The organism is Kribbella sp. C-35 (genome assembly GCF_046549195.1).
GTDB lineage: Bacteria > Actinomycetota > Actinomycetes > Propionibacteriales > Kribbellaceae > Kribbella.
This window is the reverse complement of record NZ_JAJPWG010000010.1, coordinates 1-55112: the sequence shown is the minus strand read 5'-3', so window position 1 is coordinate 55112 and position 55112 is coordinate 1. Positions and strand designations below refer to the sequence as shown.

Here is a 55112-nt window from a genome sequence, read left to right as displayed (position 1 = left end):
CGCCGCGCGGAGCCGTCGTCCGAAGTATCCTCGGAAACTTCCGGCGACATGCCGTAGGCAACGGACTCCATCCGCAACCGACACGTGATGGGATTCAGCTTGCCCGGCGAGGTTTTCTGGGTAAGGTCCATAGGGTCGAGCCCCACATGGTGAGGTGATGATCGTGGCTGGAGACGAGAGTCCTACCGCGGCAGAACTGCGTAACCAGGTCCGGTACCTGGAGGCCGAAGTCGCGGCGTTGCGACGTCGGCTGCTCGAGCACCCGGCGGACAGCCGGTCGCTCGAGGGCAGGCTGTCCGAAACCCAGGCCTCCTTGGCGAGTGTCACCGCTCAGAACGAGCGGCTGGCGGACACGCTGCGGGAGGCGCGAGAGAAGATCATCGCCCTGAAGGAGGAGGTCGACCGGCTGGCGCAACCGCCGTCCGGTTTCGGCACCTTCCTCGGACGGAACGAAGACGACACGCTCGACGTGTTCACCGGCGGCCGGAAACTCCGGGTCGCGGCGAGCCCGTCGGTGGACCTGGACGCGCTCAAGCTCGGCCAGGAACTGATGCTGAACGAAGCACTCAACGTGGTCGAGGCCTGTGACTTCGAGGTCGTCGGCGACGTGGTGATGCTGAAGGAGCTGCTCGCCGACGGCGAGCGGGCGCTGGTGATCGCGCAGGCCGACGAGGAGCGCGTGGTGCGACTGGCGTCGCCGCTGCTCGACGTACCCCTGCGGGCCGGTGACTCGCTGTTGCTCGAGGCCCGCTCCGGATACGTGTACGAGAAGATCCCGAAGTCCGAGGTCGAGGAGCTGATCCTCGAAGAGGTCCCGGACATCGACTACACCCAGATCGGTGGCCTGTCCGGCCAGATCGAGCAGATCCGGGACGCGGTCGAGCTGCCGTACCTGCACAAGGACCTGTTCCTGGAACACGAGCTCAAGCCGCCGAAGGGCGTGCTGCTCTACGGTCCGCCCGGGTGCGGCAAGACGCTGATCGCGAAGGCGGTGGCGAACTCGCTGGCCAAGAAGGTCGCCGAGCGGACCGGGACCGAGGGCCAGAAGTCGTTCTTCCTGAACATCAAGGGCCCCGAGCTGCTGAACAAGTACGTCGGTGAGACCGAGCGGCACATCCGCCTGGTCTTCCAGCGGGCCCGGGAGAAGGCTTCCGAGGGTATGCCGGTGATCGTCTTCTTCGACGAGATGGACTCGCTGTTCCGCACCCGCGGATCCGGTGTGTCGTCGGACGTGGAGAACACCATCGTCCCGCAGCTGCTGAGTGAGATCGACGGTGTCGAGGGGCTGGAGAACGTCCTCGTCATCGGCGCCTCCAACCGCGAGGACATGATCGACCCGGCGATCCTGCGGCCCGGCCGGCTGGACGTGAAGATCAAGATCGAGCGCCCCGACGCGGAGGCGGCGCGGGACATCTTCTCGAAGTACCTGACCGCCAACCTGCCGCTGCACGTCGACGATCTGGGCGAGTTCAGCGGCGACCGGCAGGGTTGCGTGGACGGGATGATCCAGCGCACGGTCGAGCGGATGTACACCGAGGCCGACGAGAACCGCTTCCTCGAGGTCACCTACGCGAACGGTGACAAGGAGGTCCTGTACTTCAAGGACTTCAACTCGGGCGCGATGATCCAGAACATCGTCGACCGGGCGAAGAAGATGGCGATCAAGGCGTTCCTGGACGAGAACCAGAAGGGCCTGCGGGTGCAGCACCTGCTGCAGGCCTGCGTGGACGAGTTCAAGGAGAACGAGGACCTGCCGAACACCACCAACCCGGACGACTGGGCCCGGATCTCCGGCAAGAAGGGCGAGCGGATCGTCTACATCCGGACGCTCATCTCCGGCAAGCAGGGCACCGAACCTGGTCGCTCCATCGACACCGCGACCAACACGGGTCAGTACCTGTAACCAGCGCCGTACCTGGACCGCCCCCGGACATTGCGTCCGGGGGCGGTTCCGCTTGAGGGTAGGCCTAACCCCCGGTGTGATCGGGGGGTTTCCCCGATTGGTACGGCGGTTTTGCGGGCCTACCGTGCTGGTATGGCGACGGACGAGGTGCGGAAGGACCTGCGTGCTGCTGTGGCGGCGCGGCAGGAGCTGGGACCGGAGTACGAGGCTGAGATCATCGACAGCTTCCTGGAGAAGCTCGACGCGCGTGACCGGCACCGCGGCGCCGGCCTGCTGCCCGAGCCCGCGCCACGGCGGCACCCGAGCCGCGAGACCGACCCGGGCGGGCTCGCGTTGGCGATCGTGTCGATCGTCGCCGCGATCCCGATCACCGCGATCGCGGCCGGCATGATCGGCCCGTTCGGCGTCGTCATCTGCTGGGCCGGTCTCGTCGCGATCAACTTCGCCCGGACGATGGCCCGCCGCCGTTAACCGACCGGTACCGGCCGGCCCTGGGCATCGAAGGCGCGGACCTCGGTCTTGAGTCGCTGACCGACCGTGAACTTCCCGTTCGCCTGGACCTCGATATAGGCGAAGCCGCCGTCGACGACGCCGCTCGTCCACGGGCCGGCCTTCCCGCCCAGCACGTAGCGAGCCTCGACCTTGGCGACGTCCGGATGCGCCCGGTAGAGCCGCCACGCCTGCAACGTGGTGAGGTCGTTCGTGAAGTCGCCGTCCGTAGTGCCAAGCGTCACCAGACCGCGCTGCGCCGTGGGTTGGGTCCGCCAGGCCCTGTCCTCGACCCGCGCGACCGATCCGACCGCGCCGAGCTTGCCGCTCGGTGGCGTGCGCGTCAGGCAGAAGCGGTACCCGAGCTTGGCGGTGGAGGGCGCTCCTCCCGTCCCAGGCTTGCGACCGCGCGGGGTCCCGGTGGGCGGCGCAGCGGCGCCCTTCGTGTTCAGCGCCAGTGCGACCAGCGCGGTGCTGTCCTTGGTGATGCCCCGGACGTGACGGCTCCAGATGAGCTGGGCGGGACCCGCCTCATCCGGGAACTGGCAGTCGGCGACGATCTTGGCCACGTCGCCCTGCGGCACCGCGCCGAGGTCGACCCCGACCTTGGCCTCGGGCGAGGCGAGTGCCGACGTACCGGCCGCGCCCGGTTCGTCGGGCGAGTTCTGCGTGACGACCAGTGTGCCTGCGACCACGGCCGCGACGGCTCCGACGCCGACCATCGGGGCGACCCAGTGCCGGGCAGGGCGACGGGTGGCGGGCCGGGTCCGCTCCATCAGCTGGTTGCGCATCCGGGAGCGCTCGGCGGCGCTCAGCGGCGGAACGCGCGGCGGTTCGAGTTCGGTGTTCATGAGAGCTCCTCGTTGAGGGCGACCCGGGTGAGCAGGTCGGGGAAACGGCGACGGGTGCGGTGCAGCCGGGCCTTGACGGTCCCGATCGGTACGCCGAGGGCTTCCGCCGCCTCGGAGGTGGTCAGGCCGGACCAGACGACGAGCTCGAGCGTCTCGCGTTCGTGCCGGGGTAGCTTCGCGACGGCGCGACGGATCGCCGACATCCGGAGTTCGTCGTCCAGGCGGCGGGCGACGTCCGGCGCATGGTCGTCGTCGGGTGCGGGACCGGGCAGGCGATCGACGAGGTTCCGCAGGCGGTTCGCCGTCCGGGCCAGCGTCCGGCACTCGTTGCCGGCCACGACGAGGAGCCAGCCGCGAGCGCTCGGTCCGGTCAGCGGCCCCGGTGGATTGCGCTCGAACCGCCGCCAGGTGCTCAGGAACGTTGCCTGGACCACGTCGTCGGCGGTGCTCCAGGACGCGGTCCGCCGGAACGCGAACGCCCGTACGTCGTCGGCGTACCGGTCGAAGAGCTCGCCGAGGGCGAAATGGTCCCCGGCGCGCAACCGCTCCCACAGCTCCTGGTCCGAGCCCGGATCGCTCGCTGAACCGGCGCCCGCGGATCCCATCGACGGCTCCGTATCGTCAGTCAGGATGATCTTCACATCAGCTAATGACCGGCCGCCTGCCAAATGGTTGCATCACAGCACGGCGGCGATCTCCGCCAATCCGGTCTCGACGTCCTCGGGCAGGTCGAGGAGCAGGCCGCGATGGACGCCGTACCAGGGGGAGAGGCGTTCCCAGTCCTTGGAGCGTTCGACCAGGTCAGGAGTGGGTTGGTAGACCTCTCGTACGCCGGCGGCCACGGCCTCCGGTGCGCCGTTGAGGGGCCAGCAGAGGTCGAGGGCGGGGTCGCCGATGACGGCGTCGGTCCAGTCGATGATTCCGGTGATCTGTCCGTCGGTCATCAGGATGTGGTCCGGGCCGAGGTCGCAGTGAATCAAGGCGGTTCGGACGGTCGCCACGCGGTCCAGCAGCTCGGTCGCCGTGGTCCGGACCTCTGCCGGGAGCAACGGCACGATCTGGTCGCGGCACTCGCCCAGAAAGGCGGTCTTCTCGGCTGTGGCGGTCGCTGCGTCCAACGCGCCGTACGCCACGGCCTCTGCGGTGTCGACCGCGTGCAACGCCTTCAGGAAGGCACCCAGCGCGCGGCCGGCCTCGATGCCGCCGTCGGTGAAGGGTTCGCCGGGAAGCAGCAGGTGGCGTACGCCGTCAGTTGTCAGCTCAGGTACTGGGATGGGCAGCGGGAGCTGTGGCGCGAGCCACGGGAGGAGCGTCGCCTCGGCGAGCAGCCGCGGGCGCACCGCCGGGCGACGCGGTGCGCGGTGGATCCACGGCCCGTCGATCCAGGCGTGGCTGTCCCACCCTTCGAGGATCGTCATACCAAGCTCCGGACGTACGGACCGAGAAGGGCCAGCGCGTCCGGCATGAAGGACCACTCGTCGAACTTGGCCACGAGCTCGGCGGGCGACATCCACGCGCCCCACGCGACCTCTTCCGGCTGATGCCGCACCGGACCGTCCCAGACACAGGTGTACAGGTACGCGTGGTACCGCGTGTTCTCGTCGGCGTAGTCGTCCTCCGGCAACCGAGTCAGCTCCACGCCGGCGATCCCCAGCTCCTCGTCCAGCTCCCGTACGACGGCGTGAAACGGGTCCTCCCCGGCCGCGACAACCCCACCGGCGGCGAAGTCGTACCGGCTCGGGTACACGTCCTTGGTCGGCGTACGGCGATGCACGTAGATGTCGCCGGCCGTATTCCGGACGAGGACTCCGGTGGCGGAATGCCGCAGGTTGTCGCGCCGCATCACGGACCGTGGCGCGGAGCCGGTGACATGGTTGTCTTCGTCCAGGATCGCCACCAATTCGTCCACGCGCGCAGTCTCACACGTAACCCTGTGGACACGGCAACACCTTTAGCCGCCCGCACCGCGTAGGCTCGTTCGCATGAGTGTTCGGCGGATCATGGGTACCGAGACCGAGTTCGGGATCTCGGTGCCGGGCCAGCCCGGGGCCAACCCGATGCTGACCTCGAGCCAGGTGGTGAACGGCTACGCGCAGACGCAGCCGCTCGCGCGCAAGACCCGATGGGACTTCGACGAGGAGCACCCGCTGCGGGACGCGCGAGGATTCGACCTCAGCCGGGAGGTGGCGGACTCCAGCCAGCTCACCGACGAGGAGACCGGCCTGGCGAACGTGATCCTCACCAACGGCGCCCGGCTGTACGTCGACCACGCCCACCCGGAGTACTCCGCGCCCGAGACCACGAACCCGCGGGACGCGGTGGTGTGGGACAAGGCCGGCGAACTCGTGATCATGGAGGGCGCGCGGCAGGCCCGCCTGATCCCCGGGGCGCCGCAGCTGAACCTCTACAAGAACAACACCGACAACAAGGGCGCGTCGTACGGTTCGCACGAGAACTACCTGATGCGCCGGTCGACGCCGTTCGCGTCGATCGTGCGGCACCTGACGCCGTTCTTCGTGAGCCGTCAGGTGGTCACCGGCGCCGGCCGGGTCGGGATCGGCCAGGACGGCGCGGCGCACGGTTTCCAGATCAGCCAGCGGGCCGACTACTTCGAGGTCGAGGTCGGCCTGGAGACGACGCTGAAGCGGCCGATCATCAACACCCGCGACGAGCCGCACGCGAACCCGGACCGCTACCGCCGGCTGCACGTGATCATCGGCGACGCGAACCTGTCCGAGATCTCGACGTACCTGAAGGTCGGGACGACCTCGCTGGTGCTGGCGATGATCGAGGACGGCTGGCTCACCGACGACCTTGGCGTCGACCGGCCGGTGACCGCGCTGCACGAGGTGAGCCACGATCCGTCCTGCACGCACCTGCTGACGATGAAGGACGGTCGCAAGCTCACCGCCGTCCAGCTGCAGACGGAGTACCTGGAGCAGGCCCGCAAGTACGTCGAGGACAAGTACGGCGACGATGCGGACCGGCAGACCAAGGACGTGCTGCACCGCTGGGAGCAGGTGCTCGACCAGCTCGCCATCGACCCGATGAAGCTGTCCGACCAGCTCGACTGGGTCGCGAAGTACAAACTGCTCCAGTCGTACCGCGATCGCGACGGCCTGGAGTGGGACGACTCGAAGCTGCACCTGGTCGACCTGCAGTACGCCGACCTGCGCCCGGACAAGGGCCTGTATTACAAGTTGGTGAAATCCGGCCGGATGCAGCGGATCGTCACCGACGAGGAGATCCGGATGGCCGTCGCGCACCCGCCGACCGACACCCGGGCGTACTTCCGCGGCCGCTGCATGCAGCAGTACGCGCCGCAGGTCGCGGCCGCCTCCTGGGACTCGGTGATCTTCGACCTGCCCGGCAAGGAGTCGTTGCAGCGAATCCCTACTTTGGACCCGTTGCGGGGCACGAAAGCGCATGTCGGGGCACTTCTTGACCAATGCGACACCGCAAGTGACCTGGTTCGCACCATTACTGGGGGTGCCGCCGGGTAGGGTCGCTAGTGAGGGTCGGTTGGGCGGCCCTCCCAGCGGTTCTAGGAGGTGTGCCATGGCGAAGGACGGCGGTCAGCAGCACAAGCAGCCGAAGCGTTCGTCGACCGAGGAAGAGGTCGAGCAGGTCGAGGCGTCCGAGGACGTCCAGGAGCGGAAAGAACGGCTCGACGAGGACGTCGACTCGATCCTGGACGAGATCGACGAGGTCCTCGAGGAGAACGCCGAGGAGTTCGTCCGCGGATTCGTGCAAAAGGGTGGGGAGTGAACCGCTCGATGACATCTGATGCCTCCGGCCGGCTGCCGGAAGCCTTCCTGACCCCAGGCGGCTCGTCGTTCATGGACTTCCTGGCCGGGCACGCGCCCGACCTGTTGCCCGGACGACGGTCCCTGGGGCAGGGCGACCTGTCCAGCGAAGTCCCGCACGGTACGACGATCGTGGCCGCCACCTTCCCCGGTGGCGTGATCATGGCCGGCGACCGGCGGGCCACGATGGGCAACATCATCGCCCAGCGTGACATCGAGAAGGTGTTCCCCGCCGACGAGTACTCGGCGGTCGCGTTCGCCGGCTCGGCCGGCTTCGGGATCGAGATGGTCCGGTTGTTCCAGGTCGAGCTGGAGCACTACGAGAAGCTCGAGGGCGCCACCCTCAGCCTCGACGGCAAGGCCAACCGGCTCAGCGCGCTGATCCGCGGCAACCTGCCGATGGCGATGCAGGGCCTCACCGTGGTGCCGCTGTTCGCGGGCTACGACCCGGACATCAAGGGCGGCCGGATCTTCTCCTACGACCCGACCGGCGGTCGGTACGAGGAGACGCACTTCTACAGCGTCGGTTCGGGCTCGCTGTTCGCCCGCGGCGCGCTGAAGAAGCTGTACCGCGAGGACCTGTCCGAGACCGACTGCGCGACGGTGGCGATCCAGTCGCTGATCGACGCGGCCGACGACGACTCGGCGACCGGCGGCCCGGACATGCTGCGCCGGATCTTCCCGGTGGTCGGCGTGGTCACCGTGGACGGTTACCGGCGGCTGCCGGAGGACGAGGTGGCGGCGCTCGTCGACGCGGCCTGGGCCCAGCGGCACGAGCGTCCGGACGGCCCGGCCGCGGGTTCCCTGACCTGACCACCTGCCCGATCGACTGATTAGAGGACGACACCTTCGATGAGCGTTCCGTTCTACGTCTCGCCCGAGCAGCTGATGCGGGACCGCGCCGACTTCGCCCGGAAGGGCATCGCCAAGGGCCGCAGCGCGATCGCACTGCAGTATGCCGACGGCATCCTGTTCGTCGCGGAGAACCGCTCGCCCGCCCTGCACAAGGTGGCCGAGATCTACGACCGCATGGCGTTCGCCGCCGTCGGCCGGTACAACGAGTTCGAGAACCTGCGGATCGCCGGCGTCCGGCTCGCCGACATGCGCGGGTACTCCTACGACCGGCGCGACGTCACCGGCCGGGCGCTGGCCAACGCGTACGCGCAGACCCTCGGCGCGATCTTCTCCTCCGGCGGCGAGAAGCCGCTCGAGGTGGAGATCCTGGTCGCCGAGATCGGCGCCGGCGTGGCCGACGACCAGATCTACCGGCTCACCTACGACGGCTCGATCGCGGACGTCCGTGGGTACGCCGTGATGGGCGGCGCCGCCGACACGGTCGCGGAGTACATCGGCGAGCACTACACCGAGGGCATCTCGCTGGCCGGCGCGCTCCGGCTCGCGGTGGACGCGCTCGGCCACGACGGCACCGAGGTCCGGGAGCTGACCCCGGAGCAGCTCGAGGTCGCCGTCCTGGACCGGACCCGCACCCAGGTGCGCAAGTTCAAGCGGATCTCCGAGGAGTCGCTGGCAGGCATCCTGAGCGAGTCCAGCCCGGCGGTGGACGAGAAGTCGGACGCCGACGCGGAGACAGGTTCGGACTCGGAGTCGGCTTCGGGCGATTCCAGAGGCTCCAGTGAGTCGTCTGCGGGTGACACCCCGGTCGCTCCGCCGGCGGACGACGCCCCGGTGGCGCCGCCGGAGGATCCCGACGACGACCGTCCGCTGTGACGGACCAGATCGAGAACTCAGCCGCCACCGACAAGGTGGCGGCTGAGCCGTCTCGGCCTGCAGACCCCGCCGCCTGGGAGCTTGTGGGGGAGGAGCCTGGGTTCCAGCGCTTCCTCTCCGTGAGCCTGCGGCGGTACCGGATGCCCGACGGCCGCGAGGTCGACTGGGACGTGCTCGGCCCGAAGTCGGCGGCCGGTATCACTTCCGGGGTGACCGTGCTGCCGTTGACGCCGGAAGGCCGGATCGTGACGGTGCGGATGTTCCGCGCTGGGCCGGACCGGGTGGTCACCAACCTGCCGGGTGGGTACGTCGAGCCCGACGAGGATCCGGCGCTGGCCGGTGCCCGGGAGCTCGAGGAGGAGACCGGCTACACCTGCGAGACCCTGGACGTGGTCGGCTGGCAGTGGTCCGGTGCGTCGTCGACGTACCGGAAGTATGTCGCGATCGCGCGTGGGTGCCGGCCGGACGGGAAGCAGCAGCTGGACGAGGCCGAGGACTGTGTCCCGGTCGAGCTGTCCGTGGACGCGTTCCGTGCCGAGCTGCGCACGCCCGGTGCGATGACCGGAGTCGACGCGGCCTACCTCGCGCTCGACCACGCCGGCCTGCTCTGAGCCGGGTCGGTATCCTGACAGCGGACCGCGACTGGCGCTGAGGTGGACGACCACCGGGGAACGGTCTGCCATCCGGCTTCGCCGCGCGCCTGGGCACCCAATTCACGCCCAGAGGAGTGCGCAGATGACTGCTGAACTGATGATCGGAACCGACCTCGCCGCCGAGATGGTCGCGAAGGCCGCCGAACGAGCCCGGATCCTTCAGGAGCAGTACGGCGTGCAGCCGTGTCTGGCGACCGTGCTGGTCGGTGACGACCCGGCGTCGGCGACGTACGTGCGGATGAAGCAGAACCGCTCGAAGAAGGCCGGGATAGCGTCGCTCAGCGTCGTACTGCCGGCCGAGACGACCACCGAGGAGCTGGTCGCGGAGATCACGAAGCTCTCCGACGACCCGGCCGTGCACGGGATCCTGCTGCAGCACCCGGTGCCGGCGCAGATCGACGAGCGGGCCGCGTTCGAGGCGATTGACCCCGCGAAGGATGTCGACGGCGTGACGATGCGGTCGTTCGCGGCGATGGCCTTCGGGGATCCCGGGTTCCGGTCGGCCACCCCCGGCGGGATCATGCGGCTGCTGGCGGCGTACGACGTACCGCTCGAAGGGGCGCACGCGGTGGTGATCGGCCGCAGCCCGATCCTCGGTAAGCCGGCCGGCATGTTGCTGCTGGCATCGAACGCCACTGTCACGTACGCGCACTCCCGGACCCGCGACCTGCCGGAGCTGGTCCGGACCGCCGACGTCGTGCTCGCCGCGGTTGGGAAGGCGAACTTCGTCCGCGGCGACTGGCTGAAGCCGGGCGCGGTCGTGGTCGACGCCGGGTACAACGAGGGCAACGTCGGCGACGTGCACTTCGCGGAGGCGGCCGAGGTGGCCTGGCTCATCACGCCGGTTCCGGGCGGGGTCGGGCCGATGACGATCGCGCTGCTGCTGGAGCAGACGGTCGACGCCGCTGAGACGGCTGTCCACTCTCTGACTACGCTGGCCTAGGGTTGGGGGACAAGATCTAAGGAGGCGGACGTGGCGGTACGGGCGATCCGGGGTGCCACCCAGCTGGACGTGGACGAGCGCGAGCACCTGCTCGAGCGGTCCGCGGAGCTGGTGAAGGCGGTCCTGGAGGCGAATGATCTGGAGAACGAGGACCTGATCAGCATCCTGTTCACCGTCACGTCGGACCTGCGTTCGGAGTTTCCCGCGGTCGCGGGCCGGCAGATCGGGCTGACCGACGTACCGCTGATGTGCATGCAGGAGATCCCGGTGCCGCATGCGCTGCCGCGGGTGGTGCGGCTGATGGTGCACACCGAGACGCCGCGGGCCCGGGACAAGATCCAGCACGTGTACCTGCACGGAGCGGTCGCGCTCCGCCCGGACCTGACCGGCGCCCAGTGAGTGAGTTGCGCGGTCCGGTTCGGATCGTCGGCACGGGGCTGATCGGTACGTCGATCGGCCTCGCGCTGGCGCGGCTCGGTGTGGTCGTGGAGCTCGTCGACGGGAACCCGGACAACGCGCTGATGGCCGAGCGGATCGGTGCCGGCTCGCGGCTGGTCGAGATCGAGCCGCAGCTGGTTGTGGTCGCCGTACCGCCGGACCATGTCGGCGCAGTCGTCGCGGAGCAGTTGCAGCAGACTCGAGCGATCGTCACCGACGCGGCCAGTGTGAAGTCGAAGCCGCTCGCCGACGCGCGCGGCCTGACCGATGACGTCAGCCGGTACGTGGGCAGTCACCCGATGGCCGGCTCCGAGCGCAACGGCCCGCTGGCGGCGCGCGCGGACCTGTTCGACGGCGCGACCTGGGCGATCACCCCGCACGCGACGAGTGCGCCGGAAGCAGTTGATCTCGTACGACGGCTCGCCGAGGCCTGTGGTGCGCGGACGGTGGAGCTGTCGGTGGAGGACCACGACCTCGGTGTCGCCCGGGTGTCGCACCTTCCGCACCTGATGTCGGCCCTCGCCGCCGGCACGTTGGCGGACGCGCCGTCCTCGCATCTCGAGCTGTCCGGTCAGGGCGTCCGCGACGTGACCCGGATCGCGGCCGGCGACCCGCGGCTGTGGACCCAGATCGTGTCCGCGAACTCGACCGCGCTGACCGGCCTGCTGGAGCAGATCCGCGGCGAGCTCGACCGGCTGCTCGTTGCCCTCGGCAAGGAAGAGGCGGGCGACGAGCTGACCGCGATCCTCGGCCAGGGCGTATCCGGCGCGGTCCGCGTCCCGGGCAAGCACGGTACGCCACACATCGACCTGGTCACGGTCCTCGTCACGATCCCGGACCGCCCCGGCCAGCTGGCCCGCTTGTTCGCGGACGCCGCCGAGTCCGGCGCCAACGTCGAAGACCTCCGCATCGACCACAGCCCCGGCCGCCCGGTCGGCGAGGTCGAACTCGCCGTCAAGCCCGCCTCCGTCGACCAGCTGGTCGACGTACTGACGGAACGCGGGTGGGTAGTGCACCGCTGACTGTCCCCGGGCGAAGGTAACCTTCGGGGCATGATCATCGCTGTTGACGGGCCGAGCGGCTCCGGTAAGTCGAGCACTGCGCGCGGAGTGGCCTCCCGTCTCGGTCTGCGGTACCTGGACACCGGTGCGACGTACCGTGCGGTGACCTGGTCGGCCGTCGAGCGCGGGCTGGACCTGGACGACACGGCCGCAGTCGCGCAGCGTGCGCGGGAGCTCGTGCTGGAGGTCAGCACCGACCCCGGCAACCAGTTCGTGATCGCCGACGGGACCGACGTCACGGCCGCGATCCGGGAGCCGCGGATCAGCGAGGTGGTGTCGAAGATCGCCACCAACCTGGACGTCCGCAAGGAGCTGGTCCGGCGCCAGCGGGAGATCATCGACGACGCGCAGCCGAGCGGCGGGATCGTGGTCGAGGGCCGCGACATCGCCACCGTTGTTGCCACCGACGCCGAGCTCAAGGTCCACCTGACCGCCGACCAGGACGCCCGGATGTCCCGGCGCGCAGCCGAGCTCGGGTCCGGTTCGGTGACGGCCGAGCAACTCCGGGACCAGATCGTCCGCCGCGACGCCGACGACTCCACCGTTTCGGAGTTCCTGGTTGCCTCCGACGGCGCGGTCACCGTCGACTCCACCCATCTGACCCTGGAGGAGGTCGTCGACGTGATCAGCAGGCTCGCCAAGGAGACCGTCCCTCAAGGTCGGGAGCTATGACGGCTGAAGTCACCGGGCACAAGGACCTGCCCCGCACTGACGATCTGCCTGCACTGCCTTATCGGATGGCGCTCCCGTTGCGGAGAGTCGCCAGGCCGTACTTCCGCCGCAAGTACCGCCTGACCGTGCTCCACGAGAACCGGTTCCCGCTGACCGGTCCGCTGCTGATGGCCCCGAACCACCTGAGTCTGCTGGACGGGCCGCTGCTCGGGGCGATCGCGCCGCGGATGCTGCACCAGCTCGGCAAGATCGAGGTGTTCGGCGGTCTCCAGGGGGCGTTCCTGCGCCGAGTCGGCCAGATCCCGGTCGACCGGTCGACGTACGACGTGCTCGCGGTCCGGCAGTCGATCCAGGTACTGCGGGACGGCCGGGTGCTGAACATCTACCCGGAGGGCACCCGCGGCCCGGGCGATTTCAGCCGGATCCGGACCGGCGTGGCCTACCTGGCGATGGTGACCGGGGCCCCGATCCTGCCCGTCGCGCTGATGGGGACGCGGCTGCCCGGGGGTGACGTGGAGGGCTTCCCGCCGGCCGGGAGCCGCATCGACGTGGTGTATGGCGAGCCCTTCTCCGTCGAGCGCGTACCCTTTCCCAGGAGACATTCCGACGTACAGGCGGTCACCGACCACATCGGCGACGTGCTGCGCGCCCACGTGAAGGCGGCCGTCGACGAAACCGGCCACCCGCTTCCGGGCTGGCGAGACCAGAAGGACCCTGATGACTGACCTGCCCACCGAAGCACCGACGCATGACCGCGAAGACACCGGGCCGCTGCCCGTGCTCGCGATCGTCGGGCGGCCGAACGTGGGCAAGTCCACGCTGGTCAACCGCATCATCGGCCGCCGCGAGGCGGTCGTCGAGGACACCCCGGGCGTGACCCGGGACCGCGTGTCGTACGACGCCAACTGGGCCGGCCGCGAGTTCACGGTCGTCGACACCGGCGGCTGGGACCCGGACGCGGTCGGTATGGCCGCCCTGGTCGCCGCCCAGGCGGAGGTCGCGATCAACGCCGCCGACGCGGTGCTGTTCGTGGTCGACGCCGTGGTCGGTATCACGGACGCGGACGAGGCGGTCGTCCGGGTGCTGCGGAAGTCTGGCAAGCCCGTCGTTCTGGCCGCGAACAAGGTCGACGACCAGCGGATCGAGTCCGAGGCGATGAACCTGTGGAGCCTCGGCATCGGCGAGCCGTACCCGGTGTCCGGGATGCACGGCCGCGGTACGGGCGACCTGCTGGACGCCGTACTCGAGGCGCTTCCGGAGGCACCGGCCGAGCGCGACGGCGAGCTCGGCGGACCGCGCCGGGTCGCGATCGTCGGCAAGCCGAACGTGGGAAAGTCCTCGCTGCTCAACAAGGTCGCCAAGGAGGACCGGGTCGTCGTCAGCGACGTCGCCGGTACGACGGTGGACCCGGTCGACGAACTGATCACGCTCGGCGGCCAGGAGTGGCGGTTCATCGACACCGCGGGCATCCGGCGCAAGGTGAAGAACGTCCAGGGGCACGAGTACTACGCCTCGCTGCGGACCAACGCCGCGATCGAGCGGGCCGAGGTCGTGGTCGTCGTGATCGACGCCTCCGAGTCGCTCACGGAGCAGGACCTGCGGATCATGAACGCGGTCGAGGAAGCCGGCAAGGCGCTGGTGATCGCGTACAACAAGTGGGACCTGATGGATGAGGAGCGGCGCTACTACCTGGAGCGCGAGATCGACCGCGACCTGGTGCAGTTCCGCTGGGCGCCGCGGGTGAACATCAGCGCGCTCACCGGCTGGCACATGGACAGGCTGGTGCCCGCCATCGAGGCCGCGCTGGAAGGCTGGCAGACCCGCGTCCCGACCGGACAGCTCAACGCCTTCCTCGGCCGCCTGGTCGCCGCCCATCCGCACCCGGTCCGCTCCGGCAAGCAGCCGAAGATCCTGTTCGGCACCCAGGCCACCACGATGCCCCCGACCTTCGCCATCTTCACCTCCGGCCAGATCGAAGCGTCCTACCAGCGCTTCATCGAACGCCGCCTCCGCGAGGACTTCGGCTTCGTCGGCAGCCCCGTCCACGTCCAAATCCGAGCCCGCCAAAAGAACAAGAAACGCTGACCGAACCCGGTCCGAACCACCCGATCGGATGAGGTAAGGTTTACCCCGGCCCGCTCTTCGGAGCGTCCATCGGGCTGTGGCGTAGTTTGGTAACGCGTCTGGCTGGGGGCCAGAAGACCGCAGGTTCAAATCCTGTCAGCCCGACATTCGAGGGGCACCGATTCTGTCGGTGCCCCTCTCTATGTTTGCCCCATGACGACCTGGGGTGACAGACGAACCTGGACCGACGACGACCTCCGCGTGGCGGTGGTAGAGAACCATTCGTGGCGCGGCGCTGCTCGCGCACTGGGATTGAAGGGGACGTCCGCAGGGACTGTGCGGGCACTCAAGAAGCATGCCGAGCGGCTCGCGCTCGACACGGCGCACTTCACCGGTCAACGGCAGTGGTCCGACCGGAAGCTGCGTGAGGTGATGCGTGACGCGACCTGTTGGGCGGATGTGTTCGCCGGGCTGGGAGTCAGCGACGGCGCCGAGTCCCGCGTTCGGATCAAGGGACACGCGATGCGCTTGGGGCTGGACTGCACAGCCCTCAGGCCGTCTGACTCGCCGCGCCCGGCAGCCGAGCCGCTGAAGCTGCCTGAGCGTCCAGAGATGCTGCGGGCCGCGGCTCCAGCACTCGCGATGGCGTGGTTCACGCTTCACGGTTGTGCTGTTGCCTTGCCGATGGCGCCCGAGGTGTACGACCTGCTGGTGACCACGACGAACGGGATCCAACGTGTCCAGGTCAAGAGCTCGGAACGCCCGGGCCGAGACGGCCACTGGCCGGTCGGGATCGGACGCCGGCCCTACGTGCTGGACAAGTCGGCCACGAAGATGCCGTACGACCCTGACGACATCGACCTGTTCTTCATCGTCCTTGGTAACGGCAGCCTGTATGTCATCCCGAGCTCTGTAGTGGCCGGTCGGGTGTCCATCTACGCGGACACGTATGCGCAGTACCGGGTGGGTGATGCGTCGAGTTTGCTGCGTAGTGGGGCGTCTGCAGACGCCGACGCCCCACGGCGGGTGTCAGCGTATGCTCGCGAGTTCCTTGGGTTCCGGGGTCTCGTCGACCCGGAGGCTTTCGCCTTCGATGTCTACCCGGGGCGTCAGGCGGTCTAGCCACTTCGGGAACCACCAGGCTCGGTCGCCGAGGAGGCTGAGGATGGCGGGGACCAGGGTCATGCGGACTACGAAGGCGTCGATCAGGACGCCGATGGTGAGGCCGAAGCCGATGGCCTTGATGATCGGGTCCTCGACGAGGATAAAGCCGGCGAAGACGGACGCCATGATCAGGGCGGCGGCGGTGACGACGCGGGCGCCGTGGCCGAGGCCTTGGACGGTTGCGTCGTTCGCGTGCCGGCCGTGTATGAACTCCTCCCGCACCCGGGACACGATGAACACCTCGTAGTCCATCGCCAGCCCGAACAGGATGCCCATCATGATGATCGGCAGGAAGCTCACCAGCGGACCGGGGGAGTCGATCCCGACCAGGCTCGCGAGATGCCCTTCCTGGAACACCGCGATCGTGATCCCGAACGTCGCCCCGATCGTCAGCACGAACCCGAGCGTCGCCTTCAACGGCACCAACACCGACCGAAACGCGAGCAGCAACAGCAGGAACGACAGCCCGATCACGACGAACAGGTACGTCGGCAACGCGTTGGACAACTTGTTCGACACATCGACCCCGACCGCCGTGTTCCCGGTCACGGAGATACTCGCGTCGCCCGTGGCGAGCGGCTGCACCGCGGACCGCAGGTTCTTCACCAGATCGGCGGTCTCCTCACTCGCCGGCCCGCTGCGAGGGATCACCTGCAGCAACCGCGTCGTACCGTCCTGACTCGCCGCGGCCGGCTGCGCCGCGACCACGTCCGGAAGACCCTGCGTCTTACCGAGCACCTGCTGCACCAGCGCGGTGGACGTCGCCGCGTCGTTGCTCTTCACAACAACGATGAGCGGCCCGTTGGCGCCCGGCCCGAACGCCGCGGCCGTCAGGTCGTACGCGACCCGCTGGTTGCTCCCGGCCGCCGCCGAAGCGCCGTCCGGCAATGCGAGCTGCATGTCCTTCGCCGGGATCGCGAGCAAGCCCAGCCCGATGATGCCAACAGCAACGATCGGCACCCGCAGCCGCGTCACCAGCCGGCCCCACCGGAAACCGAAGCCCTCCTTCTGAACAGCCTCGGTGGGAGCTTTCCGCAGCTTCCGCGGCAGCACCCGGTTGCCCACGAACCCGAGCAGCGCCGGCAGCAACGTCAATGCCACCAGTACGGCGGTCAGCACGGTCGCCGCCGCGGCCAGGCCCATCGCGGTCAGGAATGGTACGCCGACCACGGACAACCCGGCGAGCGCGATCACGACGGTAGCGCCGGCGAACAGCACCGCAGACCCGGCCGTCGCGGTCGCTCGCGCGACGGACTCCTCCGGATCCATGCCTTCGCCCAGCTGCGACCGATGTCGCGAGCTGATGAACAGCGAGTAGTCGATCCCCACCGCGAGCCCGAGCATCAGCGCCAGGATCGGCGCCGTCGACGACACGTCGGTGAACGCGGTCACGATGAACAGCCCGGCCATCCCGGCCAGTACGCCGAGGAGCGCCGTCACCATCGTCATGCCGGCCGCGACCAGCGATCCGAACGTGACGACCAGGACGACGGCCGCGACCGCGACACCGAGCACCTCGGTCGCACCGATCTCCGGGACTCCGGCCTTGATCTGCCCGCCCGGTACCACCTGGAGATCACCCGAGCTGAGTCCGCTCAGTCCGTCGTACCCGTCGCTGCTCTCGTGGGACAGTTCGTCGGCCGGCTTGTCGAACTGGACGCTGATCAACCCCGTCGTACCGTCCGGGCTGATCGCCTTGCTGGTGAACGGGTCGATCGCCGCGATCACCTCGGGCACCTTCGCGACCTTGGCGACGGTGGCGCCGACGGCGGCCTTCACGGTCGGGTCGGCGAGCGTCTTGCCGTCGGGCGCCTTTACGACGACCGTGGCGGACGCGCCGCTGGCGGCCGGCAGTTCCTGCTTGAGCGCGTCGAGCGCACGCTGCGACTCGGTGCCCGGGATCGAGAACGTGTTCGCGGTCTTGCCGCCGAGCGTCAGCGCACCGACACCGAGGACGACGAGGAACAGCGCCCACAGTGCGGCGACCAGGCGCCGGCGCTGGTAGGAGAACCGGCCGAGCCGGTACAGGAGGTTGGCCATCGGGGTCCGTTTCGGTGTCAGGTACGGCGTACGGGCAGAAGTGATCGCCCCGTGGCGGCGGGGGAGTCGGGGTTTGCTGCTCAGGCGCGGCGGAGGATTCTCCGCAGGGCGATGTCGCAGAGTCTTCGGAGGTCGTCGTCGGTGCGTTCGTGCGCGTGCCGGCACTCGCCGAGGAGGCCGTTGATGGCGAACTTCGCCAGGTCCTTCTCGAGCGGGTCGTCGGACCCGGCCATGTACTCCGTCATCCGGATGCCGTCGGCGACGAGTTGGGAGATCTCGGGCATCTGCTCGATCACCGGAATGATGTCCTGGAGCACGTCGACGACCCCGCGGTGCACGACCGCGAGGTCGATGAAGGAGCTGATCGCGAGGTCCTGCGCGGCCGCGCGGGGGAGCTCGGCCGCGGCGGCGACCAGCTCGGCGAGATCGGCCGCGGCGGGTTCGAGGACGGCGGCGAGGACGGCGGGCTTGCCGCTGAAGTGGTACAGCACGGTCGCCTTCGAGCAGCCGGCCGCGGTCGCGATGTCCTGCAGTGACGTCGCGTTGTAGCCGCCGGCCTGGAACAGGACCATCGCCTGGCGCACGATTTCACGCCTGGTCCGCTCCCGGGCGGGGGTGGTAACTGCCATGTCATGCATCATGACTGACCGATCGGCCAGTTTTCAACCGATCGGTCAGTTTTGTGGTCCGCTTCACGCGGTTGCCTGCAGTGTAATGATGTAATTCAGGAGGCGAGAGCGATGGCGGACGAGATTGCCGGGGACGACGTACTGGATGCCTACTCCCGAGTGGTCTCGGGCGTGGCCGCACACCTGATCCCGCGGGTCGCGAGCCTGCGGATCCACAGCCGGCGCGGCGACTCGTCCGGCTCCGCCGTCGTCCTGACCGGCGACGGGCATCTGCTCACGAACGCGCACGTGGTCGGCGACGGTGTCGAGGCGTCGGCCGAGTTCGCGGACGGTACGACGGCGCAGGCCCGGGTGGTCGGGGTGGACCGGCTGTCCGATCTCGCCGTACTGCGGTCCGACCGGGAGATCCCTGATCCGCCCGAGTACGGCGACGCGGACGTGCTGAAGGTCGGGAACCTGGTGGTTGCCGTCGGCAATCCGCTCGGTCTGGCGGGGAGCGTGACGGCCGGTGTGGTGAGTGCGCTGGGTCGCTCGTTGCCGGTGCGCAGCGGCTCGGCTCAGCGCATCATCGAGGACGTGATCCAGACCGATGCCGCGCTGAACCCGGGCAACTCCGGCGGGGCGCTTGCCGACGGCAACGGGCGGGTGATCGGGATCAACACCGCGGTCGCCGGGATCGGGCTCGGTCTGGCGGTGCCGGTCAACCAGACCACGCGCCGCATCATCTACTCGCTGCTGCACGACGGTCGCGTGCGGCGCGCGTACCTCGGGCTCGTGACCAAGCCCGCGCCGCTGCATCCGGCACTCGTGGAACGGTTCGATCAGCGCACGGCGCTGCGGGTCGTCGAGGTCATCCCGGCCAGCCCGGCGGCGGCAGCGGGTTTACGGCAGGGCGATCTCGTCCTGGCCGTGAACGGCGTACAGCTTCGGGATGCCCAGTCCTTGCAGCGTCAGTTGTTCGAGGACGCGATCGCGCGCCGTACCGAGATCACCGCGATCCGGAACAACGCGCTCGTGGACGTGATCGCCTATCCGGCCGAACTCACCGATTGAGCTCGGCGCGGAGCAGGACGCAGGTGCCGGGTTTGAGGGGCGCGTTCGGGAAGGTGAAGTCGCGGGTGACTTCGCTGAACCCGAAGCGGCGGGTGAGGTCGAGAATGGCGCCGTTGGAGAGATTGACGAAGGTGTAGATCTCGTCGGCGCGCTCGGTGGTCCAGCGGATGCGGTCCTGGGTGAGGAGGTCGCCGATGCCGTGGCGGCGCCACTCGTTCGAGACGATCAGTCCGATCAGGTAGTACCCGTCCGGAGCTGTGGTGGGCGGGTCGGTGGGGGAGATCTGGTGCCGGATCACCGCGCCGTACCCGACGACTGCACCACCGATCTCCGCGACCGCCGTGTAGCGATCGGGGTTCTGGAGGTCGGCCTCGAGCCGGCTTCGGCGCTCGTCGACCGGCCCGCCGGTGCGCGTCACGATCAGTTCGGCGCAGGTCGTGAGATCCGCTTCCGCGGCTGGGCGCACCAGGACGTCGGCTGTCTGCCGGGCGGCGCCGGGCCGATACTCCGCGAAGCCGGTCATGCGCTCATCCTAGGATCGGCCGGGTGGACGAACTGATGCGGCAGGTCGACGAACTGTACGAGCGGGCGGTCTTCAACGGCGAATACGACGGCCTGCCCGACGCGGACCGCGCGCTGCTCGAGGAGTCGACGGAGCTCCGCCGTACCGTCGGCTTCACCGCTGGTGTTGCCGCCAACCTGGTCGGCCTCATCTACCTCGCAGTCGCCCAAGGTCGCCCCGACGACGCCCGCACACTGGCAGATGAAGCAGCCACCCTGGCCGAATCGGTCGGCGCCGCGAAGATCGTCGAGCAGGTAGAGGCAGCCTGCTCACGGCTCTAGCGGACCGCCGCGGAACGGACGGCCGTCGGTCAGGCGACCTTCGTTGTCGCGGACGCGAGGTTCGTAGTGGGCGAAGAAGATCTTGCCGACCAAGTCGCGCCGGCTACGCACCCCGGTCTTGTCGAACACGCTCTTCAGGTGTTGCTGGACCGTGTGTGTCGCGACGACGAGCTGCTCGGCGATGTCGGTGGTCGAGTTCCCCTGGAGGACCAGCCGGGTGACCTCCTGCTCGCGTGCAGTCAGTCCGTACGCCGACATGAGCAGCGGAGCGATGCGTCCAGGGTGAGCGGGCTCGACGATCACCGCGACCCGGCGTGAACTCGACGACACCAGCGACGTCCCGTGCAGCACTACCCATCGACCTGATCGGGTCATCACCCGGGAGACGGCGACCTCGCCGGTATCCGGGTGCGTCGCCGTACGCAGAGCCTGGCCGGCGACGGCCAGTACGGCTGAGGGCAAGCGCCCTGCGTCCCAGTCCCCATCGGGCAGCTCACGGATCCAGCGTTCGACGCCGGGGGTCGCCGACTCGATCTCCCAGGTGCTGGTGACAACGATCAGCCCGGGCGCATCGCTGCCCTCCGGATCGGTTGCCTCACCGAGAAGCAGCGAATTGCGGGCACCAGCCGCCAGGACGGGTGCGATCTTCCGAAGGAACAACAGGTCCGCGTCGTCGAAGATCGGTTGGCCTGGTTCGCGGTACAGCCCGAGCGCGCCCCACACGTCGCCGGACCTGGTGCGCAGGCAGACGATCAGTTCCTGGTCGCCGCCCATCGTCATGTTCTGGTGCCAGCGCGGGCTGGCGGCCGGGTTACCGCCGGTGGCTTCGTGGAGCGTCGAGATGCCCCGCGCCGACCGGGCGACATCGGCGAGCTTGTTGACGTCGTCCTCGTAGTACTCCTGTGCGAGCCATTCGTACGGGAGCTCCGGCATGCCCTCGTTGAAGTGGCTCGTCACCAGCAACGATGCCGGATCCAGCGTGTACCAGCACGGCGCTTGGTAGTACGGGACCGCGCTGCAGATGGCATCGGCCGACTCCCGCCAGAGCGTGACGAGGTCGAGCCCTCGTCGCGTCAGTGCCGCGATCCGGTCGCTCGCACGCTCCTTGGCATACCCGCCCACACCACCAAGGTACGGCGATGTGCCGGGGGCTGTGGATACCACATTTCTGGAATGGGCATCCGGCGCTGGCGCTCGTAGCTTCAGGCTCATCCGATCCACTGAGGAGGGGCCATGACTGAAGTAAGAATGCTCGGACCGGGCGAGGGTGAGATCACCACTGACCCGGAGGGGACACGGAGTGACCGTTACCTGATCGACGGTGCGCTCACCGGCGGTGGGTTCGCTCTGGTGGAGCAGGTGCTCGCGCCGCACGTGCTGGCCGCACCGGTGCATCTGCACACGCTCGAGGACGAGTACAGCTTCGTCCTCGAAGGCCGGCTCGGTGTCCTGCTCGGCGACGAGGAGGTGTTCGCAGACGCGGGCACGCTGGTGTTCAAGCCGCGTGGTCAGTGGCACACGTTCTGGAACGCGGGTGACGGCACGCTGCGGATCCTCGAGATGATCGCACCCGGTGGTATCGAGCAACTGTTCCGCAAGCTCGCTGAGCCCGGTGGCGAGTACGACCCGGAGACGCTCCCGGCGCTTGCCGCGCAGTTCGGCTGTGAGGTCGACTTCGAGGCGACGATGCCGGTTGCCGAGCGTCACCAGCTGATCTTCTAGGTTGCCTGATAGCCGTGGCCCGCACGCCGGAGGAGCTCGAGGTGATGCTCGAGGACGCGTTCGTCCTGCACGATCACGAGGCGCTCGCACAGCTCTTCGAACCGGAGGCAGTGCTGCAGCCGGCGGGGTGCGGCCCCGCGCAGGGCCGGGACGAGATCGAGCGCCTCGTGATCGAACTGTGGAATCACCAGCACAGGTACGTCGCTGATCCGCGGACGGTACTCCAGGTGCGGGCGATCGCCCTGATCCTGAGCCGGGCGGCTGTCAGCGTCGTACGACGTACTCCGGACGGGACCTGGCGTTACGCCATGGTGTACCTGAATCCCTGACTACCAGCCCCGCGCGCGCCACTCCGGGAGGTTGGGGCGTTCGGTGCCGAGGGTGGTGTCGGAGCCGTGGCCTGGGTAGACCCAGGTTTCGTCGGGGAGGTCGGCGAAGAGTTTGGATTCGACGTCGTTCAGGAGTGAGGTGAAGCGCTCGGCGTCGCCCTGGGTGTTGCCGACGCCGCCCGGGAACAGCGAGTCACCCGTGAAGAGGTGCGGTGCGCCGTCCGGGTCGTCGTACAGCAGGGCGATCGAGCCGGGGGTGTGGCCGACGAGGTGGATGACGCGGAGGCTGCACTGGCCGACGGCGATGTGGTCGCCGTCGTCGGCGAGTTGGTCGGTGGGGACCGGGATGCCCTCGGCGTCGTACCGGCCGGCGACCGTGGTGGCGCCGGTGCGGGCGACGACCGCGGCCAGGGCCTCCCAGTGGTCCTGGTGGCGGTGCGTGGTGATCACCCGCGCGAGGCCGCCGTCACCGATCAGCCGGAGCAGCGTGTCCGCTTCGTTCGCGGCGTCGATCAGCACCTGCTCGTCGGTCTGCCGGCAGCGCAGCAGGTACGCGTTGTTGTCCATCGGCCCGACCGCGACCTTGGTGATCATCAAGCGGGCCAGCTCGTGGGTCTGCGCCGCCCCGCCGACCTTCACGTTCCCGTGGTACTCCGGCATCTCGCCTCTCCCTGATCTCGGTGACACGCCGATCCTCGCACCTCCGGACCACCGGTGCAGCGACCACCCGTCGCGATCGAATATACTTTCGAAACGCCGCGCGGATCCGGCGGCGGAAGTTTTTGTCGGTGGGCCTCGTTAGCATGACCGGGCAAGTCAGAGATCCACCTGGAACCCCCTCGAGAACGGCTGAGAGTGAGCTTGTGTCTGACCGTCTGATCGTGCGCGGAGCGCGTGAGCACAACCTGAAAGACGTCTCGGTCGACCTGCCGCGGGACGCCATGATCGTCTTCACCGGCCTCTCCGGGTCCGGGAAGTCCAGCCTGGCCTTCGACACGATCTTCGCTGAGGGCCAGCGGCGGTACGTCGAGTCGCTGTCGGCGTACGCACGCCAGTTCCTCGGCCAGATGGACAAGCCGGACGTCGACTTCATCGAGGGCCTGTCGCCCGCGGTCTCGATCGACCAGAAGTCCACCTCGCGGAACCCGCGATCCACGGTCGGCACGATCACCGAGGTGTACGACTACCTCCGGCTGCTGTTCGCCCGGGCCGGGCGCCCGCACTGCCCGGAGTGCGGCGAGGCGATCGCGCGCCAGACTCCGCAGCAGATCGTCGACCGCGTGCTCGAGCTGGAGGAGGGCACCCGGTTCCAGGTGCTCGCTCCGGTCGTCCGCGGCCGCAAGGGGGAGTACCTGGACCTCTTCCGCCAGCTGACCGGTCAGGGCTTGTCCCGGGCGCGGGTCGACGGCGAGACGATCCAGCTCACCGACCCGCCGAAGCTCGACAAGCAGAAGAAGCACGACATCGAGGTCGTCGTCGACCGGCTCGCGGTGAAGAGCTCGGCCAAGCAGCGGCTCACCGACTCGGTCGAGACCGCGCTCGGTCTGGCCAGCGGGCTGCTCGTGCTGGACTTCGTCGACCTCCCGGAGGACGACCCGCACCGCGAGCGCCGGTTCTCCGAGAAGCTCGCCTGCCCGAACGATCACCCGCTCGCGATCGACGAGCTCGAGCCGCGGTCGTTCTCGTTCAACTCGCCGTACGGCGCCTGCCCGGTGTGCGCCGGTCTCGGGACCCGGATGGAGGTCGACCCGGAGCTGCTGGTTCCGGACCCGTCGAAGTCGCTCGACGAGGGCGCGATCCAGCCGTGGGCGGGGCAGAACGTCTCGCAGTACTTCGAGCGGTTGCTGGACGCGCTGGCGAAGGACCTGAAGTTCAAGACCAGCACGCCGTTCGGTGAGCTGCCGGCGAAGGCGAAGAAGGCGCTGCTCACCGGCCACGACAAGCAGGTCCACGTCTCGTACCAGAACCGCTACGGCCGCGAGCGGTCGTACTACACGAGCTTCGAAGGCGTCATCCCGTACGTCGAGCGGCGGCACGCGGAGGCGTCGAGCGACACCGGTCGGGAGCGCTTCGAGGAGTACATGCGCGAGGTGCCGTGCCTGGCCTGCAACGGCGCGCGGCTGAAGCCGATCTCGCTCGCGGTCACCCTCGGCGGGAAGAACATCGCGGAGATCAGCGCGATGTCGATCGACGAGGTGCACGGGTTCCTGACCCAGATGGAGCTGAGCCCGCGGGAGAAGCAGATCGCGGAGCGCGTGGTCAAGGAGATCGGCGAGCGCCTGCGGTTCCTGCTCGACGTCGGCCTGGACTACCTGGCGCTGAGCCGCCCGGCGGGTTCGCTGTCCGGCGGCGAGGCGCAGCGGATCCGGTTGGCGACGCAGATCGGTTCGGGTCTGGTCGGCGTACTTTATGTGCTCGACGAGCCGTCGATCGGCCTGCACCAGCGGGACAACCGGCGGCTGATCGAGACGCTGGTCCGGCTCAAGGACCTCGGCAACACGCTGATCGTCGTCGAGCACGACGAGGACACCATCGACCACGCGGACTGGGTCGTGGACATCGGCCCGGGCGCCGGTGAGCACGGCGGCCAGGTGGTCGTCTCCGGCACCGTCGAGGACCTGCGCAACCACCCGGACTCGATCACCGGCGCCTACATCTCCGGCCGCCGGGAGATCCCGATCCCGGAGGTCCGGCGGCCGCTCACCGAGGGCCGCGAGCTGACCGTGTACGGCGCGCGTCAGAACAACCTGCAGGACCTCGACGTCACCATCCCGCTCGGGGTGTTCGTCGCGGTCACCGGGGTGTCCGGCTCGGGCAAGTCCACGCTGGTGAACGACATCCTCTACACGTCGCTGGCGCGGCAGATCTACGGCGCCCGTGCGGTGCCCGGCCGGCACACGAAGATCTCCGGGATGGAGCTCGTCGACAAGGTCATCCACGTCGACCAGTCGCCGATCGGCCGGACGCCGCGGTCCAACCCGGCGACGTACACCGGCGTGTGGGACCACGTCCGCAAGCTGTTCGCGGACACGCCCGAGGCGAAGGTCCGCGGGTATCAGCAGGGCCGCTTCTCGTTCAACGTCAAGGGCGGCCGCTGCGAGGCCTGCTCGGGTGACGGCACGCTGAAGATCGAGATGAACTTCCTGCCGGACGTGTACGTGCCGTGCGAGGTGTGCCACGGCGCCCGGTACAACCGCGAGACGCTCGAGGTGCACTACAAGAGCAAGACCGTCGCGGACGTCCTGGACATGCCGATCGAGGAGGCGTCCGAGTTCTTCGCGGCGATCCCGGCGATCTCGCGGCACCTGAAGACGCTCGTCGAGGTCGGCCTCGGGTACGTCCGGCTCGGGCAGCCGGCGCCGACGCTGTCCGGCGGTGAGGCGCAGCGGGTCAAGCTGGCGTCCGAGCTGCAGCGGAGGTCGACGGGTCGTACGGTCTACGTGCTGGACGAGCCGACGACCGGTCTGCACTTCGAGGACATCCGCAAGCTGCTCGGCGTGCTGAGCGGCCTGGTGGACAAGGGCAACTCGGTGCTGGTTATCGAGCACAACCTCGACGTCATCAAGACTGCTGACTGGCTGATCGACCTCGGACCTGACGGCGGACGTCGCGGCGGGACTTTGGTTGCCGAAGGTACGCCGGAGGAGGTCGCGGCGAACCCCGCGTCGTACACCGGGCAGTTCCTCGCCGAGATCCTCGCAGGCCGCGCCGCCAAGCCGAGCGCCAAGAAGGCCGCCGCCAAGTCAGCACCCGTGAACTCGGCACCGGCCAAGAAGGCAGTCGCGAAGAAGACGGTCGCCAAGAAGACAGCCGCGAAGAAGACGGTGGCCAAGAAGACGGCGCAGAAGGTGACGCCCGCGAAGAAGACGGCAGCCAGGAAGCGCGTCGCCGGCTGACCAGGCTCAGCGGCGGAAGAGTTGCTGCCAGAGGTGCCGGACCCAGGTGCGGCGCGGTGACGGCAGCAACGCCGCCGGCAGCATGACTGCCGGCGGCTTCGCGAGCGTGACCGGCACCTGAACCATGCGGTCGCCCTGTAACCAGTACAGGTCGGGGCTGCACTGATCCGGCGCATCGCGATAGGTGTCGGCGACGTACTGCGCCAACCGGTTCGCGGCCTGCTGTCCTGCATCGGCGGCGCAGAACGCGACGGTGCTCAACCCCGGTACGCCGACCAGCACGCCCAGCCCGATGGACGCCTGGGGCAACAACTTCTCGCGGTCCACGATCGCCATCGACACGAGCGGGTCGTCGTCCCGCGTGAGCACCGAGAAGCCGTCATGCTCGACCGGCCGCAGGTCCGAGATGTGTTCGAGCGTCAACTGCACCGGCGACGGTACGTCGGGATCGCCGAGCCCGAGCATGGAGCGCCGTACGACGGTCAGCCGGCGGTAGTCCGCACCGGTACCGACGAACACCACGACCTCGAAATGGTCGCCGAACGGGATCAGCGCGTCCGCCACCGGACCTGAGGTGCGCGCCGACCAGCCGCGCTGGAGCAGCATCGCGCGCTGACGTACGGCGACGTCGCCGAACCGATGTTCCTCCGTGGCCAGCTCGCCCTCCGCGACCACCGCGCGCAGCCAAGCCTCGATCTGCTCGGCCCACAACTGCTGCGGGAGCTGACGGCACCGATCGATGATCTCGCCGAGTCCGACGACCGCCGACATCTGCAACGCGCCGCGGCCCCAGCCGACCTCGACCGTCCGTTCGGCGGTGTCGACGACGCACCCCGGCATCCACATCGGCGCCAGGTCCGCGATCGCCTTCAGAACCGTCGAATCATTCGTCGTACCAGTCATCTCCAGGCCTCTCCCACCACTAAAGTGTGCCGGGCATCCATTCGGTACGTTTCAGGTCCCCTGCGTTTGCCGGGGGCCGGCCAGCGGGGAAACCTTAGTCGTGAGATCGGGGCGATGACTGAATCTGACTGGCAGGGGGACATGCTGCGCCGGATGTCCGGGCAGCCGGCACCACCTGAACAGCCCCAGGAACCTGAGCAACCCCCGCGCGAGCCGTCACCCGCTCACCCTCAACCCGCACCGCCAGGTCAGCCCCAGGGCCAGCCACAAGCAGGTCAGCAGCCCGGCGAGCAGCAGCAGCACCCGTCCTACCCGCCGCCTGTGCACAAGCAGCATCCGGCGCAGGCGTCGTACCAGCGGGATCAGCCGTCTGCGGTTTGGAGGCGGTCGGCGGGGGACAGTGGGGAGTCGGTGTTCGAGCGGTTTCGGCGGGTCGCGTCCGAGGCGGCGTACCTGATCGGCGGATCCGGGCGGCTGCAGCATGACGTGGACCTGATCGCGACCTGTCGCCGGCCGATCGCGATCACCCGCCGGGTAGGGGTGACGAGCCTGGTCGTGAACGGCGGTACGTCGACTGTGACGGCGCTGCTCGCGACCACGCTGGCGGCCCAACGCGCGGACCGGGTGGTTGCGGTCGACGTGGATCCGAGCGGTGCCGAGCTGTCGCGACGGCTCGAGCTGACTCGCGGATCCGGTGCGATCGAGGGCGCGACTCTGGTCCACAGCGACCCCACCGTTCCGGCGCTTCGGTCGACGCTCGCCGCGGTGCAGAGCCAGGGTGCGCGTGATGTCGGCCTCGCCGTCGTGGACTGCCCGGGGAGCATGTTCGACGAGATCGCCACCGAGATGGCGAACACCGGACACTGCACGGTCCTCGTCGTACCGTCGGTGCCGCACGTCGCTGCGTACTGCCTGCAGCAGCTCGATCAGCTCGCGCCTGCCGGACAGCACGTGCTGCTGAACCGGGGCGTCGTCGCGATCACCGTGGTCGACAGCTCCACCGCCGACACGGCCCGTTGGCTGGGTGACGCCTTCCAGCAGCGCGGACTGGACCCGGTCGTCGTGCCGTACGACCCGCACATCGCCGGCGCCTGGCCGCTGCACTCGAGCGAACTGGAGACCGAGACGCGGCGTGCCGTCCTGGAACTCGCGGCCCGCGTCGTCGGGATCCTGACGCGGACTGCCAGCTGATTCACAGCAAACCTTCAAACTGCGGTTCAATCCCGACCAGGTTGAACCGTTCGGCCGATCCGGTCGTTTGACTCGGTATATAGCGTTCAACTACTTCGATCAGCAGGCTCCTGGAGGTCCAAATTCATGAGCGATGACACGATGGCACCACCTACCACCCCGCAGCAGGCCAACCCGGCGGCCAAGGCGGCCGACGGTCTGCGCGACCGGAGGACGGTGCTGCGCTGCGCGGCGATGGTCGCGCTCGCGGGTGCCAGCGCGCCGCTCCTCGCGGCCTGCGGTGGTGGCGACGACGCCGCGGGCGGCGGTACGACGCCGTCCGCCAGCGGCTCGAGCTCGGCGCCGAGTGCGAGTAGCAGTGCCTCGTCCAGTGCGCCGTCGTCGAGTGCGCCCGCGAGCGGCGGTTCGGTGCTGGGCCCGGTGTCCGACGTACCGGTCGGCGGCGGGAAGGTGTTCACCGACGCGAAGGTCGTGGTGACGCAGCCGACCGCGGGTCAGTACAAGGGCTTCTCCGCGGTGTGCACGCACCAGGGCAACCCGATCGGTTCGGTGGAGGGCGGGCAGATCGTCTGTCCGTTCCACAACAGCCACTTCAGCATCACCGACGGCAGCCCGGTCAGCGGCCCGGCGCAGACGGCGCTGCCGGCCGTGAATGTGAAGGTCGACGGCACCAACATCGTCGAGGCCTGACCGCAACGTACGAAGGCCCGGCCACCGGGGTGAGGAATCTGGTGGCCGGGCCTTCAGCTAGTTGTCAGGACTGGTCGGAAGCCCCGACGAACAGCAGCTTGTTCGGCGAGCCCGTGCCCGGGTCGCCGACCTTGTCCGCCGTCGAGTTGTCGACCAGCGCCTTGGCGACGTCGGCTGGCGTAGCGTCCGGGTGGTCCGCCAGGTACAGCGCGACCCCGCCGGCGACATGCGGCGTCGCCATCGACGTACCGCTCATCTTCGCGGTGGCGTCCGGGTCGGTGATGCCGACCGAGGTGATGTCGACGCCCGGCGCGAACAGGTCCACGCACTTGCCGAAGTTCGAGAAGTCCGCGCGCTTGTCCTGGTCGTCGGTGGCTCCGACGGTGATCGCCGAAGGCTCGCGGGCCGGGGAGCTCTGGCAGGCGTCCGCGCTGTCATTGCCGGCAGCAACGGCATAGGTGACACCGGAGGCGACGGAGGCCTTGACCGCCGCGTCCAGGGCGTCGTCGGCGCCGCCGCCGAGGCTCATGTTCGCGACCGCCGGCTTCTTGGCGTTCTTGGTCACCCAGTCGATACCGGCCACGACGGACTCGGTCGAGCCGGAGCCCTTGCAGTCGAGCACCCGGACGCCGACGACCTTCGCGCCCTTGGCCAGGCCGTACGTCGTCCCCGCGATGGTGCCGGCCACGTGGCTGCCGTGACCCATGCAGTCGACGCCGTTCTGGCCGTCGCCGACGGTGTCGGTGCCGACCGACGCGCGGTCGCCGAAGTCCTTGTGGGCGGCGTAGATCCCGGTGTCGATCACGTAGACGTTCACGTTCTCGGCGGTGGTCGACGGCTCGTACTTCTTGTCCAGCGGCAGGTCGCGCTGGTCGGCGCGGTCCAGGCCCCACGGCGGGTCGTCCTGGCTGACCGTGATCTTCTGGTTCTGCTGGACGAACGCGACCCGCTTGTCACCGGCCAGCTTCTTCGCCTGGTCCTCGGTCATGCCGGCGGAGAAGCCCTTGATCGACGCGTCGAACTGCTTGTGGACCTTGACGTCGTAGCTCGTGGCCAGGCTCTGCGTCGCGGCCCTGGTCTGGGCCCGCGAGTTCTGGCCGGCCAGTACGACGATGTAGCTGCCAGGGATGGCGTTCGAGCTGCCGGCGCCGCGGATCGTGACGGGAGCGGTTTGCGACGCGTCACTGCCGGCCGCGGTAACGGCGATTCCGGTGACCGCGAGCGCGGACGCAGCGACCGCACCGAGTACAGCGCGTGGTCTGCGAAGGAATGGGGACATGGGCGGAACTCCCTCGAGTCAGCGCAAGGCCTTGTTGCCTCACGCAAAGGACCTGCACATCTACCCTGGTCCACACGCTAGGGAGTGCGCCCATCCCAGCCGGGGGTCAAACCGGCCTTATGAGCAAACCCGCAATACGACCGCAATCTTCAGCTGGTTTGGCGCGCCTGGTGGTTGGAATACTTGCGGGCCGCGAAGTCGTACGCCTCCTGGATCAACGGGAGCAGCTGGTCCAGACCGGTCGGGTCGACGATCGCGACCCAGTGCTGAGTGGCATAGAACGGATGGGGCATCAACACATCACGGGCGGCGTAGTCGTGGCCCGAGTCGAGCACCCAGTCGGCGTCGCGCTCGGTCGGCACCGGTCCGAACAGCGAGGTGTACGTCGTCTTGGTGAGGCCGAGGTTGACACGCCAGGAGCCGGGTTCGTCGAGCCGGGACACCTTCTCGTAGTGGTCGCCGGTGACAATGGTCGCGAACGGTTGCTGTCGCTCCGGTGGGAGGTCGGCGGCCGGGTCGTAGAGATAGAACAGGTCGTCCTGGGCCTCGAGCACCCGGACACCGTCGTACGCGCGAATCAGTCGATCCAGTTCTTCAACTCTCATACCTTCAAGTCTGTCATTGAACCAGCAATAGAAACTTTTCTCACTGGCTGCCTTCGGCGGCGGGTGCTGAGGGGTGTTTGTCGGCGGCCCGAACTAGGGTGGTTGAGTGGCTGATCCGTCCTCGTACCGTCCCGCTCCGGGATCGATCCCCGACTCGCCCGGTGTCTACCGTTTCAGCGACTCCGGCGGCCGGGTGATCTACGTCGGCAAGGCGAAGAACCTGCGCGCCCGCCTGTCGTCGTATTTCCAGGACCTGGTGAACCTGCACCCGCGCACGCAGGCGATGGTGACGACGGCCGCGAAGGTCGAGTGGACGGTGGTCTCGACCGAGGTTGAGTCGCTGCAGCTGGAGTACTCCTGGATCAAGGAGTACGACCCGCGGTTCAACGTGAAGTACCGCGACGACAAGTCGTACCCGTGGCTCGCGATCACCCTCAACGAGGAGTATCCGCGGGTGATGGTCGGCCGGGGTCAGAAGAAGAAGGGCGTGCGGTACTTCGGTCCGTACAGCCACGCGTGGGCGATCCGGGAGACCGTGGACCTGCTGCTCCGGGTGTTCCCGATGCGTTCGTGCAGCAAGGGCGTGTTCAACCGGCACCGCCAGATCGGCCGGCCGTGCCTGCTCGGGTACATCGGCAAGTGCGCCGCGCCCTGCACCGGTCAGGTGACTCAGGAGGAGCACCGGCAGATCGTCGACGATTTCGCCGCGTTCCTCTCCGGCCAGACCGCGACGTACGTGCGTCGGCTGCAGAAGGAGATGCAGGCCGCGGCCGCCGAGCTCGAGTACGAGCGGGCTGCGAAGATCCGCGACGACCTGGCCGCCCTGGAGAAGGCGCTGGCCAAGAACGCGGTGGTCCTCGGCGACGGCACCGACACCGACGTGATCGCGCTCAGCGAGGACCCGCTCGAGGTCGCGGTCCAGATCTTCTACGTCCGCGGCGGCCGGATCCGCGGTGAGCGCGGCTTCATCGCCGACAAGGCCGACGGTACGGCGAGCACCGGCGACCTGGTGTCCCGGTTCATCCAGCAGACGTACGCCGGGGACTCTGCCGACGCGATCCCGCGGGAGATCCTGGTCCCGACGATGCCCGAGGACGCGGCCGCGCTGACCGAGTGGCTCGAGGCGACGCGCGGCGCGCGGGTGGACATCCGGGTCCCGCAGCGCGGCGACAAGAAGGCGCTGATGGAGACCGTCGAGCGCAACGCGCTGCAGACGCTGACGATGCACAAGACCAAGCGGGCCAGCGACCTGACGACCCGCAACCAGGCGCTCGAGGAGATCCAGGCTGCGCTCGACCTGCCCGAGGCGCCGCTGCGGCTGGAGTGCTACGACGTCTCGAACCTGCAGGGCACCGAGGTGGTCGCCTCGATGGTCGTCTTCGAGGACGGCCTGCCGCGGAAGAGCGAGTACCGGCGGTTCGTGATCAAGGGCGTCGACGGGCAGAACGACGTCGCCTCGATCGCCGAGGTGCTGACCCGCCGGTTCAAGCGGCTCCTGGACGAGCGCGCCACCCTGACCGCCGACGAGGATCCGAACGGCGCCCTCATCGACCCCGAGACCGGGCGCGCCAGGAAGTTCTCCTATGCACCGGGACTCGTGGTCGTCGATGGCGGTCCGCCGCAGGTCGCGGCGGCCCGGCAGGCGATGGACGAGCTCGGCCTCGGCGACATCCCGGTCTGCGGCCTGGCGAAGCGCCTGGAAGAGGTGTGGCTGCCGGACGAGGAAGACCCGGTGATCTTCTCGCGGACGTCGGAAGGCCTCTACCTGCTGCAGCGGCTCCGGGACGAGGCGCACCGGTTCGCGATCACGCACCACCGCAACCGGCGGTCGAAGTCGATGGTCGAGAGTGTCCTCGACGAGGTGCCGGGGCTCGGTGAGGTCCGGCGGAAGACGCTGCTGCGGCACTTCGGGTCGCTGAAGAAGTTGCGGCTGGCCACGATCGACGAGGTGGCCGATCTGCCCGGTTTCGGGCGCCGTACGGCGGAATCCGTCGTACTCGCGGTTAACGCTGCCGCAACGAAGGCGGAAACCGGCCGCGCTCCGTCGGTGAACACGGCCACAGGCGAGATACTGGGGGACGACGTCCCGGCGCCGGCCGGACAGCGTTCGAATGACTTGGCCGACGGGGACCCAGGGAGAACAGAGAACTGATGGACGACACGGGCGGCAACCTCATCATCGTGTCCGGTATGTCGGGCGCGGGACGGAGCTCCGTCGCCGACGTACTGGAGGACCTCGGCTGGTTCGTGGTGGACAACCTGCCGCCGATGTTCCTGACCACGCTCGTCGAGCAGGTCGTCGGGACCGGCGCTGCGCCGCGGCTCGCGGTCGTCGTCGACGTCCGGACCGGGCTGTTCTTCAGCGAGCTGAGCTCGGCGATCCACGATCTGCGGCTGAAGGGGTACCGGCCGCTGACGCTGTTCCTGGAGGCGTCCGACGACGTCATCGTGCGCCGGCAGGAGGGCGTCCGCCGGCCGCACCCGCTGCAGGGCGAGGGCCGGCTGCTCGACGGCATCCAGCGTGAGCGCGAGCTGCTCGGCGACATCCGGGCCGGCGCCGACCTGGTGATCGACACGTCGAGCCTGAACATCCACCAGCTCGCCGCGAAGATCGTGAACGCGTTCGGCGACGAGGAGAACGCGGAGCTGCGGGCGACCGTGGTGTCGTTCGGGTTCAAGTACGGCATCCCGGTGGACGCCGACGTGGTCGCCGACATGCGCTTCATCCCGAACCCGTACTGGCAGCCCGACCTGCGCCCGATGACCGGGCAGGACAAGCCTGTGTCAGACTTCGTGCTCGGCCATCCGCTGGCCCAGCAGTTCCTGCAGAACTACGTGGACGTGCTGGACACCCTGCGGACCGGCTACCTGAACGAGGGCAAGCGCTTCGTCACCGTCGCGATCGGCTGCACCGGGGGTAAGCACCGCAGCGTCGCGATGGCCGAGGAGATCGCCCGCCGGCTGCGCGAGAAGGGCTCACCGACGTTAGTGGTACACCGGGACCTGGGGCGGGAGTGACGCGATCTCCTAGGGTCGTAGCGCTGGGTGGGGGACACGGATTGGCCGCCTCTCTCTCCGCATTGCGGCACGTCACCGATCAGCTGACAGCGGTCGTCACGGTCGCCGACAACGGCGGCTCGTCCGGGCGGTTGCGCCAGGAGCTCGGCGTACTGCCGCCGGGTGATCTGCGGATGGCGCTGGCCGCGCTCTGTCGTGACGACGAGTGGGGCCGGACGTGGGCCGACGTACTGCAGCATCGCTTCCGCAGCAACGGTGAACTGCACGACCACGCGGTCGGCAACCTGCTGATCGTTGCGCTGTGGGAGCTGCTCGGCGAGGCGGTCGACGGACTCGACTGGGTCGGCCGGCTGCTCGGCGCGGAAGGCCGGGTGCTGCCGATGTCCGCCGTACCGCTGGACATCACTGCGCGGGTGCTCGGGCTGGATCCGGCGCATCCGGAGGTGATCACGGAGATCCGCGGTCAGGCCGAGGTGGCGACGACGGAAGGACACGTCGTCGACGTCGCGCTCGACCCTGCCGACCCGCCGGCCTGTCCCGAAGCCCTGGTGGCGATCGCGGAAGCCGACTGGGTCGTCGTGGGGCCGGGTTCGTGGTTCACGTCCGTCATCCCGAACCTGCTGGTTCCCGAGCTGAGCCGCGGCCTCGAGCAGACCGGCGCGCGCCGGCTCCTCACGCTGAACCTGGGAGAGCAGAAGGGCGAGACCGACGGCTTCTCACCCGAGACCCACCTGGAGGTCCTGGCCGCGCACGCGCCGGATCTCCGGATCGACGTCGTACTCGCCGACGCCGGTCACGTGCCCGACCCCGAGTCGCTGCGCCGTACGGCGGAGTCCCTCGGGGCCGAGCTGGTGATCGCCGACATCGCCGACGAGGACCGCGACCTCCACCACGCCCCGGACAAACTCGCCAAGGTCTACCGGGAGATCTTCGCGTAAAGCCTCAGTCGAAGTCCGCGTCGACGTCCTTCTTCGCCGTGTACACCTGCTTGCCCTGGGCGTCGTACCCGCGGATCCGGACGTTCTGGATGTCGGAGTTCCCGCCGGTCAGGCCCCAGATGTAGTAGCCGTTCGAGATCAGCGCGCGGGTCGGGCCCTGCCTCGGCAGGTCGACGACGAGTTGCGCGACGCCGTCCGGCACCATCCCGAAGCTGAAGTCGTCGGCGAACTTCCCGTTCGCCTGTACGGCGCTCCGCGTGTAGTCGTACGCGCCCTTCGCCGTGGGCGCCAGCATGTGACACCACGCGTACACCTTCTTGTCGGGCGAGATCAGTACGGCGGTGAGCTTGTTGCCGGTGCCCGTCTTGAGCGCGACCTGCCAGTCCTTCGTGACCGGGCCGGCGGCCTTGATCCGCGGATCCTGAACTTTGCTGCTGCCACTGAAGTAGATGTCGTCCACGCCGCGGCACCGGGTGGTGATCTGCTCGTCGGTCAGCGGACTGACCGGCGGCGGGGGAGCGAGCGCGTTCCCGGTCAACGGGTCCTTCGTGAGTACGACGTTCGGCGTGACCGGCTCGGCGGTCTTGACCGTGACGCTGTCCGGGACGGGTCGTTCGGTCGCTGCAGTCGGCAGCGGCGGGCGCGTGTACTCGAAGATCTTGCGGCCTTCGGCGTCGTACCCGCGGACCTGCCGCAGCCGTCCGCTGGTGCGCGAGTCGTCGAACCCGAGTGAGTAGTAACCGTTCTCGCCCAGGAGCGCCTGCCGCGGCTGGGCCTCGCCGTCGAGGTCGACCAGAACCTCGCGGACACCGTCCGGAACCCGGAGCGCCGGCGCGCTGGTCGGCGTCCGGCCAGAGGTGGCCTCCGCCTTCGTGCTGACCCGTTCGTAGGACTGCGCCTGCCCGACGCTCATCAACGTGCAGGTGCTCACGATGGACTGGTCCGGTGACAAGAACATCGCCTGCACCCGGTTGCCGGTGCCGGCTTTCACGACGACCTTCCAGCGGGCGTCGAGCGGTTGCCCCTTGTCGAAGGCGTTGGCGCCGTGCTCGCGCAAGAAGTCGACGTACTCCTGATCCGCCTGCTTGCACTGGTTGCGCAGGTTGTCGTCGCTCAACTGGCTGACCGGCGGAGGCGGCTGCACCTGCGCTCCGGCCTCGTCGCTGACGATGCGACCGGTCTTAGCGTCCATCGTGACTTTCGGACCGTCCGCCGGGCCAGTGCTCTCGTTGCGGTTCGCGGACCACGTGGCGACACCAGCGATGATGACGCCCGTGGTGAGGACGGCGGTGGAGACCGTTGCGATCCGCGTCTTCCGCACGGAGCGCCGGGCACGGACGAGCAGATCGTCGACGTCGGTGCTCAGTGGCTGGTCGGTGTCGTCGGCGGCAGCGGCCAGCAGGCGTTCGATGTCCCTGCTCATCCACGTCCTCGCTTCGCTCCGGGCGCGGATGAGACACGAGGCACGCTGTGCTGAATGATGAGCTCGCTGCGCTCGCTCATGAGGCGCTCCTTTCGGTCTGGTCGAGAAGTTCGCGGAGGCGGGTGAGGCCGCGGGACGTCTGGCTCTTCACGCCGCCGACGCCGATGCCGAGGATGTCGGCGGTCTGTTCGAGACTGAGGTCGGCGTAGTGCCGCAGTACGACGCACGCCCGTTGACTCGGCGGCAGCGAGCCGAGTGCCTGCACGACGAGCAACCGGTCCTCGACGGTGCCGAGCGGATCAGGCTGCGGCGCAATCCGCTCGTCGGTGTCGACGAGCCGCTCCCGCCGCCACGGCTTCCTGGACTGGTCGAACACGGCCGTGACCAGGCATTGGTGCGCGTAGCCGTTCAGCCCTTGGGTGCGGTCGATCCGGTGCCAGCGGCGGTACACCTTCACCAGCGCGTCCTGCGCCGCGTCCTCCGCCCGGTGCCAGTCCCCGCACATCAGGTACGCCGTTCTGCGCAGCCGCCGGATCGTGGTCGCGGCGAACTCGGTGAACTCGGCGTCGTCCGGTGCCTTCATACCCCTCCTCTCGGAACATCGCCGGAGTAACGCATTCAGTGCGCCGAAAGGTTGCAGGGCGCGTAACCGGGGCAGCTTCCGCCCGTTGGGTCTTTGACACGGGTGGGAGGATGGCCTTCATGGCGATGACAGCACAGGTGAAGTCCGAGTTGACCAGTATTCAGGTGACGAAACCGTGTTGCCGCAAGGCCGAGGTCTCGTCGATCCTGCGGTTTGCCGGCGGGCTGCACCTGGTGTCCGGACGCATCGTCGTCGAGGCCGAACTGGACAGCGGCGCCGCGGCGCGGCGGCTGCGTAAGGACATCGCCGAGATCTTCGGGCACCCGTCGGACGTGGTGGTGATTTCCCCGTCAGGCATCAGGAAGCAGACGAAGTACGTCGTCCGCGTGGTCCGGGACGGTGACGCGCTCGCGCGGCAGACCGGACTCGTGGACAACCGTGGCCGTCCGGTCCGAGGGCTCCCGCCCGCGGTCGTGTCCGGTGCGTCCTGTGACGCGGTTGCGGCCTGGCGCGGTGCGTTCCTTGCGCATGGTTCGCTGACGGAGCCCGGCCGGTCGTCGTCGCTCGAGGTGACGTGTCCCGGACCGGAGGCGGCGCTCGCGCTGGTCGGTGCGGCGCGGCGGCTCGGGATCGGTTCGAAGGCCCGCGAGGTACGGAACGTGGACCGCGTGGTGATCCGTGACGGTGACGCGATCGGTGCCCTGCTCACGCGGCTCGGCGCGCACGAGTCGGTGCTGGCGTGGGAGGAGCGGCGGATGCGCCGCGAGGTCCGCGCGACCGCAAACCGGCTGGCCAACTTCGACGACGCGAACCTGCGCCGCTCCGCACGAGCCGCGGTAGCCGCGGGCGCGCGCGTCGAGCGGGCGCTGGAGATCCTCGGCGACGACGTACCGGACCACCTGCAGATCGCGGGCAAGCTGCGGCTCGAGCACAAGCAGGCAAGCCTCGAAGAGCTCGGCCAGCTGCACGAGCCGGCTCTCACTAAGGACGCCGTCGCCGGCCGCATCCGCCGCCTGCTCGCGATGGCCGACAAACGCGCCAGCGACCTCGGCGTCCCCAACACCGAAGCCAACCTCACCCCGGAGATGCTCGACCCGGCCTGACCGGCAGCGAATTCCCGTACGACCTGCGGCCCCGGAACTCGTTTCCGGGGCCGTCGCCGTTTCCGCGGGTGACTGGTCCGGGGCTGAAGGTTTTCCCGGTGATTCCGGGGTTTTCGAGGCCGATCGGTTCCTTTACCTCGGTGTACTCGATGAGGGTGTGCGTGCCCATTCGCGTGCGACCCTGTCCCGGATCGTGCGCGTCTTCCGCCCAAGGGAGTTCGCATGAAGCGCATTCATCGCGCCGGTCTGGCCGCGACCGCGATCGCCGGTCTGGCCGTCGTCACCATCACCGTGAACGTGCAGGCCGCCCAACCCGGTGGCACCGCCGTGTCCCCGGTGGCCGCTGCCCGCGCCAACGCCGTACAGCTCGGCATCGGCGACGGCGGCGACCTGGTCGTCCGTGACGTCGTCGTGGACGGTGACGGCAGCAGCCACGTCCGTTTCGACCGCACGTACCAAGGTCTGCCGGTCGTCGGCGGCGACGTCGTCGTACACCAGGACAAGGCCGGCAAGGCCCGGTCGACGACTGGCGGGGTCGGCAAGCTCGCCCTGTCCGTGAAGCCGGCCGCCGCCGCCACAGCAGTCGCGAAGCAGAAGGCCGGCAAGCAGCAGCTCGTCGTGTTCGTCACGAACGCCGGCCAGTCGAAGCTCGCGTACAAGGTCGTCAGCGAGGGCCGCAAGGCCAACGGCGAGCCGACCGGCACCGAGACGTACGTCGACGCGCAGAACGGCAAGGTCCTCGACAGCTGGACCACGGTGAACGACGACCTCGGCAGCGGCACCGGCCTGTACGTCGGCACCGTCGGACTGGACACCACGAAGTCCGGCACCAGCTGGACGATGGTCGACCCGGTCCGCGGCGGCAACGCGACGTACAACGCCGGCACGCTGTTCTCCGACGCCGACAACGTCTGGGGGACCGGCAGCAACTCGAACGTGCAGACCGCCGGCGTCGACGCCCACTACGGCATCGCCAAGACGTGGGACTACTACAAGAGCGTGCACGGCCGCAACGGCATCGCCAACGACGGCAAGGGCGCGAAGTCGTACGTCCACGACGGCGCGTACGTGAACGCGTCCTGGAGCGACTCCTGCTTCTGCATGCGGTACGGCGACGGCGACGCGAGCCAGGGGATCGGCCCGCTCGTCGAGCTGGACATCGCCGGCCACGAGATGAGCCACGGCGTCACCAGCCGCTCGGCAGGCCTGCGCTACAGCGGCGAATCCGGCGGCCTGAACGAGTCGACGTCGGACATCGGTCACCGGTATCGGCATCACCAAGGCGGAGAAGATCTGGTACCGCGCGCTGACGACGTATATGACGTCGCGGACCGACTACCACGGCGCCCGGACCGCGACGCTGAACGCCGCCACGGACCTGTACGGCGTGAGCAGCGCGGAGCGGGCCGCGGTGGACAAGGCGTGGGCTGCGGTGAACGTTCTTCCGTAATCGGGTGAACGGCACGTTCTGAACAGTGCGAGCGGCGGTTTCCGGAGAGACGTTCCGGAAATCGCCGTTCGTCGTACCAGCCAGTGGTCTGGTCTGAAGCCGTGAAAAATAACCGGTGGTCTCATCTGGACGCTACCAGTTGATCGAGTGGGCTGTTGGGCTAGTGTTCGGGCTGTAGCGGCAGTGCCAAAGCTAGTTCTGAGGAGACGCAGACCCGTGACCGTACGCGTAGGTATCAACGGCTTCGGCCGCATCGGCCGTAACTTCTTCCGCGCCGTGCAGGCGTCCGGTGCCGACATCGAGGTCGTCGCCGTCAACGACCTGACCGACAACCAGACCCTCGCTCACCTGCTGAAGTACGACTCGATCCTGGGCCGGTTCCCGGGTGAGGTCTCCGCCACCGACGACGACATCACCGTCGGCGGCAAGAGCTTCAAGGCGTTCGCCGAGCGCGACCCGGCCAACCTGAAGTGGTCGGACGTCGGCGCCGACGTGGTGATCGAGTCCACCGGCTTCTTCACCGACGCCACCAAGGCGAAGACGCACGCCGACAACGGTGCCAAGAAGGTCATCATCTCCGCCCCGGCGAAGAACGAGGACCTGACCGTGGTGATGGGCGTGAACCACGACCTGTACGACGCCGAGAAGCACACCGTGATCTCGAACGCGTCCTGCACCACCAACTGCATCGCCCCGCTGGCGAAGGTCCTCAACGACGCGTTCGGGATCGAAAAGGGTCTGATGACCACGATCCACGCGTACACCCAGGACCAGAACCTGCAGGACGGTCCGCACAAGGACCTGCGCCGCGCCCGTGCGGCCGCGCTGAACATCGTCCCGACCTCCACCGGCGCCGCGAAGGCGATCGGCCTGGTGCTGCCGGAGCTCAAGGGCAAGCTGGACGGCTACGCGCTGCGTGTCCCGGTCCCGACCGGCTCGGCGACCGACCTCACCGTCACCGTCGGCCGCGAGGTCACCGTGGACGAGGTCAAGGAGGCCTACAAGGTCGCCGCGGCGGAGGGTTCGCTGAAGGGTTACCTGACCTACACCGAGGACGAGATCGTCTCGAGCGACATCGTCACCGACCCGGCGTCCTGCATCTTCGACGCCGGCCTGACCAAGGTGATCGGCAACCAGGTCAAGGTCGTCGGCTGGTACGACAACGAGTGGGGTTACTCGAACCGCCTCGTCGACCTGGTGAACCACGTCGGCGCCTCGCTCTGACATTCCGCTTGCTTGCGTCCGAAGAGAGCCTGGTGCTTCTTCGGGCGCAAGCTCGTTCTCACGAGGAAGCCTGAACTGTGAAGACCATCGAAGACCTCGGCGACCTGGCCGGGCAGCGGGTGCTGGTCCGGTCCGACCTGAACGTGCCGATCAAGGACGACGTGATCGGCGACGACGGCCGGATCCGCGCGTCGCTGCCGACTCTGGTGAAGCTGGCGAAGGCGGGCGCGAAGGTGATCGTGACCGCGCACCTCGGCCGCCCCAAGGGCGAGCCGAACCCGGCGTACACGCTGGCCCCGGTGGCGAAGCGGCTCGGTGAGCTGCTGCAGCCCGAGGGCATCACCGTGCGGTTCGCCACCGACGTCACCGGTGACGCGGCGCAGACCGCCGTACAGGATCTCGACGAGGGTGAGGTCCTGCTGCTGGAGAACGTGCGGTACGACCCGCGCGAGGAGAGCAAGGACGAGGCCGAGCGTGGTGCGCTGGCCGACGAGCTCGCGGCGCTGGCCGACGTGTTCGTCAGCGACGGTTTCGGTGTCGTGCACCGTAAGCAGGCCAGTGTGTACGACGTCGCGCGCAAGCTCCCGCACGCCGCGGGCGGCCTGGTGCTCGCCGAGGTCGACGTACTGAAGAAGCTCACCGAGGACCCGGCCCGGCCGTACGTCGTCGTGCTCGGCGGCGCCAAGGTGTCGGACAAGCTCGCGGTGATCGACAACCTGATCGCCAAGGCCGACAAGCTGCTGATCGGCGGCGGCATGGTCTTCACGTTCCTGAAGGCGCAGGGCCACGAGGTCGGCAAGAGCCTGCTCGAGGAAGACCAGCTGGACGTCGTCCGCGGCTACCTGAAGGAGGCCGGCGACAAGATCGTGCTGCCGACCGACATCGTGGTCGCGCCCGAGTTCAAGGCGGACTCCCCGGCCACCGTGGTGGCCGCGGACGCGATCCCCGCCGACCAGCTCGGCCTGGACATCGGCCCGGACTCCGCGAAGGCCTTCGCCGCCGAGGTCGCCGCGGCGAAGACGGTGTTCTGGAACGGTCCGATGGGCGTGTTCGAGATGGCGGCGTTCGCCGGCGGAACCAAGGCCGTCGCGCAGGCGTTGACCGAGGTGGACGGCCTGAGTGTCGTCGGCGGCGGTGACTCCGCGGCCGCCGTCCGGCAGCTAGGCTTCGCCGACGACGCGTTCGGCCACATCTCCACCGGTGGCGGTGCGTCGCTCGAATACCTGGAGGGCAAGGAGCTCCCGGGTCTCGCGGTACTGGAAGAGGACTGAGATGGCCACCGACAACTCCGCTGCCCGTACGCCGTTGATGGCGGGCAACTGGAAGATGAACCTGAACCACGTCGAGGCCGTGCACCTGCTGCAGAAGCTGAGCTGGACGCTGCAGGACAAGAAGCACGACTTCGAGCGGGTCGAGGTGGCGGTGCTGCCGCCGTTCACCGACATCCGCAGCGTGCAGACGCTGGTCGACGGTGACCGGATGAAGATCAGGTACGGCGCGCAGGACGTGTCCACGCACGACTCCGGGGCGTACACCGGCGAGATCTCGGCGGCGATGCTGAGCAAGCTCGGCTGCACCTATGTGCTGACCGGTCACTCCGAGCGTCGGCAGTACCACGCCGAGGACGATGCCCTGGTCAACGCGAAGACGGCTAAGGCGCTCGAGGCCGGACTGATCCCGATCGTCTGTGTCGGCGAGGGGCTCGAGGTCCGCAAGGCCGGCGAGCAGGTTCCGTACACGCTGGCCCAGGTCGACGGCGCGCTGGCCGGGCTGAAGCCGGACGACGTCCGCAAGCTGGTGCTGGCCTACGAGCCGGTCTGGGCGATCGGCACCGGTGAGGTCGCGACGCCGGAGGACGCGCAGGAGGTGATCGCCGCGATCCGGGGCCGGATCGAGGAGACGATCTCACCCTCGGTCGCCGACTCGGTACGGATTCTTTACGGTGGATCGGTGAAGATGGCCAGTGCAGGTGGCATCATGGCCCAACCGGATGTCGACGGCTGCCTGGTCGGAGGCGCGAGCCTTCAGGTGGACGAGTTCGCCGGCATCTGCCGTTACCTGGACCTTCAGTTAGGCTACTCCTCGTGATTCTCGCTTTCTCGATCGTCGTGATCGTCTGCAGCCTGTTCCTGACGCTGCTGGTGCTGCTGCACAAAGGCCGCGGTGGCGGCCTCTCGGACCTGTTCGGTGGCGGTGTGTCGTCCAGCCTGGGCGGCTCGTCGGTCGCCGAGCGGAACCTGGACCGGATCACGATCGGCGTCGGTCTGATCTGGTTCGCCGCCATCGTCGCGCTCGGCCTGCTCTACAAGCTCGGCTGAGGGGGAGTAGGTTCCCGTGGCTGGTGGTGGCAGTGCGATTCGTGGCAGCCGGGTCGGTGCCGGGCCGATGGGCGAGGCGGAGCGCGGCGACACCGCGCCCCGGCAGCGCATCGTGTTCTTCTGTGCGAACGGGCACGAGACCGCGACCTGGTTCGCGGTCGAGGCGGCCATCCCGGAGGAGTGGGACTGTCCACGGTGCGGTCTGCCGACCAGCACCGATGTGAACAACCCGCCCCCGCCGCCGAAGATCGAGCCCTACAAGACCCACCTGGCCTATGTGAAGGAGCGCCGCTCCGAGCAGGAGGCGCAGGAGATCCTCGACGAAGCCCTCGAGAAGCTCCGCGCCCGCCGCGCCCGCGGCGAGGTCATCTTCTAGCAACTCCGCCAGAGCCCGGACCGACCTGGTCCGGGCTCAGACGTTCCCGTACCCCCTGTGGTCGGTCCGGTGCAGCGCGCTAGGGTCTGCGCATGAAGTCGTCGATCGCGCCTGTTCGCTGGACCCCGCCGCCCGCACCGCCGGTGCGGCATCCGAAGGGCATCGACGTCGAGGTCGTCGCGTTGCCGGGCGCGGGACCCGAGGACACACTGATCGACGACGACGGCAGTGTTCTCACCGGTCTGTACGACGGCCGCATCCTGCGGGTCAGCGCCGACGGCAAGACGATCTCCACCCTCGCCGACACCGGCGGTCGGCCGCTCGGCCTGGAATGGCTCCCGGACGGCAAGGTGCTGATCTGCGACGCGAACCGCGGTCTGCTGACCTTGGACAAGGACAACCGGATCACGACGCTGCTGTCCGAGATCGACGGTCGGCCGATGCGGTTCTGCAACAACGCGGACGTCACCGAGGACGGCACGATCTACTTCACCGACTCGTCGACGCGGTTCGGCATCGACGAGTGGATGGCCGATCTTCTCGAACACTCCACGACCGGCAGCGTGTACCGCCGTACGCCCGACGGGGAGCTCACCCGGCTGGCGACCGGTCGCGGCTTTCCGAACGGCGTGGCGCTCAGCAGCGATCGCCGTACGCTCTTCTGGGCCGAGACCGCGACGTACGGGCTCTACAAACTCGACCTCACGGCCGAGGGCGCCGAGCCGGTGCAGATCGCCGAGATCCCGGGACTTCCTGACAACATCGCCCGCGGCTCCGACGGCCTGATCTGGGTCGCGGTCGGTTCGCCGCGCAACGCCGTACTCGACCTGTTGCTGCCCAAGCATCCCGTGCTCCGCAAGGTCGTCTGGTCGCTGCCGGACGCGCTGAAGCCGAAGGCCGCGGACATCATCGAGATCCAGGCGTACGACGAAACCGGCGAACTGATCCACGACCTGCGTGCCAAACACCCGGCCTTCCACATGCCGACCGGCGTCCGCGAACGCGATGGGAAGGTGTGGCTAGGAAGCATCGGCACCAGCTCCCTAGCCACGTTCCCGACGCCTACTTCGTAGGTGCCTCGTCCTGCTTTTCGCCGTTGCCGGTGACCACCAGCGTGAAGTCCTCGCCGTGGTTGCTGACTCCTTCGATGACCGCAGCCTCGACCGCCTCCGAGCCGATCTCGCTGCGCAGCATCAAAGGATCCGTGCGGAGGTCCTTGGCCAAGGCGACTGCCAGGCCGACCATCACGACCGCGAACGGCAGCGCCGCGACGATCGTGAGGTTCTGCAGGCCTTGCAAGGCGTCGGCGCCACCTCCGCCGGCGAGCAGCATGACCGCCGCCACCGCGCCGGTCAGCACGCCCCAGAAGATCACCAGCGGCTTCTTCGGTTCGATCGCACCGCGCTCGGACAGCGTGCCCATGACGATCGACGCGGCGTCCGCACCGGACACGAAGAAGATCGCGACCAGTAGGACGACGATGACCGTCGTGACCGCGCTCAGCGGGATGTGGTCGAGCATGCCGAACAGCTGACCCTCGGTCGTCGACGCGCCGGCGATGTCCGTACCGTCACGCTGGATGTCGATCGCCGTACCGCCGAAGATGCAGAACCACAGCACGCTGACCAGCGACGGCACCAGCAGTACCCCGGTGACGAACTGCCGGATCGTGCGGCCGCGGCTGATCCGCGCGATGAACATACCGACGAACGGCGTCCACGAGATCCACCACGCCCAGTAGAAGACGGTCCACCCGGACAGCCACTTCGCCATCGCGTCGCCGCCACTGGCCTCGGTCCGCGCGGCCATGTCGGCCAGGTCGCGGAAGTAGTCACCGATCGCGGTCGGCACCAGGTTCAGGATCAGCACGGTCGGGCCGACCACGAACACGAAGACCGCGAGGACGACGGCCAGCACCATGTTGATGTTCGAGAGCCACTGGATGCCCTTCGCGACGCCGGACACCGCCGAGGCCACGAAGGCCGCGGTCAGTACGGCGATCACGCCGACCATGACGGCGTTCCCGGTGTTGTCCAGCCAGCCGAGGATCCGGACGCCGGAACCGATCTGCAGCGCGCCGAGCCCGAGCGACGCGGCCGACCCGAACAGGGTCGCGAAGATCGCCAGCCCGTCGATCACCTTGCCGATCGGTCCTTCGGTACGGCGTCCCAGCAGCGGAGCGAACGCCGCGCTGATCAGTTGCGACCGCCCGCGCCGGAACGTGCCGTACGCGATCGCGATGCCGACGACGGCGTAGATCGCCCACGGGTGCAGGGTCCAGTGGAACAGCGTGGTCGCCATCGCGGTCTCGAGGGCCTCCGGCGACCCGCCCTGGACGGTGCCCGGCGGGGGACTGATGAAGTGCGAGAGCGGCTCGCTGACGCCGAAGAACATCAGTCCGATACCCATGCCGGCGCTGAACATCATCGCGACCCAGGACACGGTCTTGAACTCGGGCTTCTCGTCGTCCCGGCCGAGCGGGATCCGGCCGTACCGTCCGGCGGCGAGCCAGATCACGTAGACGACGAAGCCGGAGGCCAGCAGGACGAACAGCCAGCCGGTGTTCTGTTCGACCCATCCGAGGGCCGAGGTGGACGCCGTACCGAGACCGGCGGCGTCGGCGATGCCCCAGGCGACGAAGGCCAGGGCGATGACCGCGGTGACACCGAAGGTGACGCGGTCGAGTCCGGAGCCGCGACTTCGGCTGCCGGGTGGTGGGGGTGTTGCGATCGCGGGGTGCGTTGCGGGGTCTTGAGTGTCTGCCTGGCTGTCGATATCAATCGCCACAGGTTAGTCACGCCTCGCTTAGGCGCGCCTCCGTTCTGTTGTGTCGGGGACAGTGCCTTACGACCGTGTCGGAGATCGTGGCAAAACGCAACAATCGTGGTTTCGGCCACACTCGGTAAGGTGCGGTCATGCGTTTCGGGATTGCGATTCTGCCGGAGTACCGCTGGCAGCACGCCGCGCCGCGGTGGCGGCGAGCGGAGGAGTACGGGTTCGACCATGCGTGGACGTACGACCACCTGACCTGGAGCGGTCTCCAGGACTCACCGTGGTACGGGACGACGCCGACGCTGACGGCGGCCGCACTGGTCACGTCGACGATCAAGCTCGGCACGTTCGTCACCTCGCCGAACTTCCGGCACCCGCTGGCGCTGACCCGCGACATCCTCGCGATCGACGACGTGTCGGACGGCCGGTTCCTGTGCGGGATCGGCGCCGGCGGCAGCCTGGACGCGACGATCCAGGGCGGGCCCGACCTGACGCCGCGGGAGAAGCAGGATCGCTATCAGGAGTTCGCGCAGCTCCTCGACACCCTGCTCACCACGGACGGTGTCGACTTCAACGGCGAGTACTTCGAGACGCGCAACGGCCGTACGCTGCCTGGTTGCGTCCAGCAACCACGTGTCCCGTTCATCCTGGCCGGCAACGGGCCACGCTCGCTCAAGTTCGCCGCCAGGCACGGCGACGGCTGGATGACGACCGGGGGAGCGGCCGACGACCTGGACAGCTGGTGGACGTCGGTCGCCGGCCTCAGCCACCGCCTCGACGACCTCCTCGAGGGCCGCCACCTGGACCGGTATCTGTCCCTGGACTCCAAGCGCTACGCGCTCTCCAGCCCGTCCGCCTTCGAGGACGCCGTCGGCCGCGCCGCAGCCCTCGGCTTCACCGACGTCATCACCCACTGGCCCCGCGCCGAGGGCGTGTACGCCGGCTCCGAAACCGTCCTCGAGCAGATCGCGAGCGACGTCGTACCGCGGTTGCGCTGAGACGGGTGCACTGAGACGGCGAAAGGGCCGCACACCTGGTGGTGTGCGACCCTCTCGTCAGTGTGCTGGAAGGGCGATCAGGAACCGATCGCGCGGATGTTCTCCGCCTGCAGACCCTTCTGGCCTTGGGTGATCTCGAACTCTACGCGCTGGTTCTCGTCCAGCGAGCGGAAGCCCGACATCTGGATGGCGGAGTAGTGCGCGAACACGTCCGCGCCACCGTCATCCGGGGTGATGAAGCCGAAGCCCTTGTCAGCGTTGAACCACTTGACAGTACCGACAGCCATTTGTCTATCTCCTCGATGGCTATTAACAATCCGCGACCCACACCTCATGAGCCGCGCGTCGCCGAAAGGCCCCAGACGACAGACCGGCCATGCAGCACAGCAAAAGTCAGGGAGTCCAAACTTGCAACGCCATAACTGTAGCCGTTCTGCGGGCGGATGGTAGAGGTGACCACAAACACGTGTCGCTGATTGTCGCGGATCGCTACCCTCCGTGCACGCCCGATTCTGGGCGGCACAGGGCCGGTCCGGAACCTGAAATCCCGCGCCGACCTGCTGTTTCGCAGCCGACGCAAGGGACCCGACGTTGGCAACGAAGGACAATGGCCGGTACGCCGGGTGATGGGCGCATGATTCTGATCGGAGTCACCGGCGTGTCGCGCGGCTGTGGACAGTTGCACGACAGGCAACGCGCGGCAGTAACAGCGAGGAGGCAACAATGATCGTCAGCGTGACCCGCAGCGGTGGTTTCGCCGGGCTGACCAAGCAGGGCGAGCTGGACACCAGCGGCCAGCCGGACGCCGATCGGCTGGAGGCCGCGGTCCGCGAGCTGGCGGCCAAGGACCTGGGTACCGGTAGGCCGCAGCCGGACCGGTACGTGTACCGGCTGGAGGTGCGTGACGCCGACGACGCGGCCGCCGACGTCACGCAGCACACGGTCGCCGAGCAGGACGTGGACGCGACCACGGCCTGGCTACTGGACCGCATCCTCAGCTAGCGCCAGTCGATCTCCGGTGCCCGGTAGTAGTTGACGCCGAGCACCTCCCACCGCGGACCCTGCTCGGCCAGCCGGTCGCGGTACGTCGTCCAGTCGAGCGCGGACTCCTCCGACCACCCGAGCTCGGCGATGCCCGGCAGCCGCGGGAACGTCATGAACTCGACCTTCTCCAAGTCGTCGAGTGTCTCGGTCCACAGCGGCGCCTCGACGCCGTCGATCGCACTCGCCGGCACGTTCGGGATCAGGGTCGCCGGGTTCCAGCTGTACGACTGCTCCACGCTGACCAGCCCGGCCCACTGCAGGCCGAGCGGCGTCTCCTCGTCGTACTTCATGTCCAGGTACGCCCGGTTCGCGGGGGAGAGGACCAGCGTCGCCCCCTGCTCCACCGCCTGCTGCGCCAGTACCTGAGCCTTCGGGTCCTCGGTGCCCCAGTACTGCACGACAGTGCCCGCGGGCAGCGGCCCGTCGGCGATCTCGTGCCACCCCATCACCCGCTTGCCGTGCTTCAGGACCAGTTCAGCGGCCTTGGGTATGAAGGCGAGGTACTCCGAGTGCGGTGTCGAGTGGGCCTCGTCCCCGCCGAGGTGCAGGAGGTCACCGGGCGTCTGCTCGGCCACTTCCCGGAACACGTCGTCGAGGAACTCGTACGTCACGTCCTTGCCGATGGCGAACGAGCTGAAACCGACCTCGGTCTCCGTGTAGAGGTCGGGTGCTTGGTCGCCCTTGTTCAGCTCGGGGTACGACGCCAGCGCCGCATTGGTGTGTCCTGGGGTGTCGATCTCCGGTACGACGGTGATGTAGTGCTCCGCGGCGTACTCGACGAGGTCGGCGTACTCCGCCTTCGTGTACGAGCCGCCCGTACCGCCGCCGACCTGCAGACTGCCGCCGTACTCGGTGAGGCGCGGCCAGGAGTCCACCTGGATCCGCCAGCCCTGGTCGTCGGACAGGTGCAGGTGCAGCCGGTTGATCTTGTAGAGCGACACCAGGTCGATGAAGTGCTTCACCTGGTCGAGGGTGAAGAAGTGCCGCGAGACGTCGAGCATCACCCCGCGGTACCCGTACCGCGGGGAGTCCGAGATCGTCGTACCGGCAACCTCCCAGGGACCCTCCTGCTCACTGTCGGCATCGGCCTTGGCGGGGAGGAGCTGCCGGAGGGTGGTGACGCCGCGGAACAAGCCCTCGGCGGTCGCCGCGGTGACGGTCACGCCGGACGCGTCCGCGCGCAGCTCGTAGCCCTCGGCACCCAGTGACTCCGGGCCGTTCGTGGACAGCGTGATCGTGCCGGTGCCTTCCTGGACCGGAAGTGCGAAACCGGTCGACCGGCGGAGCTGAGCCGCTAGCCGGTCGGCGATCGTTTGGGCGGAGGAGTCGTCGAGGCCGATGGTGGCGTCGGACTGCAGCGTGAAGGTCTCGTCGGAGAGCGCCTGCTGCGCCGTGGGCTGCGGAATCATGATCGAAAGTGTTCGCGCCCCCTGGCATTACGTCAAGAGGCTTCAATACCGCCTGGCTGCCTCGATCGCCTGTGCCGCGTAGCCGCCGCCGAACAGCACGACGTGGACCAGCAACGGGTGCAGTTGGTGCAGCCCGATCCGCTGCTGCCACCCGTCTCTCAGCGAGTGCGCCTCGTCGTACGCGCGCAGTACGCGGTCCAGCCGCGGTAGCCCGAAGAGCGCGAGCATGGCGAGGTCCGTCTCCCGGTGACCGCCATGCGCGGCCGGATCGATCAGATGTACGCCGTCGGGCGTCCAGAGCACGTTGCCTGACCACAGGTCGCCGTGGATCCGGCATGGCTCGTCGGACGGGTCGTCGTACACACCTGCCTCCAGGCGAGTGCAGACGCGTTCGATGCCGTCCAGTTGGATGCCCTGGTCGTAGGCGGCGCGCAGATACGGCCGCAGGCGCAGGTTCGCGTAGAACTCGCCCCACGACTCCACCGGCTCCAGTGCGTGTGGCAGCGGGATGGTGCCGATGTAGCCGTCGCCGCTCCACCCGTCTGGCGGTACGCCGAAGTAGCGGGCGCCGGTGTCATGCGTGACAGCCAGCCGCCGCCCGAAGTCCTCGGCTGCTGACTCGGTCGGCGGAGACATGTCCAGCCTGGTCGTCGTCAGTCGAGTGGGGGAGACATGGAGCGGCTCAGCGACCGGCACGCCACCAGGAACGGCCAGCCAGCGTAGACCGGCCGCCTCGACCTCGAAGAAGCCCGCCGGTGCGTCAGACCGGCTCTTCACAAACGGCGTGGTCACCCCGGCACTCTGGCACGGTCCGTCGCAGCCGGACCAGCAGGGGTTCGCTGAGCATGACAAGAGCTGCGGCCGCGGTCAGCAAGCCGCCGACGAGTGCTACCGCCCGCACAGTCGTGGTGTCGATCAGCGCGCCGCCCACGAACGCTCCGGCGGCGATGCCGACGTTGAACGCCGAGCTGGCCCCGGCAGACGCGATGTCGGTGCTGCCCGGGGAGATCTGGAGCGTCCGGCTCTGTACGGCGACTGCGAGCCCGCTGAACGCCAGGCCGATCACCGCGATCAGCGCGACCGTCACGACCTGTACCTGTCCCAGCGCGTACAGCCCGAACAGGCCGACCGTGATGAGGCCAAGCGGCACAACGGTCGCGCCCCACGGGTGCCGATCCAGCACGCGGCCGACGATCACCGTGCCGGCCAGTCCGCCGGCACCACTGGCCAGCAGCATCGGACCGAGCACCTCGGACGAGAACCCGGAGACGTCCAGCAGGAACGGCGTGACGTACGTGTTGAACGTCAGGAATCCGGTCACACCGACGGCGGACGCGATCAGCAGGACGACGTACCGCCGCAGATCAGGGGAGCTGCCCCGGCGCGACGGACTGTCCGGCACCTCGGTGCGCGGCAGCAGGACGACGATCCCGACGCAGGCGGCCGCTCCGACCACCGTCATCACCACGAACGGCACCCGCCAGCCGGCCTGTTCTCCGAGCCAGGTGCCGAGCGGGATACCGATGATCGGCGCCAGCGCCGTGCCGATCGCGAGCCGCGCGATCACCCGGCCGCGAAGCTCCGGCGTGAACAGACTGGTCGCGATCGGCGGGGCGATCGACCAGAACAGCGCCTGTGAGAGTGCGATCACCAGCCGCGCGGCAAACAGCATCTCGTACGAGGCAGCCGCCGCGGAGAGTGCCGTGGCAGCGGTCAGGACCCCGAGCGTGCCGGCAAGCACCAGGCGGCGAGGCAGGTGATGGGTGAGCCGGGCCAGTGGGATGGACGCGAGTACGACGACCGCGGCGTACCCGGTGACGAGGAGGCCGACCTGGGAGCGGGACCGCTCGAGGTCGTCGGCGATCACGGTCAGCAGACCGATCGGAAGCACCTCGACGGTCACGAAGGAGAAGGTCGAAACGCCGAGGAACACCAGTGCGAGGCTTGCTCGGCGGAACGAGAGAGGCATGAGGCACCTGATTCCAGTAATGGATTCTATGGTGGTAGCATCTCACTCGTGACCGACAGTTCTCACGCGGAGTTCCGCATCGTGGGCGGGCACCCTGCCCTCGACCTGGTGAACACGGTCACCCCGCGGGTCCGAGGCGGTGCGGTGGAGCACGACTACCTGACGTCGCCCGCCGAGCTGGTCGCCTGGGCGCGCCGGATCGGGCTGATCGATTTGCGCGACTACAGCGCGGTCGAAGGCACCTGGCGTTCGTCGCCGGAGCTGGCCACGAAGGCCCTGAACGCGACGCTGGAGATCCGCGAGGCGGCGTACGACGTGTTCGCACCGCGGGCGGCCGGTGCTGTGGTCGCTGACGACGGCGTCAAGCACAGCGAGGGTTCTGCGTTCGAGCGGCTGATGCTCCGCTGGTCGGCCGCGGCGGCGCGATCGATGCTGATCCCGGACGCGGGCCGGGAGCGTGGCATCGCGGAGTTGGTGGTCGGTACGTCGCCGGCGCAGTTGATTCCGGATCGGCTGGTGGTGGCCGCGGTCGAGTTGGTGCGGAGCGTCGAGCTGCGCCAGTTGCGGGCCTGTCCGGTCGACGACGGGGGCTGCGGCTGGCTGTTCCTCGACCGCAGCCGGAACGGTTCGCGGCGCTGGTGTGCGATGGAGGACTGCGGGACGCGGGCGAAGATCCGCAAACTCGGCGAGCGCCGGCGTGCTACCGGCGTACAGCAGTCTGAGGGGTAGCGCGCTCGAACCTTCACTGTCAGCGACCGGCTCACTGGCCGAGAACGCGTGTCGAAAGGTGCGAATTGTCCCCGCGACCTGTCATCGTAGGCGGCCGGGCCTTCCGACAAAGTGGGCCCGAGGGTGCGTCTCCCGGTCCCACGCCTACTGCGCGGCACTCGGCGGGCACCTCGCTGAGCGGGAGCGAAGGGACGATGGAACCACATCGACCCCTCCGCTCCCGCTCACCGAGGCACTCCGCCGAGCACCTGCTCGCTACGGCGTGGGACCGGGAGACGCACCCTGGCCGGACCTGCCCCGTATCTGGAGCAGGCTGACGCAACAGATTGTGGAGGACAGATGACGCAGGTGGCAGAGCAGCCGGGCAGCACTGCCGGGCGGCTCGGCTCGGTGGTCCTGGATTGCCCGGACCCACTCGAGCTCGCCCAGTTCTACTCGGCGCTGCTGGGGCTGGAGATCGACGAGAACGGTGACGAGGACTGGCGGAGCCTGACCGGCCCCGGCTCGTCGTTGGGGTTCTCGACGCTGGCCTTCCGGCGCTCGGAGGAGTACGTGCCGGACACGTGGCCCGGCACCGACGCGCAGGATCTCCACCTCGACCTCATCGTCGAGGATCTCTCCAGCGGGCACGCGACCGTGGTCGCCCTCGGAGCCGAGCCGCTCGATCCGCTGGACCCGCCGCCCGCCGACAACGCGCGCGGCTGGCGGATCTACGCGGACCCCGCGGGACACCCGTTCCGGATCTGCCTCGAGTGAGTCACCGAAGAGCTCGCCCCGGTCAGGGGCGGGCTCTTCGCAAGTTCAGGCTCCGGCGTACGGGAAGTGCCGGCCCTCGACGTACTGCGGCCGCGGCTGGTAGCTGTTCACCCCCGGCTCGCCGCGCAGATGGAAGGCGCTCGGGTACGGCGACTCCGGATCGGTGATCCTCGTCGACGTCGGGATGTAGCGGATGGTCAGCCCGCAGCGCCGATAGGGAGAGGTGTTCGCGTTGCTTCCGTGCACGATGTTCGGGTGGTGCACCTCGACGTCGCCCGGCGCGAGCACCATGTCGACGGCCTGCGACTCGTCGACCTCGACGGCGATCTCCTTGCCGAGCACACTCTCCACGTCGGTGTTGTCCCGCATCCCGGCGACCTCGGAGCGGTGACTTCCCGGGATCACCCGGACGCAGCCGTTCTCCGGCGTCGAGTGGTCGACCGCCAGCCAGAGCGTCACTACCTCCATCGGGTCGAGCGGCCAGAACGCGGCGTCCTGATGCCAGAGCACCGGCTGCCCGGAGTACGGCGGCTTGGAGATGTAGTGCGACGCGAACAGCGCGATATCCGGCCCGACGAACTTCTCGGCGATGTCGACGAGCCGGTCGTCGCTCACCAGCCGGACCCAGAACGGGTCGTCACGAAGGTAGATGTGCCCGAGTTGCTCGGGCCGGACCTCGGGATGCCGGGCCTGCAGCCACTCGACATGATCGTTCACTTCCTTGATCAGGTCTTGGTCGATGACGTCGCGGAAGATCAGATAACCATCGGTTTCGAACATGCCTCCAGCGTCGTGGTCCGGGGCCGCGACGGACTAGCAGCCGTACGACGAGAATTTGTACTGTCTTGATATGAGCCAGGTCCTGCGCTTCGAGGCGCACGCGTTCGGTCGGCCGTACCACGCGGCGCGCGTCCGGATCCCGGCCCGTGCCCGCGACACCGAACTGCACACGCACGCCGACTTCCACGAGTTCATGGGAGTCGTGTCCGGCAGCGGCGAGCACCTGCTGACCACGGGGGTCGCGGGGTCCGGTCAGCTTCCATCAGCCGGCCGCCGTACCAGTCTTCGAGCATGCCCTCGACCGCTTCCAGAACGCCCCGACCGCCTACGACCTGCTGCGCTTCTGGATCGATCTCCTCGACCTCCTGACGCCAGGCGACCCAGGCGGCTCAGGCATCCCGGACTGGCTGGCCAAGGCGTGTACGTCGATGCGCGCCGAGGAGAACCTCCGCGGCGGCGTACCGCGACTGCTCGAACTGTCCGGCGTCAGCGCCGCACACCTGTCCCGGTCGATGCGCGCGGCGTACGGCGTCACCCCGACCGCCTTCGTCACCGACCTCCGCCTGGAACACGCCGCATCCTTGCTAGCAGCAACCAACGCCACGATCGCCGCCATCGCAACCCGCTGCGGCTTCACCAGCCAGTCCTACTTCACCCACTGCTTCACCACCGCCCACGACCTGACCCCCACCACCTTCCGCCACCGCTCTCAACGCGCCTTCGTGCCCTGATTTGGTGAAATCGAACAGATGTTCTAATGTAGGCGCATGCAGACGAGCGCCGGCACCAGGGCAGGTGGCGACCATCGGGTCACCGCCGGTGCCGCCTCGCGCACTGATCTGGCCCCTGACGGTGGCATCGCGTGTGCCCATTGCACATGCGACGCTGAGCCGCTGGACGATGCCTACGTCCCGGACGACCTGTACCACCTGACGGGTTCCGAGGTCCCGGACGATCAGCGTTTCGTCGCTGAGGAAGATGCCCTGGATGCCGAGCTGGACGCCTTGCTGGGCCGGAATCGGTTCTCGCGGGTGGATGAGTTGGAGTGGCAGGAGTGGGACGGTGTCGAGCAGGACGAGGCGGAACGGGAGATGTTGCGCCGGGGGGCGCCGGCCTGGGTGTTCTTGCCGCCCGGTGGTGCGTTGGCTGGCGCGTTGGAGGGGACCCGGCCGGAGGCGATGTCGCCGATGGCGCTGGTGGAGTTGATGAGGGCGGCGGACCGGCTGATCGGCTGGGGGGAGGCGATCAAGGCCGGTGCGACGGCGTCGTT

Annotated in this window: 59 protein-coding genes, 1 tRNA gene, 1 pseudogene and 1 riboswitch (1 of these 62 running past the window's edge); of the genes and pseudogenes, 41 read left to right on the top strand and 20 right to left on the bottom strand. The window is 68.6% G+C overall.

All coding sequences use genetic code 11. The features are described from left to right. The 3 genes from ACLJOO_RS42390 to ACLJOO_RS42380 all read left to right on the top strand — a co-directional run. Positions 1–57 carry the final stretch of a tRNA (adenine-N1)-methyltransferase gene (locus ACLJOO_RS42390; protein WP_410794001.1) on the top strand. It extends 894 nt beyond the left edge of the window, so only the last 57 of its 951 coding nucleotides appear in the window; its start codon lies off the left edge, out of view; its stop codon occupies positions 55–57. Between the two features lie 100 nt (positions 58–157). Beyond that, positions 158–1903, top strand: a complete 1746-nt coding sequence (gene arc / locus ACLJOO_RS42385; RefSeq protein ID WP_410793999.1) for a proteasome ATPase — start codon at positions 158–160, stop codon at positions 1901–1903. A gap of 132 nt (positions 1904–2035) precedes the next feature. Beyond that, on the top strand, positions 2036–2374 hold the full coding sequence (locus ACLJOO_RS42380) for a hypothetical protein (RefSeq protein ID WP_410793998.1): 339 nt from the start codon (positions 2036–2038) through the stop codon (positions 2372–2374). On the opposite strand, the gene ACLJOO_RS42375 is transcribed toward ACLJOO_RS42380, so the two are convergent. The 4 genes from ACLJOO_RS42375 to ACLJOO_RS42360 form a co-directional block, all read right to left on the bottom strand. Next, on the bottom strand, positions 2371–3243 hold the full coding sequence (locus ACLJOO_RS42375) for a hypothetical protein (protein WP_410793996.1): 873 nt from the start codon (positions 3241–3243) through the stop codon (positions 2371–2373). The two genes, ACLJOO_RS42380 and ACLJOO_RS42375, sit on opposite strands and share 4 nt — an antisense overlap. Continuing rightward, the gene (locus tag ACLJOO_RS42370) at positions 3240–3848 is read right to left on the bottom strand and encodes an RNA polymerase sigma factor (protein ID WP_410793994.1); all 609 of its coding nucleotides are present in this window, start codon (positions 3846–3848) and stop codon (positions 3240–3242) included. The genes ACLJOO_RS42375 and ACLJOO_RS42370 overlap by 4 nt, the downstream gene beginning before the upstream one ends. A gap of 72 nt (positions 3849–3920) precedes the next feature. Next, a complete protein-coding gene (locus tag ACLJOO_RS42365; RefSeq protein ID WP_410793992.1) occupies positions 3921–4661 on the bottom strand; it encodes a phosphotransferase in 741 nt (246 codons plus the stop codon). Next, positions 4658–5152: an NUDIX hydrolase gene (locus ACLJOO_RS42360; RefSeq protein ID WP_410793990.1), complete on the bottom strand. Its 495-nt coding sequence runs from the start codon at positions 5150–5152 to the stop codon at positions 4658–4660. Before ACLJOO_RS42360 ends, ACLJOO_RS42365 begins: the two co-directional genes overlap by 4 nt. Positions 5153–5225: 73 nt before the next feature. On the opposite strand from ACLJOO_RS42360, the gene dop reads away from it, so the two are divergent. From dop to ACLJOO_RS42295, 13 genes are all read left to right on the top strand, one after another. Continuing rightward, positions 5226–6746, top strand: a complete 1521-nt coding sequence (gene dop, locus ACLJOO_RS42355) for a depupylase/deamidase Dop (protein ID WP_131461394.1) — start codon at positions 5226–5228, stop codon at positions 6744–6746. A 55-nt stretch (positions 6747–6801) separates the two neighbouring features. Further along, entirely contained in the window at positions 6802–7011 is a 210-nt protein-coding gene (locus ACLJOO_RS42350; protein ID WP_130448384.1) for a ubiquitin-like protein Pup, read from the top strand. 8 nt (positions 7012–7019) lie between these two features. Further along, complete coding sequence (gene prcB / locus ACLJOO_RS42345) at positions 7020–7862, top strand: proteasome subunit beta (RefSeq protein WP_410793987.1); 843 nt, start codon at positions 7020–7022, stop codon at positions 7860–7862. Positions 7863–7901: 39 nt separating this feature from the next. Then, on the top strand, positions 7902–8777 hold the full coding sequence (gene prcA / locus ACLJOO_RS42340) for a proteasome subunit alpha (protein ID WP_410793986.1): 876 nt from the start codon (positions 7902–7904) through the stop codon (positions 8775–8777). After that, on the top strand, positions 8774–9388 hold the full coding sequence (locus tag ACLJOO_RS42335) for an NUDIX domain-containing protein (protein WP_410793984.1): 615 nt from the start codon (positions 8774–8776) through the stop codon (positions 9386–9388). Before prcA ends, ACLJOO_RS42335 begins: the two co-directional genes overlap by 4 nt. A gap of 17 nt (positions 9389–9405) precedes the next feature. Continuing rightward, positions 9406–9490: riboswitch (ZMP/ZTP riboswitch) on the top strand. 22 nt (positions 9491–9512) lie between these two features. Then, positions 9513–10373, top strand: a complete 861-nt coding sequence (locus tag ACLJOO_RS42330; RefSeq protein ID WP_410793982.1) for a bifunctional 5,10-methylenetetrahydrofolate dehydrogenase/5,10-methenyltetrahydrofolate cyclohydrolase — start codon at positions 9513–9515, stop codon at positions 10371–10373. 30 nt (positions 10374–10403) lie between these two features. After that, the gene (gene aroH / locus ACLJOO_RS42325) at positions 10404–10772 is read left to right on the top strand and encodes a chorismate mutase (RefSeq protein WP_167211054.1); all 369 of its coding nucleotides are present in this window, start codon (positions 10404–10406) and stop codon (positions 10770–10772) included. Beyond that, complete coding sequence (locus tag ACLJOO_RS42320) at positions 10769–11833, top strand: prephenate dehydrogenase (RefSeq protein WP_410793980.1); 1065 nt, start codon at positions 10769–10771, stop codon at positions 11831–11833. Before aroH ends, ACLJOO_RS42320 begins: the two co-directional genes overlap by 4 nt. A 30-nt stretch (positions 11834–11863) precedes the next feature. Beyond that, complete coding sequence (gene cmk, locus ACLJOO_RS42315) at positions 11864–12544, top strand: (d)CMP kinase (protein WP_410793978.1); 681 nt, start codon at positions 11864–11866, stop codon at positions 12542–12544. After that, entirely contained in the window at positions 12541–13269 is a 729-nt protein-coding gene (locus tag ACLJOO_RS42310; protein ID WP_410793977.1) for a lysophospholipid acyltransferase family protein, read from the top strand. The genes cmk and ACLJOO_RS42310 overlap by 4 nt, the downstream gene beginning before the upstream one ends. Beyond that, on the top strand, positions 13262–14629 hold the full coding sequence (gene der, locus ACLJOO_RS42305) for a ribosome biogenesis GTPase Der (protein ID WP_410793976.1): 1368 nt from the start codon (positions 13262–13264) through the stop codon (positions 14627–14629). Before ACLJOO_RS42310 ends, der begins: the two co-directional genes overlap by 8 nt. Positions 14630–14699: 70 nt before the next feature. After that, positions 14700–14773: transfer RNA gene (locus tag ACLJOO_RS42300), tRNA-Pro, on the top strand. Positions 14774–14821: 48 nt separating this feature from the next. Then, positions 14822–15730, top strand: coding sequence for a group I intron-associated PD-(D/E)XK endonuclease (locus ACLJOO_RS42295; RefSeq protein WP_410793974.1), 909 nt, complete (start codon positions 14822–14824; stop codon positions 15728–15730). Here ACLJOO_RS42295 and ACLJOO_RS42290 read toward each other — a convergent pair. Then, positions 15638–17812: an MMPL family transporter gene (locus ACLJOO_RS42290; protein ID WP_410793973.1), complete on the bottom strand. Its 2175-nt coding sequence runs from the start codon at positions 17810–17812 to the stop codon at positions 15638–15640. The genes ACLJOO_RS42295 and ACLJOO_RS42290 overlap by 93 nt on opposite strands. A gap of 80 nt (positions 17813–17892) precedes the next feature. Continuing rightward, complete coding sequence (locus ACLJOO_RS42285) at positions 17893–18441, bottom strand: TetR/AcrR family transcriptional regulator (RefSeq protein WP_410793971.1); 549 nt, start codon at positions 18439–18441, stop codon at positions 17893–17895. Positions 18442–18552: 111 nt separating this feature from the next. Between ACLJOO_RS42285 and ACLJOO_RS42280 the strand changes: the two genes are divergently transcribed. Next, entirely contained in the window at positions 18553–19494 is a 942-nt protein-coding gene (locus tag ACLJOO_RS42280; protein WP_410793970.1) for a S1C family serine protease, read from the top strand. Here ACLJOO_RS42280 and ACLJOO_RS42275 read toward each other — a convergent pair. Then, positions 19484–20017: a GNAT family N-acetyltransferase gene (locus ACLJOO_RS42275; RefSeq protein WP_410793969.1), complete on the bottom strand. Its 534-nt coding sequence runs from the start codon at positions 20015–20017 to the stop codon at positions 19484–19486. The genes ACLJOO_RS42280 and ACLJOO_RS42275 overlap by 11 nt on opposite strands. Before the next feature lie 23 nt (positions 20018–20040). On the opposite strand from ACLJOO_RS42275, the gene ACLJOO_RS42270 reads away from it, so the two are divergent. Further along, positions 20041–20337: a hypothetical protein gene (locus ACLJOO_RS42270; RefSeq protein ID WP_410793967.1), complete on the top strand. Its 297-nt coding sequence runs from the start codon at positions 20041–20043 to the stop codon at positions 20335–20337. Here ACLJOO_RS42270 and ACLJOO_RS42265 read toward each other — a convergent pair. Continuing rightward, positions 20326–21459: a LuxR C-terminal-related transcriptional regulator gene (locus ACLJOO_RS42265; RefSeq protein ID WP_410793966.1), complete on the bottom strand. Its 1134-nt coding sequence runs from the start codon at positions 21457–21459 to the stop codon at positions 20326–20328. The two genes, ACLJOO_RS42270 and ACLJOO_RS42265, sit on opposite strands and share 12 nt — an antisense overlap. Positions 21460–21570: 111 nt before the next feature. Between ACLJOO_RS42265 and ACLJOO_RS42260 the strand changes: the two genes are divergently transcribed. Both ACLJOO_RS42260 and ACLJOO_RS42255 read left to right on the top strand, forming a co-directional pair. Next, positions 21571–22059 (top strand): cupin domain-containing protein, encoded by a 489-nt coding sequence (locus ACLJOO_RS42260; protein ID WP_410793964.1) that lies wholly within the window; start codon positions 21571–21573, stop codon positions 22057–22059. Positions 22060–22073: 14 nt separating this feature from the next. After that, positions 22074–22388: a hypothetical protein gene (locus ACLJOO_RS42255; protein WP_410793962.1), complete on the top strand. Its 315-nt coding sequence runs from the start codon at positions 22074–22076 to the stop codon at positions 22386–22388. Here ACLJOO_RS42255 and ACLJOO_RS42250 read toward each other — a convergent pair whose 3' ends face one another. After that, on the bottom strand, positions 22389–23048 hold the full coding sequence (locus ACLJOO_RS42250; RefSeq protein WP_410793961.1) for an MBL fold metallo-hydrolase: 660 nt from the start codon (positions 23046–23048) through the stop codon (positions 22389–22391). A 203-nt stretch (positions 23049–23251) separates the two neighbouring features. Between ACLJOO_RS42250 and uvrA the strand changes: the two genes are divergently transcribed. Continuing rightward, entirely contained in the window at positions 23252–26284 is a 3033-nt protein-coding gene (gene uvrA, locus ACLJOO_RS42245) for an excinuclease ABC subunit UvrA (protein ID WP_410793959.1), read from the top strand. Between the two features lie 6 nt (positions 26285–26290). Here the strand turns inward: uvrA and ACLJOO_RS42240 are convergent, their stop codons facing one another. Continuing rightward, entirely contained in the window at positions 26291–27187 is an 897-nt protein-coding gene (locus tag ACLJOO_RS42240) for a hypothetical protein (RefSeq protein WP_410793957.1), read from the bottom strand. A 114-nt stretch (positions 27188–27301) separates the two neighbouring features. Here ACLJOO_RS42240 and ACLJOO_RS42235 point away from each other — a divergent pair, with 114 nt between their 5' ends. Both ACLJOO_RS42235 and ACLJOO_RS42230 read left to right on the top strand, forming a co-directional pair. Next, complete coding sequence (locus tag ACLJOO_RS42235; protein WP_410793956.1) at positions 27302–28378, top strand: MinD/ParA family protein; 1077 nt, start codon at positions 27302–27304, stop codon at positions 28376–28378. Between the two features lie 126 nt (positions 28379–28504). Beyond that, the gene (locus ACLJOO_RS42230; RefSeq protein ID WP_410793954.1) at positions 28505–29068 is read left to right on the top strand and encodes a Rieske (2Fe-2S) protein; all 564 of its coding nucleotides are present in this window, start codon (positions 28505–28507) and stop codon (positions 29066–29068) included. Positions 29069–29132: 64 nt separating this feature from the next. Here the strand turns inward: ACLJOO_RS42230 and ACLJOO_RS42225 are convergent, their stop codons facing one another. Both ACLJOO_RS42225 and ACLJOO_RS42220 read right to left on the bottom strand, forming a co-directional pair. Further along, positions 29133–30347 (bottom strand): S8 family peptidase, encoded by a 1215-nt coding sequence (locus ACLJOO_RS42225; protein WP_410793952.1) that lies wholly within the window; start codon positions 30345–30347, stop codon positions 29133–29135. A 149-nt stretch (positions 30348–30496) separates the two neighbouring features. Further along, positions 30497–30952 carry a DUF6194 family protein gene (locus ACLJOO_RS42220; protein ID WP_410793950.1) on the bottom strand — a complete coding sequence of 152 codons (456 nt, stop codon included), beginning with the start codon at positions 30950–30952 and terminating at the stop codon, positions 30497–30499. A gap of 106 nt (positions 30953–31058) precedes the next feature. Here ACLJOO_RS42220 and uvrC point away from each other — a divergent pair, with 106 nt between their 5' ends. From uvrC to ACLJOO_RS42205, 3 genes are read left to right on the top strand one after another with little or no spacing between them, the layout of a single operon-like run. Next, positions 31059–33104 carry an excinuclease ABC subunit UvrC gene (gene uvrC, locus ACLJOO_RS42215; protein ID WP_410793948.1) on the top strand — a complete coding sequence of 682 codons (2046 nt, stop codon included), beginning with the start codon at positions 31059–31061 and terminating at the stop codon, positions 33102–33104. Then, a complete protein-coding gene (gene rapZ / locus ACLJOO_RS42210) occupies positions 33104–33970 on the top strand; it encodes an RNase adapter RapZ (protein WP_410793947.1) in 867 nt (288 codons plus the stop codon). The genes uvrC and rapZ overlap by 1 nt, the downstream gene beginning before the upstream one ends. Then, complete coding sequence (locus ACLJOO_RS42205; protein WP_410793945.1) at positions 33967–34908, top strand: gluconeogenesis factor YvcK family protein; 942 nt, start codon at positions 33967–33969, stop codon at positions 34906–34908. The genes rapZ and ACLJOO_RS42205 overlap by 4 nt, the downstream gene beginning before the upstream one ends. Before the next feature lie 4 nt (positions 34909–34912). Here ACLJOO_RS42205 and ACLJOO_RS42200 read toward each other — a convergent pair whose 3' ends face one another. Further along, positions 34913–36331, bottom strand: coding sequence for a hypothetical protein (locus ACLJOO_RS42200; protein ID WP_410793944.1), 1419 nt, complete (start codon positions 36329–36331; stop codon positions 34913–34915). A 76-nt stretch (positions 36332–36407) separates the two neighbouring features. Then, positions 36408–36914 (bottom strand): SigE family RNA polymerase sigma factor, encoded by a 507-nt coding sequence (locus ACLJOO_RS42195; protein ID WP_410793943.1) that lies wholly within the window; start codon positions 36912–36914, stop codon positions 36408–36410. Between the two features lie 119 nt (positions 36915–37033). On the opposite strand from ACLJOO_RS42195, the gene whiA reads away from it, so the two are divergent. The 9 genes and pseudogenes from whiA (at position 37034) to ACLJOO_RS42150 (ending at position 44458) form a co-directional block, all read left to right on the top strand. Continuing rightward, positions 37034–38017 (top strand): DNA-binding protein WhiA, encoded by a 984-nt coding sequence (gene whiA / locus ACLJOO_RS42190; RefSeq protein ID WP_130385515.1) that lies wholly within the window; start codon positions 37034–37036, stop codon positions 38015–38017. A 222-nt stretch (positions 38018–38239) separates the two neighbouring features. Continuing rightward, a pseudogene (locus tag ACLJOO_RS42185) lies at positions 38240–39151 on the top strand (peptidase M4 family protein); the annotation flags it as partial. 133 nt (positions 39152–39284) lie between these two features. Further along, positions 39285–39467, top strand: a complete 183-nt coding sequence (locus ACLJOO_RS42180) for a M4 family metallopeptidase (protein WP_410794048.1) — start codon at positions 39285–39287, stop codon at positions 39465–39467. Between the two features lie 216 nt (positions 39468–39683). Further along, on the top strand, positions 39684–40691 hold the full coding sequence (gene gap, locus ACLJOO_RS42175) for a type I glyceraldehyde-3-phosphate dehydrogenase (protein ID WP_131338300.1): 1008 nt from the start codon (positions 39684–39686) through the stop codon (positions 40689–40691). Between the two features lie 77 nt (positions 40692–40768). Beyond that, a complete protein-coding gene (locus ACLJOO_RS42170; RefSeq protein WP_410793941.1) occupies positions 40769–41962 on the top strand; it encodes a phosphoglycerate kinase in 1194 nt (397 codons plus the stop codon). A gap of 1 nt (position 41963) precedes the next feature. Beyond that, entirely contained in the window at positions 41964–42779 is an 816-nt protein-coding gene (tpiA, locus tag ACLJOO_RS42165; RefSeq protein WP_410793940.1) for a triose-phosphate isomerase, read from the top strand. Then, positions 42776–43009 carry a preprotein translocase subunit SecG gene (gene secG / locus ACLJOO_RS42160; RefSeq protein WP_130385521.1) on the top strand — a complete coding sequence of 78 codons (234 nt, stop codon included), beginning with the start codon at positions 42776–42778 and terminating at the stop codon, positions 43007–43009. The genes tpiA and secG overlap by 4 nt, the downstream gene beginning before the upstream one ends. A 16-nt stretch (positions 43010–43025) precedes the next feature. After that, positions 43026–43385 carry an RNA polymerase-binding protein RbpA gene (locus ACLJOO_RS42155; RefSeq protein ID WP_131296896.1) on the top strand — a complete coding sequence of 120 codons (360 nt, stop codon included), beginning with the start codon at positions 43026–43028 and terminating at the stop codon, positions 43383–43385. Between the two features lie 92 nt (positions 43386–43477). Next, the gene (locus tag ACLJOO_RS42150) at positions 43478–44458 is read left to right on the top strand and encodes an SMP-30/gluconolactonase/LRE family protein (RefSeq protein ID WP_410793938.1); all 981 of its coding nucleotides are present in this window, start codon (positions 43478–43480) and stop codon (positions 44456–44458) included. Here the strand turns inward: ACLJOO_RS42150 and ACLJOO_RS42145 are convergent. Beyond that, entirely contained in the window at positions 44448–46172 is a 1725-nt protein-coding gene (locus ACLJOO_RS42145; protein ID WP_410793936.1) for a BCCT family transporter, read from the bottom strand. The genes ACLJOO_RS42150 and ACLJOO_RS42145 overlap by 11 nt on opposite strands. A gap of 128 nt (positions 46173–46300) precedes the next feature. Here ACLJOO_RS42145 and ACLJOO_RS42140 point away from each other — a divergent pair, with 128 nt between their 5' ends. Continuing rightward, a complete protein-coding gene (locus ACLJOO_RS42140) occupies positions 46301–47155 on the top strand; it encodes an LLM class flavin-dependent oxidoreductase (protein WP_410793934.1) in 855 nt (284 codons plus the stop codon). Positions 47156–47232: 77 nt separating this feature from the next. Here the strand turns inward: ACLJOO_RS42140 and ACLJOO_RS42135 are convergent, their stop codons facing one another. Beyond that, entirely contained in the window at positions 47233–47442 is a 210-nt protein-coding gene (locus tag ACLJOO_RS42135) for a cold-shock protein (RefSeq protein ID WP_130385526.1), read from the bottom strand. A 436-nt stretch (positions 47443–47878) separates the two neighbouring features. On the opposite strand from ACLJOO_RS42135, the gene ACLJOO_RS42130 reads away from it, so the two are divergent. Then, positions 47879–48157 carry a protealysin inhibitor emfourin gene (locus ACLJOO_RS42130; protein ID WP_410793932.1) on the top strand — a complete coding sequence of 93 codons (279 nt, stop codon included), beginning with the start codon at positions 47879–47881 and terminating at the stop codon, positions 48155–48157. Here ACLJOO_RS42130 and ACLJOO_RS42125 read toward each other — a convergent pair. From ACLJOO_RS42125 to ACLJOO_RS42115, 3 genes are read right to left on the bottom strand one after another with little or no spacing between them, the layout of a single operon-like run. Then, positions 48154–49608, bottom strand: a complete 1455-nt coding sequence (locus ACLJOO_RS42125) for a beta-N-acetylhexosaminidase (protein ID WP_410793930.1) — start codon at positions 49606–49608, stop codon at positions 48154–48156. The genes ACLJOO_RS42130 and ACLJOO_RS42125 overlap by 4 nt on opposite strands. A 42-nt stretch (positions 49609–49650) precedes the next feature. After that, positions 49651–50400, bottom strand: a complete 750-nt coding sequence (locus tag ACLJOO_RS42120) for a fructosamine kinase family protein (RefSeq protein ID WP_410793929.1) — start codon at positions 50398–50400, stop codon at positions 49651–49653. Continuing rightward, positions 50369–51577: an MFS transporter gene (locus ACLJOO_RS42115; RefSeq protein WP_410793927.1), complete on the bottom strand. Its 1209-nt coding sequence runs from the start codon at positions 51575–51577 to the stop codon at positions 50369–50371. Before ACLJOO_RS42115 ends, ACLJOO_RS42120 begins: the two co-directional genes overlap by 32 nt. Positions 51578–51625: 48 nt before the next feature. Between ACLJOO_RS42115 and ACLJOO_RS42110 the strand changes: the two genes are divergently transcribed. Next, positions 51626–52306, top strand: a complete 681-nt coding sequence (locus tag ACLJOO_RS42110) for a CGNR zinc finger domain-containing protein (protein WP_410793925.1) — start codon at positions 51626–51628, stop codon at positions 52304–52306. 339 nt (positions 52307–52645) lie between these two features. Beyond that, entirely contained in the window at positions 52646–53062 is a 417-nt protein-coding gene (locus ACLJOO_RS42105) for a VOC family protein (protein ID WP_131296908.1), read from the top strand. Positions 53063–53107: 45 nt separating this feature from the next. Here ACLJOO_RS42105 and ACLJOO_RS42100 read toward each other — a convergent pair whose 3' ends face one another. Then, positions 53108–53842 carry a phytanoyl-CoA dioxygenase family protein gene (locus ACLJOO_RS42100; protein ID WP_410793923.1) on the bottom strand — a complete coding sequence of 245 codons (735 nt, stop codon included), beginning with the start codon at positions 53840–53842 and terminating at the stop codon, positions 53108–53110. A gap of 428 nt (positions 53843–54270) precedes the next feature. On the opposite strand from ACLJOO_RS42100, the gene ACLJOO_RS42095 reads away from it, so the two are divergent. Continuing rightward, positions 54271–54573, top strand: a complete 303-nt coding sequence (locus tag ACLJOO_RS42095) for a helix-turn-helix domain-containing protein (RefSeq protein WP_410793921.1) — start codon at positions 54271–54273, stop codon at positions 54571–54573. A 36-nt stretch (positions 54574–54609) separates the two neighbouring features. Further along, the coding region (locus ACLJOO_RS42090) for a hypothetical protein (protein ID WP_410793919.1) at positions 54610–55112 on the top strand (503 nt) is incomplete at its 3' end.

Coding starts and splice junctions, on each gene's coding strand:
- arc (WP_410793999.1), top strand. CDS start 158: ATGATCGTGGCTGGAGACGAGAGTCCTACCGCGGCAGAACTGCGTAAC.
- ACLJOO_RS42380 (WP_410793998.1), top strand. CDS start 2,036: ATGGCGACGGACGAGGTGCGGAAGGACCTGCGTGCTGCTGTGGCGGCG.
- ACLJOO_RS42375 (WP_410793996.1), bottom strand. CDS start 3,243: ATGAACACCGAACTCGAACCGCCGCGCGTTCCGCCGCTGAGCGCCGCC.
- ACLJOO_RS42370 (WP_410793994.1), bottom strand. CDS start 3,848: ATGGGATCCGCGGGCGCCGGTTCAGCGAGCGATCCGGGCTCGGACCAG.
- ACLJOO_RS42365 (WP_410793992.1), bottom strand. CDS start 4,661: ATGACGATCCTCGAAGGGTGGGACAGCCACGCCTGGATCGACGGGCCG.
- dop (WP_131461394.1), top strand. CDS start 5,226: ATGAGTGTTCGGCGGATCATGGGTACCGAGACCGAGTTCGGGATCTCG.
- ACLJOO_RS42350 (WP_130448384.1), top strand. CDS start 6,802: ATGGCGAAGGACGGCGGTCAGCAGCACAAGCAGCCGAAGCGTTCGTCG.
- prcB (WP_410793987.1), top strand. CDS start 7,020: ATGACATCTGATGCCTCCGGCCGGCTGCCGGAAGCCTTCCTGACCCCA.
- prcA (WP_410793986.1), top strand. CDS start 7,902: ATGAGCGTTCCGTTCTACGTCTCGCCCGAGCAGCTGATGCGGGACCGC.
- ACLJOO_RS42330 (WP_410793982.1), top strand. CDS start 9,513: ATGACTGCTGAACTGATGATCGGAACCGACCTCGCCGCCGAGATGGTC.
- cmk (WP_410793978.1), top strand. CDS start 11,864: ATGATCATCGCTGTTGACGGGCCGAGCGGCTCCGGTAAGTCGAGCACT.
- ACLJOO_RS42310 (WP_410793977.1), top strand. CDS start 12,541: ATGACGGCTGAAGTCACCGGGCACAAGGACCTGCCCCGCACTGACGAT.
- der (WP_410793976.1), top strand. CDS start 13,262: ATGACTGACCTGCCCACCGAAGCACCGACGCATGACCGCGAAGACACC.
- ACLJOO_RS42295 (WP_410793974.1), top strand. CDS start 14,822: ATGACGACCTGGGGTGACAGACGAACCTGGACCGACGACGACCTCCGC.
- ACLJOO_RS42290 (WP_410793973.1), bottom strand. CDS start 17,812: ATGGCCAACCTCCTGTACCGGCTCGGCCGGTTCTCCTACCAGCGCCGG.
- ACLJOO_RS42285 (WP_410793971.1), bottom strand. CDS start 18,441: ATGGCAGTTACCACCCCCGCCCGGGAGCGGACCAGGCGTGAAATCGTG.
- ACLJOO_RS42280 (WP_410793970.1), top strand. CDS start 18,553: ATGGCGGACGAGATTGCCGGGGACGACGTACTGGATGCCTACTCCCGA.
- ACLJOO_RS42275 (WP_410793969.1), bottom strand. CDS start 20,017: ATGACCGGCTTCGCGGAGTATCGGCCCGGCGCCGCCCGGCAGACAGCC.
- ACLJOO_RS42260 (WP_410793964.1), top strand. CDS start 21,571: ATGACTGAAGTAAGAATGCTCGGACCGGGCGAGGGTGAGATCACCACT.
- ACLJOO_RS42250 (WP_410793961.1), bottom strand. CDS start 23,048: ATGCCGGAGTACCACGGGAACGTGAAGGTCGGCGGGGCGGCGCAGACC.
- ACLJOO_RS42240 (WP_410793957.1), bottom strand. CDS start 27,187: ATGACTGGTACGACGAATGATTCGACGGTTCTGAAGGCGATCGCGGAC.
- ACLJOO_RS42235 (WP_410793956.1), top strand. CDS start 27,302: ATGACTGAATCTGACTGGCAGGGGGACATGCTGCGCCGGATGTCCGGG.
- ACLJOO_RS42230 (WP_410793954.1), top strand. CDS start 28,505: ATGAGCGATGACACGATGGCACCACCTACCACCCCGCAGCAGGCCAAC.
- ACLJOO_RS42225 (WP_410793952.1), bottom strand. CDS start 30,347: ATGTCCCCATTCCTTCGCAGACCACGCGCTGTACTCGGTGCGGTCGCT.
- ACLJOO_RS42220 (WP_410793950.1), bottom strand. CDS start 30,952: ATGAGAGTTGAAGAACTGGATCGACTGATTCGCGCGTACGACGGTGTC.
- rapZ (WP_410793947.1), top strand. CDS start 33,104: ATGGACGACACGGGCGGCAACCTCATCATCGTGTCCGGTATGTCGGGC.
- ACLJOO_RS42200 (WP_410793944.1), bottom strand. CDS start 36,331: ATGAGCAGGGACATCGAACGCCTGCTGGCCGCTGCCGCCGACGACACC.
- ACLJOO_RS42195 (WP_410793943.1), bottom strand. CDS start 36,914: ATGAAGGCACCGGACGACGCCGAGTTCACCGAGTTCGCCGCGACCACG.
- whiA (WP_130385515.1), top strand. CDS start 37,034: ATGGCGATGACAGCACAGGTGAAGTCCGAGTTGACCAGTATTCAGGTG.
- tpiA (WP_410793940.1), top strand. CDS start 41,964: ATGGCCACCGACAACTCCGCTGCCCGTACGCCGTTGATGGCGGGCAAC.
- ACLJOO_RS42150 (WP_410793938.1), top strand. CDS start 43,478: ATGAAGTCGTCGATCGCGCCTGTTCGCTGGACCCCGCCGCCCGCACCG.
- ACLJOO_RS42140 (WP_410793934.1), top strand. CDS start 46,301: ATGCGTTTCGGGATTGCGATTCTGCCGGAGTACCGCTGGCAGCACGCC.
- ACLJOO_RS42135 (WP_130385526.1), bottom strand. CDS start 47,442: ATGGCTGTCGGTACTGTCAAGTGGTTCAACGCTGACAAGGGCTTCGGC.
- ACLJOO_RS42130 (WP_410793932.1), top strand. CDS start 47,879: ATGATCGTCAGCGTGACCCGCAGCGGTGGTTTCGCCGGGCTGACCAAG.
- ACLJOO_RS42125 (WP_410793930.1), bottom strand. CDS start 49,608: ATGATTCCGCAGCCCACGGCGCAGCAGGCGCTCTCCGACGAGACCTTC.
- ACLJOO_RS42115 (WP_410793927.1), bottom strand. CDS start 51,577: ATGCCTCTCTCGTTCCGCCGAGCAAGCCTCGCACTGGTGTTCCTCGGC.
- ACLJOO_RS42105 (WP_131296908.1), top strand. CDS start 52,646: ATGACGCAGGTGGCAGAGCAGCCGGGCAGCACTGCCGGGCGGCTCGGC.
- ACLJOO_RS42100 (WP_410793923.1), bottom strand. CDS start 53,842: ATGTTCGAAACCGATGGTTATCTGATCTTCCGCGACGTCATCGACCAA.
- ACLJOO_RS42095 (WP_410793921.1), top strand. CDS start 54,271: ATGCGCGCCGAGGAGAACCTCCGCGGCGGCGTACCGCGACTGCTCGAA.